Below are 55,810 nucleotides of genomic sequence, written 5' to 3'. Positions count from 1 at the left end.
TTGGTCAAAGTCCTGCTCGTAGATATCGTCGGTGCAAGCTGCCGCTGAGACCGGGGCATCCGGGTCGTCTGGCAGCACCCGCGTCATGGCGAGCTGGGCACCGGACTCAGCCGCATAGTAGGCGCGGGTGGACAGGATATCGCGGGCCTCTGCCTCGCCCGTACTCTGCTGGAGTTGGGCAATCGTCGCCACGATCAGGGCCATGACCGTGATCAGGAAAATAGCCAGTGGCAGGCCAGCACCACGCTGGTATTGGCAGGGATCATGCTCAGGGGACATTGCGGACCTGAACCTCCTGGGAAACAGCCAGTGTCTCTTCCGAACCCCCGGACTGCAGGGCAAACTCAAACGTCACCAACCCATTGCGCTGTTGCGTGGGCGGTAAAAACGTAAAGTCCAACGATTCAGGCTGCAGTGGCATGGCAACCACTTCGCGGGTTCCATCCGTTTCGCGGGCGGCACTGCCGTTACGCCCATACCCCTGATAACGGAACAGGTAGCGGGCCTCGGCCCCGTCGCCCTGACAGTAAGTTACGGGCCCTGTAGTGAGCCATAGGCGACGCTGGGGCGAGTGTGCCGTGAACGTGTGGGAACCGGACAGCTTGACCGTTACTTTCCCGCCGCTCGCAGGATCTACATCCGACAGACGGGCCCGCGTAAGCGCCCCATCCGAATAGAGGTCTGCCGGGAACTGGTTCTCTGCATAGGGGTAAACAAAGACATACTCAGCTTCATCTGTTGCCCGGCTGAAGGGCAGTGACTGAAAGGATGAGAGCGTTTCATTCAGCTTCAGGCTGTCTTCACCATCGATGTACGCGGAGCCCGCCCACACCGGAAAGAACTCAATACACTGCCCGCCTTCTCCAGTGCGCACACTCCCCGGCAGGGCGGAGCGCAAACGCCGGCTTAACTTTTCGGAAGCAACACCCGCCGCCATGGCCAGGCGTTGTCGGTTGGCGGTGTCCTGGGCGCCCTGAGTGGAGAACTGGATGAATCGCGCCGAGATACTGGCAATAATGCCAAGTATCACGATCACCATGATCAGTTCCGTGAGCGTGAACCCGCTGACCCGGCGCATCAGAAGTTGCCCTTGTAGGCGGTGAACACCATCTCCGGTCCCTGGGGAGGCGAGACCCTGACATCGATACGCTTGGCATCCTCGCCCACGCCCACCTCCGAGGTAACGCTCACACTGACCTGGTAACCGTCATAGCCTGAGCGGAAATCCCCTGAGACCAATGCCGGAGGTTCATGCTCGATAACGTGATAATCGTCCACGACCCGGTAATTCTCGCGGTCGCTACCGCCATTCGGGCCAACGTCACAGGGCCCATCATAACACGGCGAGCCACCAGCCCCCGTATCCTGATCAAAGCGCCGAACCAGTATTTCATCTAGGTAAGCCTGGCCAATCGCCGTGGTACGGGATTGGTAGAGGGTGTCCGCGCTGCGCCCCACCACCAGGGAGTACCCCCCCAAAACACCAGCCATGGCGACACCGACGATCACGATGGTGATGACCAGCTCGATCAGGGTGACGCCGGATTGTCTGTTTGATGGGCGGGAAGAGCGGGAGTCAACCGTCAACGCAGCGCTCCGGATAAGCAAATCCCAGGGAGGAAATGCAGGCGTAATGGGACGAAGCACCGATGAACGCTATATTGACGTTCTCGCCACCACTTAGATTACCACTCGCCTCGAACGTAAACTTGCGGGTGCCATTGTTGAGTGGCGTACCATCCATGTTGAGGCTGGTGCTGTTCCTTTCAGCAGTACGAGTGCTCGAAACGCTTTTTTCGCTTTTTTCGCAGTGTTCCCTGTCTTCTCTGTCTTCTTTTCTTACAACGAAACGCCACTCGTCCTCGGACTCTTCCACAACCAAGACGATGGTTTTACACGTATTCGCAAGGGCCATCTTCTGGGCCAGCAAGGCAGAGGAAACAAGCTGGTCTCGAGCACTAACAGAGGAGTAGGCGCTGGGAGAGGCGAAGAGTCCCGCTCCCAAAGCACTCAGAACGCCGATAATCACAAGCGTGATCACCAGTTCAATGAGTGTGAACCCGAGTGCATACCGAGCCTTCAAATGGACGGCGTTAACCAACAAGTTCACCACTGACTCCGAATCCGGCCCAGAACCACTACCATCAGACTAGCAGACTGGTCGGCATTTGAATCCAGCTCATGGCCAAACCATGAGGGTCAGCTCAAAGCTGCCCTCAATTATAGTTAGGGAGTCGTACACGTGGAGTTGCTAGTATCCCAGGTCCCAACTTCTGATACGTCAGCCGGGTCATCCGAACCAGTTGAGCCATTAAATGTAAAACAAGGGCTATCAGTTTGAGGGTCTGCAATTGTCACGTTTGCGTCTGGGGAACTGAGCTCTACTTTGTAGTCGCCCAGCTGCGCCGCACCTTCCAATGAGGAAGCCGCCAAATAACCGTTTGTAAGGTCAATGCTTTGTCCCTCCAACGAAAACACATCCGTACCAGTCGTGTCTCCCTCACCAGCCGCAAGTGCCTTGGACCTCACAATGCTAGCGGCGGATTTAACGCTTCCACGTGCGCCCTCGATTGAGGCTGTTTCAGCATCCCCACTCAGATCCGCAAAGCGAGGCAGCGCAAAAGCGGACAGGATGCCGAGAATAACGATCACGATGACCAGTTCGATGAGGGTGAAACCCTGCTGTTGTCTTTGCATGCAGATTACTCCGTTCAGACTTTTCGTTCATTGGTTAGATGTTTTGGCTATCATTATGACTGATTTCACAGTTTTTTCGAGTCAGGGATTGTCTATACTTGTTAAAACCTCCCCTTCGCTAGGGTTGTACTCAATGGCATGGTCGTTCTCACCGCGCTGGTAGCTGTAGCGGCAGCTCTCACCCGACACGCTGGCGGTGTAATCGGTGTCCGCATCCGGGTCAGCGCTGACCGTTGGCGCGTTGGATTGGAGCAGTGCTTTCCAGAGCTCGACACAGCTCTGGGTTGTAATGCTGCCTGGGTTTGTTTCTCCCCCGGTCGAAACCGGCCAGCCCTCGGAGCTGACATCCACATTATCCTTGCCGAACCCTGCCAGATCCTCCACGGCGCCGGAGGCCCCGTTGCTCGTCCATTGCGCCCGGACAAGCACCACTGCGGATGCCAGTGCCCCACCCGCTCCCTCCACGTTCGCGCGGTGCGAGTTCCCGGCCAGTTCCGCAAACCGTGGCATCAATGTGGCGGCCAGAATGGCAATGATGATGATAACCACCACCAGTTCGATCAGCGTGAACCCCTGTTGCCGGCCCTTTACGTTTTCAGGTGATCTTGCGTTCATCCTATCTCCGGTTTCCGCGCCAAACGCATTGGTGGCACCCTACTGTTACCCGATCGCAGCACTGCCCAGGTCCCACACCGGCAGGAATACGCCCAGCGCAAGGATCAGCACCAGTATGGCGACGCCCACCAGCAGTATGGGTTCAATGGATTCCGACAGCCGATTGAGCTGGTAGTCCACTTCTTCATCGTAGAAATCCGCCACGTTGGTGAGCATCTCGTCCACCGAACCGGTCTCCTCCCCCACCGAGATCATCTGCAGGATCAGCGGCGTGAAAAGCCCGCTTTCCCGCGCGGCCCGCAGGAAGCTGTCGCCACGCTCGATGGAGGAGCGCATTTCGTGCAGGTGATGGGCGATCCAGGCGTTGCTGTTGGCATCCGCCACCACCGACAGCGCGCTGGTCACCGGCATGCCCGCTGCCAAGGTTGTGGCAACATTGCGCGAGAAACGGCTCAACGCGATCTGTTCCAGAATCGGGCCAATGATGGGCAGCCGGAGCTTGTAGCGGTCCCACTTGAGGCGTCCCTGTTCCGTGGCAATCCAGCGGTTAACCGCCACGAAGGCAGCCACAATCCCTCCAAGCAGCGCCGGCCACCAGGTGGTCATGAAGTTGGACGTCATGATCAGCACCTGGGTGATGAACGGCAGGTCCGCCCCCAGGCGCTCAAAGGTGGCAACAAACTGCGGAATCACGAAGAAATTGATGATGACCATGGCCGCCGCGAGCGCCACGATCACGAAAATCGGATAGCGCGTGGCCTGCTTGATGCGCCGCCTTGTCTCACGCTCCAGCTCCAAGATGCGCGACAGCCGGTAAAACGCATCATCCAGTTGGCCCGTATTCTCACCCACATGAACCATGGCCACGAACAGCCCTGAGAAAACGCGGTCATTGGCCTGCATGGCGGTGGCCATGGTGGTACCGGTTTCCAGTCGGTCCGCCACGTCATCGAGAGCCTGGCTCAGTGCCCGGGATTTGCTGGTCTCGGCCAGGCCACGCATGACGCGGATAATGGGAATGCCGGCCTTGGTAAGCGCGTACATCTGGCGGCAGAACACGATCAGGTCATCCAGCTTGACCCGGGGCTGTAACAGCTCAATCTGCGCCAGGCGCGCCCCCAGACTAGCGGTATTCTCCGCTTCCGGCTCTACGGAGACGGGCGTAATCCCTCGGCGCTGGAGTTCAGTGGCAATGGCATCCCGTGAGCCGCCCTCGAGCACGCCCTGCTCCAGTACGCCTTTGCTGTTCCGGCCCCGGTACTCGAAACGCATGGTCAGTCTCCCGCCTCATCCGCGAAGCCGCCGCTCAGGGTGGCGGAGACCCGGGCCACCTCGTCGAGGCTGGTGATGCCCTGCTCCGCGTAACGCAGGGCACAATGGTCCAGGCTTTCATAATCCGGCAGGGCTCGCGCTGCCCGTTCAAAGCCACCGTAATCCGCCCGCCGCAGGGCATCCAGCATGCTTTCGCTGAACTCCAGAAGCTCGTGGACACCAATTCGGCCCCGATAGCCGGTGTTGCTGCACTGGTAGCAGCCCTTGCCCACCACAAAACCGTTACTGCCCCTGGGCTCGGGACCGTTGCTGCTAGTATCAGTCGGCATTGGCTCATTCCCCTCCATCAGCTCATCAGAAAGCGTGAGCTCCAGCGAGCCGTCATCGGATCCGGCCTGATCGCCCGACTCGCCACTGGTTGGCGCAGCCGCGTCCGCGGATGGCTCAGAGGTGGTGGACGCCTCCAGTGGCGCATCACCGCGCTCACTGCGGATCCGGTCGATCCAGATCTGCTCCTGATGGGTAGGGGTATAGGGTACGCGGCAGTTGTCACACACCCGCCGCACCAGCCGTTGCGCCAGAACGCCGGCTATGGAGCTGGATACCAGGAAGGGTTCCGCCCCCATATCCAGCAGCCGCATGGCGCTGCTGACAGCGTCGTTGGTGTGCAGGGTGGACAGGACCATGTGGCCAGTCATCGCCGCGCGCAGCCCGATTTCCACTGTCTCCTGATCACGCATCTCGCCCACAAGGATGATGTCCGGGTCCTGGCGAAGGGCGGAACGCAGCACCGACGCAAAAGTGAGCCCGATCTGGCTGCTCACCTGCACCTGAGTGATGCGCGGCAGGCGGTATTCCACCGGGTCCTCCGCCGTGATGATCTTGACCTGGGCCTGATTGAGTTCGGCGAGCGCACCGTAGAGGGTGGTGGTCTTACCGGAACCCGTGGGGCCGGTCACCAGCATCATGCCATGGGGTCGGTGAATGAGCCGGCGGAAGCGGTTCAGGATCCCCGGGGGCATACCGGTGGATTCAAGGTTCAGGATACCCTCTGACTGGTCCAGCAGGCGCATGACCACGGATTCACCATACTGCACCGGCAGCGTGGACATCCGCACATCAATGCTCCGGCCCTTGACGCGGATATTGAAGCGCCCGTCCTGGGGCATGCGCTTCTCGGAGATATTGAGCCCGGCCATCAGCTTAAGACGCAGTACCAGCGCGGAATGGATGCGCTTTTCCTTCATGACCTGCTCCTGGAGCACCCCGTCGATGCGCTGACGGATGCGGATCACGGTCTCGTCCGGCTCAATGTGGACGTCCGAGCTGCGGGCCTGGACGGCGTCCTCGAAAATGGTCTGGAGCAGGCGCACCACCGGCGCTTCGTTCACGTCCGAGTCGTTGCCGAGATCCGCCAGGTCAAAGGCTTCGTCACCGATCTCGTCTTCCAGCTCTTCGGCCAGCGAGGCAATCTCATCGGTCCGCCGATAGACCAGATCCAGGGTGTTGAGGAGTTCACTCTCGCGCACCACGGCCTGCTTCACCGGCTGGCCCAGGAGCCGGGCCAGTTCGTCGTAGGCGAAGATGTCCATGGGGTCGGCCATCCCCACCAGCAGCTCGCCGTTGCGCTCAGCCAACACAATAGCCCGGAATCGCCGTGCCTGGGTCTCGGGGAGTTTTTTCACCAGTTCGTGGTCGAAGTTGTAGTGACGCAACTGAACGAAGGGGATATCCAACTGCTGGGACAGGAAGTTCAGCAGCTGGTCCTCGTCCAGGTACCCCATATCCGTCAGGGTCTTGCCCAGCTTGCGGCCGGTGCGTTTCTGCTCGGCCAGCGCGGCATGCAGCTGATCCTCGGTGATGACGTTGTTTTCTACAAGGAGATCGCCGATGCGGACCTTGCGACGTGTTTCAGAAGCCATGCGTTACCCCTGCTTCTCAGCCAGCCGCTGTTCAATGTACCGGCGCAGCGGCGGCGCCAGATCCGGCAGTGACAAGGCCCGCGCGTAAGCGGCCCGGGCCTTTTGATCCCGCCCCCTGCTTTCCATGGCAATACCCAGCCCGGCCCACCAACGGGCATTGCCATCATCTGTCTCGATCAGTGCCGCCCATTGCTCAGCGGCGGCCTGATGGTCGCCGGTCTGCTGGTACAGTGCTGCCATCATGCTGTGGTAGGACGGCATGCTTCCCGGTCCCGGGGGATCGGACACCAGCCATTCCAGGGCACTCGCTTTGCCTTCTTGCGCCAGGGCCACGCGGGCCCTGAGCAACCGCAGCTGCGGATTCATTGCCACCGCCTGCTCCGGGAGCCACGCCAGCGCCCTGGACGGCGCTCCACGCGCCAGTGCGTTCCGGGCCATGACGGCGCGCGCCCTGGGGGCCTCAGCTCCCTGCTCGAGCCGTTCGCTCAGCCGCTCTTCAGCTTCCGCCAGACGCCCATCGGCAAGCAGCGCTTCAAGCTTGCTGGCCAGGCGACGGTCCTTTTCGGCCGGGGTCAGCTCGCGTACGTTCGGCTTTGCGGCCGCGGAACCGGCGTCCGTCTCGGATGCCGCAACCGGCGCCGTTTCGCCAACCGGCTCCGGGGCCTGAACCGCCTCGCTTGCCCCGGCGGCCTCGGGCTGGGGCTCTGGTTCTGGGTCTGCCTCTGCGCTGGCATCGTCGGTCGCCACGGCCGTGCCCTGAGTATTGTCGGCTTTCGGCACTTGAGCCACAGGCGCAACGGACTCTTCCGTCTCCTCTGGGCCGCTATTAGCACCCCGTTCAGGATTCTCAGAGGGGCGGGGCTCGGCGCTCCCGGCGGTTGCTTTCGGCTCGCCCTCAGCCGGATCCCGGATAACGGGGCGAACCACTGGCACCGGTTCAGGCTCCATGGAGGCAACAGTCGACTTTGCCGGCTGGGAGCCACCGCTTCCCAACCACCAGATTCCGCCGCCAGCGGCTACAGCCAACAGCAGGGCGGCCCCGCCCAGTACCAGGCGCCAGCGCGGGCCGGACTGGCCACTCGCCGCGCTCAGGCCGGCGGGAATCGACTCCTTGTGGTTTCCGTCATTGCTTTGCCGTTTTTCCAGATCCCTTAGGGCGTCATTGAGCAGGCTCATACCAGCCCTCCGAGAACGCCGGGGCGACGCACCACGCTGTCCGTATCCTGGATGGCCTGGCGCACATGCCGGCTGGTGATTTCCCGCTCCCCGCGCCCGTAGGCCGCGATCAGTGCCTTATGGGCCAGTATATTGATCAGCCTTGGGGTACCACCGGAGGCCCGGCTGATCAGCCGCACGGCCGCGGGCCGGAAAAGCCGACCTCCGTTCCAGCCCGCCTGGATCAAGCGGTGCTGGAGGTAGGCGCCAACCGCCTCTGGCGCCAGGGTTTCCAGCCGGTGCTGGAACGTAATCCGCTGACTGAGCTGGCGCAGTTCGGGCCGGGCCAGCAGCTCATCCAGCTCCGGCTGGCCGAACAGCACCACCTGCAGCAACTTGCGGCTTTCGGTTTCCAGGTTCGTGAGAAGGCGCAGCGCCTCCAGGGTTGCAACCGGCATGGCCTGGGCTTCGTCTATCACAAGGACAACCGCATCCCCGGCAGCCGCGTTGTCAATCAGGTGGGTCTGAAGGGCCGAGAGCGCCCTGTGGGTATTGCTGGCATCGTTCAGGGTCACGCCCAGCTCATCCGCCAGAGCTTCGATCAGCTCGGTGGGCCCAAGCTGGGGATTGGGTATGTAAGCAGTGGTCAGCTCACCCTCAAGGGTATTAAGCAGAAGGCGGCACAGCAGCGTCTTGCCGGTCCCGACTTCGCCGGAGACCTTGATGAAGCCCTCCTTCTGGCGCAACGCCACCAGCAGCAGTTCCAGCGCCTGCCCGTGACTGGGCGCGCGCAGGAAGTAGCGCGTGTTGGGCGTAAGAGAAAAAGGGGCATCCCGAAGGCCGAAAAACGCCTCGTACATGCTACCTCTCGCGCTCAGCACCGGGGGCCGGCTTGGGCCGGGGCGATTCGGTGGATTCCATGATGCGGCGCAGATCACGGATCCGCTGGCGGCTGTCTTCCACATCTTTGCCGTAGCGGCCGGTGTTGGCAATCATCGGTTTAAGCAGGATGACCAGCTCGCTTTTACTGGCGTCGTAATCCCGTTGGGTGAACAACTCGCCGAGCACGGGAATATCACTGAAAAAGGGCACCGCAGACCGGGTTTCCTCGGTACGGTCCTGGATCAGTCCACCAATGACCACAATCTGGCCACTGCGCGCCCGTACCACACTGTCTGTTTCGCGCACCGTGCTGAACGCCAGCGGCAGCGTCACATCACGGTCCCCAATGGTAATGAGCTTTTCCTGATCCTCCACTTCCGACACCGACGGATGCACATGCAGAGTCACTACATCCTGATCACTGATCTGGGGGGTGACGTCCAGGGATATACCGGAAAAGAACGGGGTCAGGTCGACGGACGTTGATCGCGAGTTACTGGTGCCCGTCCCGCCGCCTGTGTCATCTTCAAAATCGAGATCCGTGACAAAAAACTCGTCGCTGCCAACCTTGATCACGGCCTTCTCGTTGTTGACCGTGGAAATCCGTGGACTGGACAGCACCTGGACATTGCCCTGGCTGCCAAGCAACTGGATGAGGCTGTCAAACCCCTGAACATCAAGCGCTGTGGAAAACACACCGCCACCCTGGGTAGTGGCGCCGATGCTGCTGAGGCTGCCCTCAATCGTCCCACTACCAACCTCGTCCACGGCATTCCAGTTGATGCCCTGCTGGTATTGCTCATTCAGCTCAACCTCCAGAATACGCGCCTCCAGAATCACCTGGCGCTTGGAGATCAGCTGCATACGGCGCAGGTATTCCTCCACCGTCTTCAGCGCATCCGGGCGGGCGTGCACCACCACAACCCCGGTGCCCGGGTTGGTGATCACACGCTGGCCTTTATCCTTTGCAACCATGAGCTCCAGCGAGTCACTGAGATCCTGCCAGAAATGGGATTCCGAGGTGGTCGTGATCCGGGTCCCGACCACTGCCCCTTCATTATTGCCGTTACCACTGTCTCCGGAGCCTGAATCGCTGTTGCCGCCGTCAGTGACCTGCCCCGAACGGACCTGCGTTTCCGAGTTACCGCTGCGTTTAATGTCCAGATAATCCACCTGGAATATACGGGTTCTGAGCCCGGCCGGGCGCACACGGTAGATGCGCCCTTCGCGACTCACTTCATACCCGTAAAGGTCGGAGACCACGTCCATGACCTCCTGAAGCGTCACCTGGGTCAGGTCCAGCGTGATCGAGCCCTCAACCGCCGGGTCCACCACCACATTATAGGAGGTTCCATCCACCAGGCTCTGGAAGAAGGCAGGCGCTGCCAATCCCTGGGCATTCACGTTGAAACGTTCCTGCTCACTGGCCCCGGACGCACCACCGCCGCCGAAATCCGGCATAAGGGCCCCAGTAACTGCTTCGGGAGCCTGGCCCTGCTCAGGCTCATCCTGCCCAGCGTCATCCTCCGCCAGTTCCTGCTCGATCCGCTTGGTGGTTTCCGTGGACGTCGCCTGCTCGGTCTGCAGCAGCGGGTTGCCGGCACAACCGGCCATAAGCAGGCCCAGTATGACCGGGGTCAGGAATGGAAGGAAACGCTCTCGCATAACGGTTAACCTGTTACTGGCGCCGGATTGACGGCGCACTATCGAGTTCAAGTGTGTATTGCTGACCGTCCACCTCAATCAGCACACGATCCACGCCAATGCGCACGAGAGTGGCGTCGCCAAGTTGCCCCCCCGTCGCAAGGACGGTGCCGTTGATAACGGCGCGCCGGCGTTGGTCCCCTATCAGGACGGAATCCAGCCGGAAGCCACTCTCCGGCGAGGCACTGCCTGACGCCGTCGAGACCGAGGGAGGGCGCGTGGGGTCGGGCAGCGAGGCCCCGTTGTCCGCACCGCAGGCCAGCGGCAGGATCACCAGAAGGCTTATCATGAGTCCGCACCTGCCCCGCTCAGACACCCAGCCACTCCTTATGCAGACTCAGTGTATGCAACCGGATCCGTACCCGGGCCTTCGGCCACTGCTGAGCCTCATAGTCCAGCTTCCGCCATCCCAGACGTTCATCCATGCCCTCGAGCTCCCGCAGATACGCCAGCACATCATGAAAGCCCCCGCTGACGATGACTTCCACCGGATGCGCGTAAAGGCTGGGTTGCTGTTCGTCTTGCGGCTCCGGATCGTCCCCGTCCACCATCACCGGCTCCGGTGGCAGGTGGGAAACACGTTCCAGTGCTACGCCTTCGTGCCGGGCGAGCATCCGGCGTAATAACGCCACCATCTCCGGTGGACTGATCAATCCGGTGGTCAATTCCTCCAGCTGCTGGTCATACCGTTCAAGCCGCTGCTGGAGCTGCCCGATGCGCTTGCGCAAGGGGGCGTTGGGGTCCACTTCCAGTTCCTGGCTCAGCGTCTCTTGCTGGCGTGACAGGCCCTCCAGTGATTGCCGCGTACTCTCGGTTCGCTCCAGAACCCGGCTGTGCGTCTGCATCACGGGCGTCACCCAAAGCTGCCAGCCGCCCAGCCCCAGAACAGCGGCCATTGCCACCACCATCAGAACCCGTTCGCGGCGCGCCCTCGCAAGGAAGGCGTCCGAAAGCGCCTGCCAGCGCTGCTGAAAGCGCCCCTTCATTCGTCCTCCTCTGGCGCATCACGGGTCGAGGCCACTTCAAAACGCAGGGGGGCATCCCCCTCCGGACGCTCAATATTGAAACGGGCAAAGCGGCGTCCGGCAAACACGGGCTCATCCTGTAACCGCTGCAGATATTCCGGCACGTTCTGGCCGTCACGGGTACGACCGACCACCCCGAGACGATCACGCATCAGGTCCACCCGGATCCGTGTGAGCCAGAGCCCTTCCAGCGTCTGACGCGCCAGCCCTTCCAGGTAGGGCGAAAACCCCTCGCTGTTGGCCTGGGCAACCGAGTCCGCCCGTTCCACAAGGCGACGCCGGTCCTGAACCCGCTGCTCCAGCCTCGCAATCTGTTGCTCAAGGGCGGGATCCTTCTGCCGCGCCTCCACCTGCTCCTGAAGCGCCTCCACCGCCTCCTGCTTCTGGGTCTCACGTCGTTCAAGGTCGCTAAGGCGGGCTTGCGCGCCAGCCAGGTGGTACCGCAAAACGCCGCCGGTTGCGGCAATCACCAGCAACACGGCCGCCACCAGCACCAACGCCAGCCTCAGCGTCAGCCATTCCCGGGAGGGCCGGAAGGCGTCTGTATAAAGGTTGACGGACTGCCTCATGGCGTCCCCTCAATCGCCGCCAGCAAGGTCGCTGCGGCCAATCCGGAACCCGGCTCAGGGCTGACGCCGAAAAGCAGGCTTTCCCAGTCCAGGTCGACCACCTCGGCCGTGACCTGGGAATTGAGCATCCCGGCCAATGGCAATGACTCCGGGTGACCAGCCAATTGCACTCTGGAGGGCGGGATCTGACGAAGCTGGCTTTCGTAATAGTCCAGTGAACGCTGAACCTCCAGCGCCAGATCCTGGACCGTCTGCTCTTGGGTAGCGGCATCCCGAAGCCGGGTCTGGGGAATATCCAGCCGGCGCGCCATGTAAAGCACCTCGCCCCGGCAGAAAACGACGTAACCCGTTGCCTCACCGAGATAGACCATGGCCGCGCCCCGCCCTTCTTCATCAGTCCGGGCCAGCAGATTGCGCAGTGCCAGTTCCGCCACCTCAATGCATTCCAGTTCCAGCCCGGCGGCGTGAACGGTGTCCACGGTGCGTTGGATGTCATCCTGATGGGCGCAAACTGCATTAATGAGCGCCCCCCGGCCCCGGGAGGCATCGTCAGGAAAAGGGAAGGTATCAATAACCGCTTCGCTGGCGGGATAGTCGAGCAGGTCGCCAAGCTTCCAGCGAACCGCGTCCGTCAGTTCACCGGGCTCCACGTTCGGACGCTCGGCCTGGAAGATCTGGTATTGGCCCTGGCCCAGCACCACCCTGGTTCGGGCCCCTTCCAGGCCTTGCTCGTTCACCAGCGTTGCCAGTGTCCCCTGCGGGCCAGCGGAACCGGTCTTTAGCGCCCCCTCAGCTCCCCAGCTTGCCCAGTGGATGGCGTCATCCGTTAATTCCAGCCCCAGATGAAGCGACGGGCGGCGCTTGAGCAATAGCTTTCGGAAGGATGGGAGTGTCAGCAAGTCAACCGTCTGCGTTTTCCGGACATTCAGCACCGTTGAGTCAGTGTGCTCTGAGAATGCCCGGATTATAGTTCAGGACTCAAACAGATTCACGCTGTTCAGCCATCTATCGGTCAGTTTTGACAAAATGCTGACACTCACCCACGGAACCCCCTCCTAGAAGGGGATATCGTCATCAAAGTCATCAACCGGATCGGGCATGCCAGTGCCCTGACTCTGGTCGCCTCCCTGGGGCGCATAACCGCCCCCCTGGGGCGCGTTTCCCTGGGCAGCAGCAGGGGCGCCACCACCCATGCCGGCATTGTCGCCACTACGGCTGTCCAGCATCTGCATCTGGCCGTTGATGTCGACAATGATCTCGGTGGTATAGCGGTCCTGACCGTTCTGATCCTGCCATTTGTTGGTCTGGAGCTTGCCTTCAATGTAGACCTTGGAGCCCTTGCGCAGGTACTGGCCCGCAATCTCCGCAATCTTGCCGAACATGACGATCCGGTGCCATTCCGTTTTTGGCACCATCTGCCCAGTGTTGCGGTCCTTGTAGCTCTCGTCCGTCGCCAGCCGGAGATTGGTTACCGGGTTACCGTTGGCGGTATACCGCGTTTCAGGGTCCGCTCCCAGGTTGCCGATCAGAATGACCTTGTTTACGCCTCTCGCCATGTTCCGCTCCTGTTCCTTTCTCGTTATTCGCTGTTATGCGTTTACGGGAACCGTCCCGTGGCTTCCCTTGTCAGGCCTGTCGCGCCACAAAAGGCAAACGCCACAGGGCCTCTTCACTGAAGTACTGGCGATCCACCTTGAGCCAGGCCTCGCTGCTGGCGGCCAGTACGACGGCATCGTCCACGCCGGGTATCGCCATAAACGCTTCCCGCATGGCCCGCGGATCTTGCTGATGCTGCTCGTTGAGCCGAAGCGCCAGACTGGTGGCGTAACGGGGCGGCGCCATGGTGAGAACCAGAAGCAGCCAAACGGCAACGGCCAGCAGGACGAGAACAATAACACCGCTGGCACCAGCGAAACCAGAGAGCCAGCCCCCTAGCGTACCGCCCACAAACGAGCCCATGAACTGGCTGGTGGAATAAACCCCCATGGCCGAGCCCTTACCCGCTGCCGGGGCTTCCTTGCTGATCAACGACGGCAGAAGGGCCTCAAGCAGATTAAAGCCCATGAAGAAAATGAACAGCACCGCCCAGAACCCGGCCACCCGCTGCCAACCAACGCCCATCAGAGCCACGGCCACACCCAGCAAAGCCACCGCCACCGACATCACCTGTTTGAGGCGACGCTTTTTCTCACCAATGATCAGCAACGGCAACATAGCCACAAAGCCTGTCCCCATGACTGACAGGTAGACCCACCAGTGCTGACTTGTCGCCAGCCCCAGGTCTTCCAGCGTCAGTGGCACAATCAGGAAGATGGCGGTCAGCGCCATGTGCAGCACAAAGATGCCTGCATCCAGGCGCAGCAGCCGCCCCGATGTCAGTACCTGGCGGAGCTGATCCCGGGCTGGCAGCGCATCCGGCTGATGGGAGCGGATCTCGGGGCTCGGCACAATGGTCGCTACAAGCACCATACCGATGCCGGCCAGCACCGCTGTCAGCAGGAATATCCCGGTGAGACCATAGGCTTCCCCCACCATCGGCCCCAACACCAGTGACAGCGCAAAAGCCAGCCCAATGGACAGGCCGATGGTTGCCATGCCCTTGGTTCGGTTCTCTTCCCGGGTCAGGTCACTGGCCAGGGCCATGAGCACACTCGCAATAGCGCCCGATCCCTGGAGGATGCGTCCGGCAATCACCCCGTGGATGGAGTCCGACCAGCCCGCCAGAAGGCTCCCGGCTGCAAACAACAGCAGCCCCAGCTGGATCAGAGGCTTGCGCCCGAAACGATCAGACAGCATGCCGAACGGGATCTGCAGCAGTGCCTGGGACAGCCCATAGGCGCCCAACGCCACACCCAACAGCGCTGGGGTGGCACCCTGCAGATCCCGCCCGAGCAGCACAAATACCGGCAGGATCATGAACAGCCCCAGCATACGGGAGCCGTAGACCATTGCCAGCGCGGTTATGGCTCGTTTTTCAGTGGCGTTCATTCAGGCCCCTCCGCAAAAGCGGTGCCATCTTAGCACAGCGTCGCCGGGCAGCTCATGGACCCATGAACAATCCATCTATAACGGCGTACCCGTAAGCCCTATAATGATCGTTTTGCCCAGACCATGGAGCAGCATGAACCACATCCGAATCCGGGGTGCTCGCACCCACAATCTGGCGTCGGTGGACCTTGATATTCCCAGAAACGAGCTGGTGGTGGTCACGGGGCTCTCTGGCTCCGGAAAATCCTCACTGGCGTTCGACACGCTCTACGCAGAGGGGCAGCGGCGGTACGTGGAATCGCTCTCCACCTACGCACGCCAGTTCCTGTCCATGATGGAGAAGCCGGATGTGGACCATATCGAGGGCCTCTCTCCGGCGATATCGATTGAGCAGAAGTCCACCTCCCACAACCCGCGCTCCACGGTGGGAACCATTACGGAAATCCACGACTACCTGCGACTGCTGTTTGCGCGTGCCGGCGAACCGCGCTGCCCAGTGCACGATGAACCGCTGGCGGCCCAGACGGTGAGCCAGATGGTTGACCAGGTCCTGACCCTGCCGGAAGGCAGCCGCATGATGATCCTCGCACCGTTGATCAGCGAGCGTAAGGGCGAACACCTGCAGGTCTTGGACGAGATGCGCAGCCAGGGCTTCATCCGGCTGCGTATTGATGGCCATGTGTACGACATCGATAACCTGCCGTCGCTGGACCCGAAACGCAAGCACAGCATTGAGGTGGTCGTGGACCGGTTCCGGATTCGCGAGGGCCTGCAGCAGCGCCTTGCCGAATCCTTCGAGACCGCGCTGGGCCTGGCGGATGATGCTGCACGCGTTGCGTCTATGGACGACGACGGTCCCTCGGAACTGGTATTCTCCGCTCGTCACGCCTGCCCACAGTGCCGTTATTCGATCAGCGCCCCCGAACCCCGAACCTTCTCCTTCAACAACCCAGCGGGCGCCTGCCCCACTTGCGACGGGCTCGGGCTGGACCAGTTCTTCGATCCAGAGCGTTTGATCCGCAACCCCGAGCTCACCCTGGCGGAAGGGGCGATCCGGGGCTGGGATCGGCGCTCGGTTTACTACTTCCAGATGCTGGAAAGTGTAGCAAGCCATTACGGCTGCGACCTGGATACGCCCTGGGAACAGCTTCCGGATTGGTTCCAGCGCATTGTGCTTCACGGAACCGGGGAGGAGCCGATCACTTTCCGCTACGTGAACTCCCGGGGAGAGGCGGTAGACCGTGACCACCCCTTTGAAGGCGTTATCCCCAACCTGGAACGGCGTTATCGTGAGACCGATTCCCAGACGGTACGGGATGAAATGGCTCGCTCCCTCAACTCCAGACCCTGCCCCGATTGCCACGGATCACGCCTCAATGAGGTAGCCCGGCACGTATTCATCGGGGACTGGACCCTGCCGGCCATGGCCCGCCTTTCGATCGCCCACGCCCTGGAAAGCGCCCACGCCATCACGCTGCCGGGCTGGCGTGGACAGATTGCCGAGACCATTCTCAACGAAATCCGCAAGCGCCTGGAGTTCCTCGTCGACGTCGGCCTGAGTTACCTGACCCTGGAACGCAGCGCCGACACACTGTCTGGCGGCGAAGCCCAACGAATCCGCCTGGCCAGCCAGATCGGAGCGGGACTGGTTGGGGTGATGTACATACTCGATGAACCCTCAATCGGGCTCCACCAGCGGGACAACGACCGGCTTCTCAACACCCTCAAGCGACTGCGCGACATGGGCAACACCGTCATCGTGGTGGAACACGACGAGGACGCCATCCGCGCTGCGGACCACATCGTGGACATCGGCCCGGGCGCGGGTATTCACGGAGGCCGGATCATCGCCGAGGGCACGGCCGAGGCCATCGCCGCCGAGCCTGAGTCGATCACTGGCCAATACCTCACCGGTCAGCGCCGGATACCGATCCCGGAACCACGCCACAGCCCAGGGGATCGCTGGATTACCCTGAAAGGCGCCACGGGGCATAACCTACAAGGCGACCAGGTGAGCATTCCCATTGGCCTGATGACCTGCGTGACCGGGGTTTCAGGTTCCGGCAAGTCCACCCTCATTAACAGCACCCTCTATCCTGCCGCCGCGCGTCAGCTCAACAATGCCACAAGCTTGCCCCCGGAACCCCACGATGCCATAGAGGGGCTGGACGCGCTTGATCGCGTTATTGATATCGACCAGAGCCCGATCGGCCGCACACCACGATCCAACCCAGCCACCTATACCGGCCTGTTCACCCCCATCCGCGAGTTGTTTGCAGGCACCCAAGAGGCTCGATCCCGTGGTTATAAACCCGGACGGTTCAGCTTCAACGTTAAAGGGGGGCGCTGCGAAGCCTGCCAGGGCGACGGCGAGATCAAGGTGGAAATGCACTTTCTACCCGACATCTATGTTCCCTGCGATGTCTGTCAGGGTCAGCGTTACAACCGCGAAACCCTTGAGATTACCTATAAGGGAAAGACCATTCACGATGTGCTTTCCATGACCATTGAAGAGGCCCGCGATTTCTTCGACTCGGTCCCCTTCCTGGCCCGCCGGCTCCAAACCCTCATGGAGGTGGGCCTCTCCTACGTCAAACTCGGCCAGAACGCGGTTACCCTATCGGGCGGCGAGGCGCAGCGCGTCAAACTGGCCCGGGAGCTCTCCAAGCGGGATACCGGCAACACCCTCTATATCCTGGACGAGCCAACGACCGGCCTGCACTTCCAGGATATCCAGCAACTTCTGGATGTACTCCATGCCTTACGAGACCATGGCAACACGGTCATCGTGATCGAACACAATATCGATGTGATCAAAACCGCCGATTGGCTCGTTGACCTGGGCCCGGAAGGGGGCGATGGCGGCGGCCGTCTTGTTGCCCAGGGCCTACCGGAAACTGTAGCGACCGTCAGAGACTCCCACACCGGCCAATACCTAGCTCCCATTCTGGGGATCGCCAACGCATAAAAAAGCCGGACCCCAGGGTCCGGCTCTTCTCTCAGGTGCTGCCTGGTAATCAGGCCAGCATGCGGGACTCAGTCCTCGTCATCATCCTCATCGTCTTCCACGTACTCGACGACCGGACGACCAATGACCTCCACATAGGCCATGGGCGCATTGTCACCGGCCCTCAGGCCGCACTTGAGAATCCGAAGATAACCACCGGGACGATTTTCAAACCGGGGGCCCAGCTCTTCAAACAGCTTGGTCACGGCCTCGTCATTACGCAGGCGAGCGAAAGCCTGACGACGGTTCGCAACCGAGTCCTCCTTGGCGAGCGTAATCAGAGGCTCTGCCACCTGGCGAAGCTCCTTCGCCTTCGGCAGCGTCGTCTTGATCAGCTCATGTTCGACCAGCGACGCGGTCATGTTCCGATACATGGCCTTCCGGTGCGAACTGTTGCGGTTTAATTTACGACCATTCTTACGATGACGCATTGCTCTAATTCCTTAAATCAAAATCAGCGATACAGCGATCAGCCACCAAGGACCCGGTCATCACCGCGCAGGCTCGCCGGCGGCCAGTTTTCAAGCCGCATACCCAACGACAGGCCACGGGAGGCCAGCACGTCCTTGATCTCGGTCAGCGATTTCTTGCCGAGATTGGGCGTCTTCAGCAGTTCCACTTCCGTGCGCTGGATCAGATCGCCAATGTAGTAGATGTTCTCCGCCTTCAGGCAGTTGGCCGAGCGAACGGTCAGCTCAAGATCATCAACCGGACGCAGCAGAATCGGGTCCACTTCCTCTTCGTCCTGCGACTCCTCCGGTTCTTTCTCCTGATCCAGATCCACAAAAACCGCCAGCTGTTGCTGCAGGATTGTGGCGGCACGCCGGATCGCTTCTTCCGGATCAATGGTGCCATTGGTATCCAGGTCGATGATCAGCTTGTCCAGGTCGGTCCGCTGTTCAACACGGGCACTTTCAACCATATAGGACACACGCCGGATGGGGCTGAAGGTCGCATCAATCTGAAGCCGACCAATCGCCCGGCTTTCCTCATCCTGCTCGCGCTGATCCGCCGGCTCATACCCACGACCGGCATTCACCGTAAGCTTCATATTGAGCTCGCCACCCTGAGACAGGTGGCAGATCACCAGCTCCGGATTAACAATCTCAACGTCATGGTCAAGCTGGATATCCGCTGCGGTTACCGGCCCCTCTTCATTCTTATAGAGAGAGAGCTCAGCCTGATCGCGACCATTGAGCTTGACGGCCAGCCCCTTAAGGTTGAGAAGGATCTCAATGACGTCCTCCTGGACCCCCTCAATCGCACTGTACTCGTGCAGCACTCCATCGATCTGCGCTTCTGTTACCGCGCTGCCGGGCATGGAGGACAGCAGAATGCGCCGCAGAGCATTACCCAGCGTGTGGCCGAAGCCTCGTTCCAGAGGCTCCAGAACCACGCGGGCGTGGGTTTGGGTCTGCTCCTCAACGTTGATACTGCGAGGAGTCAGAAATTCGGTAGCTGAACGCTGCATTGGACGCCCCTATTTCGCTATGCGTTACTTGGAGTAAAGCTCGACGATCAAGCTCTCGTTGATGTCCGCAGACATGTCGCTGCGCTCCGGACGGGAACGGAAGGTCCCCACGAGCTTGTTGGCGTCAACGTCGACCCACTCGATCGAGGCACGGCTGTTCGCCAAGTCCAACGCATTGCGGATACGGAGCTGGTTCTGCGCTTTCTCACGTACGCGGATTTCATCGCCCGGCTGCACCTGGTAGGACGCCACATTGACGGTGCGGCCATTCACCTGCAGCGCCTTATGGGAAACCAGTTGCCGTGCTTCGGCACGCGTAGCGCCAAAGCCCATCCGATAAACGACGTTATCCAAGCGGCATTCCAGCAGCTGAAGCAGGTTTTCGCCGGTTGAACCCTTGCGACGAGCTGCTTCCTGATAATAGTTCCGGAATTGCTTCTCGAGTACACCGTACATACGGCGCACTTTTTGTTTCTCCCGAAGCTGGGTCCCGTATTCGGAAACACGGGTACGCCGTGCGCCATGCTGACCCGGCGCCTGATCGACATTGCACTTGCTCTCAAGCGCCCGGACCCCGCTCTTCAGGAAAAGATCTGTCCCCTCGCGGCGAGACAGTTTACATTTCGGACCAATGTAACGTGCCATAAATCGCTGTCTCCTTGATTACACGCGGCGCTTTTTCGGCGGACGACAGCCATTGTGCGGGATGGGTGTCGCGTCCTCGATGTTGGTGATCTTGAAACCTACCGCATTGAGAGCGCGCACTGCAGACTCCCGGCCGGGTCCGGGACCCTTGACCATTACGTCCAGGTTTTTAAGACCGTATTCAGCGGCCGCGTTACCGGCCCTTTCAGCTGCTACCTGCGCAGCAAAAGGTGTACTCTTTCGTGAACCGCGGAATCCGGAGCCACCAGCAGTCGCCCAGGAAAGGACGTTGCCCTGGCGGTCGGACAGGGTCACGATGGTGTTGTTGAACGACGCGTGAATGTGCGCCATGCCGTCAACAACTGACTTTTTCACCTTTTTACGGGTACGTGTACCTGGCTTTGCCATTTTTACCTACCTGTTATTTACGAATCGGTTTACGGGGTCCCTTACGGGTCCGCGCATTGGTCTTGGTCCGTTGACCACGAACCGGCAGACCATGACGATGCCGCAGGCCGCGGTAGCAGCCCAGATCCCGCAACCGCTTGATGTTCATCTGAACCTCACGACGCAGGTCACCCTCGACAGACAGCTTGCCGACTTCCGAGCGCAGGTTATCCACCTGTTCATCGGTCAGTTCGGCAACCTTGGTGTTGCGGGGGATGCCTGTTGCGTCGCAAAGCTGACCTGCCGTGGTATGGCCGATCCCGAAGATATAGGTCAACGAAACCGCGGCATGTTTATTCAAGGGTATGTTGACACCGGCTATACGTGCCATTCACTTCACTCCGCATTCAAAGCTTTGCTGTTTACGTTACCGTCACAAAAGGTGCGGAATGATAGCGCCTGAATCGGCAGATATCAACAACCGCCCCTAAAGCCGCCTCAACCCTGGCGCTGCTTGTGACGGGGCTCGGTGCAAATGACCCGGACTGAGCCATTGCGACGAATGATTTTGCAGTTTCGGCAGATCTTTTTTACCGATGCACGTACTTTCATTTCAGTCTCCCGTTAATCAGCGGAACATGCCGCTGCGTCCGTAATTCTTGAGGTTGGACTTCTTCATCACGGATTCATACTGGTGCGACATCAGATGCGACTGAACCTGTGACATGAAATCCATGACCACCACCACAACAATCAGCAGTGACGTGCCCCCGAGGTAGAACGGCACGTTACCGAATACCGTCAGAAACTGGGGCATGATGGACACCGCTGCGATGTACAGCGCCCCAAAGATCGTCAACCGGGTCAGCACACCGTCAATATACTTCGCAGTCTGCTCACCAGGCCGGATTCCCGGGATGAAGGCACCCGACTTCTTGAGGTTGTCCGCTACTTCCCTGGGGTTGTACATCAATGCTGTGTAGAAGAAGCAGAAGAAAATCACTGCGGCTGCAAACAACAGGATGTACAGCGGCTGGTTCGGCCCGAGGATCTGGGACAGCTCACCGAGCCATTCCATACCTTCCGATTGCCCGAACCACTGCCCCAGCGACGCCGGGAACAACAGAATCGACGACGCGAAAATCGCAGGAATCACACCGGCCATATTGACCTTCAACGGCAGGTGGCTCTGCTGCTGGGCATAAACCCGACGACCCTGCTGGCGCTTCGCGTAATTCACCGTTATCCGGCGCTGCCCGCGCTCCATGAAAACAATGAACCCGATAACGGCAATGGCCATAATGCCAACGCCGAATACCAACAGAAGGCTCATTTCGCCACTGCGCGCTTGCTCCAGTGTCTGCCCAATGGCACCCGGAAGACCAGCAACGATGCCCGAGAAGATCAGCAGTGAGATGCCATTGCCGATGCCCCGCTCGGTGATCTGCTCCCCAAGCCACATCAGGAACACGGCGCCGCAGACGAAGGAGACAACTGCCACGAAATAGAAATCAAGGCCGGTGGAGAAAGTCACCCCCTGGGACGCGAGCCCCACGGAAATGCCCAGCCCCTGCACGAAAGCCAGCCCTACGGTCCCGTATCGGGTGTACTGACTGATCTTCTTGCGCCCGGACTCGCCTTCCTTCTTGAGCTGTTCCAGCTGCGGACTCACCGCTGTCATGAGCTGCATGATAATCGCGGCTGAGATATAAGGCATAATGCCCAGAGCCAGGATACTCATGCGTTCAAGCGCACCCCCCGAAAACATGTTGAACATGCCGAGGATGGTACCCTGCTGCTGTTCAAACAGTGCCGCCAACCGATCCGGGTTGATGCCCGGAACCGGGATGTGCGCGCCGATCCGGTAAACCAGGATTGCGATCACAACGAACTTGAGCCTGGAGTAGAGCTCCGAAAGGCCCTGTCCCTTGGCGGATGCCGGTCCCTGTTTAGCCATTTAGCCCTCGATTCAGTCTTCGACTTTACCGCCTGCGGCAGCAATCGCTTCACGAGCACCTTTTGTCACCCGCAAGCCTTTCACAGTGACAGCGCGGGACAGCTTACCGGAAGCGATCACCTTCGCCTCGCGCACGTCATGCCGGACTACGTCCGCCTTCTTCAGTGCGTCCAGATCCGCAACATCCCCATCAACCTTTGCCAGCTCGTGCAGACGGATTTCCGCCTCCCAGCGCTGCTGACGGGATGTGAAACCGAACTTCGGCAGACGCCCAGCCATGGGCTGCTGACCACCCTCAAAACCGGGGCGGATGCTGCCGCCGGACCGGGATTTCTGGCCAGCATGGCCACGACCACCGGTCTTGCCCAGACCGCTGCCGATGCCACGACCGACACGCTTACGGTCTGCCTTGGAGCCTTCGCCGGGACGGAGTTCATTCAGTTGCATCTTACTGTTCCTCTACCCGAACCATGTAATTGACACGGTTGATCATCCCGCGAATCGCGGGCGTGTCCTCTACTTCCACCGTGTGGTGGAGACGGCGCAGACCCAGACCACGGACACACAAGCGATGATTCTTCTGTGCGCCGATGGGGCTGCGGGTCAGTGTGACCTTGATCGTCTTGTTAGCCATAACGTCAATCCAGGATCTCTTCCACGGTTTTGCCACGCTTGGCCGCCACTTCTTCCGGAGACCGCATGGCCTTCAGCCCCTCAACGGTAGCACGAACCACGTTGATCGGGTTGGTCGACCCATAACACTTTGCCAGGACGTTGTGCACGCCAGCGACTTCCAGTACGGCGCGCATCGCGCCGCCGGCGATGATGCCGGTACCTTCAGAAGCGGGCTGCATGAACACCCTGGAAGCGCCATGATTGGCCTTGACCGGGTACTGCAGCGTGGGCCCATTCAACGGCACGGACACCATGTTCTTGCGCGCGGAGTCCATGGCCTTCTGGATCGCAACTGGCACCTCACGCGCCTTGCCACGGCCATAGCCAACCCGGCCGTTCCCGTCCCCTACAACTGTCAGGGCGGTGAAACCGAAAAGGCGACCACCTTTCACTACTTTGGCCACCCGATTGACCTGCACCAGCTTCTCCTGAAGCTCAGGCTGGTTCTGTTCATTCTCGCTCATCTTCTCCACCTCTTAGAATTGCAGGCCGGCTTCACGCGCCGCATCAGCAAGCGCCTTGACGCGACCGTGGTAGCGATAACCGGACCGGTCGAATGCAACCGTTTCGATACCCGCGTTCTTCGCCCTTTCCGCGATCATTTCGCCAACCTGACGCGCGGCTTCGACGTTTCCGGTTGCACCCTGGCGCAACTCTTTGTCCAGTGTGGAGGCGGCCGCCAACACCTGACTGCCATCCGCCGTCGTCACCTGAGCATACATATGACGCGGTGTGCGGTGGACGCAGAGGCGGTTGGAGCCGCGTTCCCGGATCTTGATGCGCACTTTCCGTGCGCGACGCAATCTGGATTCTTTCTTCGCGCTCATCTGTCTGCCTTATTTCTTCTTGGCCTCTTTACGCCTTACCGTTTCATCCGCGTAGCGGACCCCTTTGCCCTTATAGGGTTCAGGCGGACGGAAAGCCCTGATGTCTGCTGCTGCCTGGCCGACACTCTGCTTATCGATACCCTTAAGCACCAGTTCGGTCGGCTTCGGGGACTCGGCAGTAACGCCTTCCGGCAGCTTATAGTGCACCGGATGGCTGAAGCCAAGCGTCAGATTCACGCTGTCACCCTGAGCTTCGGCCCGATAGCCAACGCCATTGATTTCGAGCTTGCGCTCAAAACCGCTGGACACACCAATCACCATATTGTTCAGGAGTGCCCGCGTGGTACCGGCCAGAGCCCGGCTCTTTTTCGCATTGTTACGCGGCGCGAACCGCAGCTTCTCGTCGTCCTGCGTCACTTCGACATTCGGGTGAATGCTGTGGTTCAGAGTGCCTTTGGCACCCGACACTTCAACGTTCTGACCGTTGAACTTCACCTCGACACCGGATGGCAGCACGACAGGATTACTCGCAACCCTGGACATGACTCCTCCTAGAATACGGTGCAGATTATTTCGCCACCAATGCCGGCCTTCCGGGCGGCGCTGTCGGTCATCACGCCCTGCGACGTGGATACAATCGCGACCCCGAGGCCATTGGCAACACGTGGGAGCTCGCCATTACCACGATACTGACGCAGACCGGGGCGACTTGCCCGCTGGATGCTCTCGATGACGGGCTTGCCTTCGAAATAACGCAGGCTGACAGTCAGCCGGGGCTTTTTATCGCCCTCAACGCTGAAGTCCTCAATAAACCCTTCGTCGCGAAGGACGCGGGCAACGGACTGTTTCATCTTGGAAGACGGCATCTCCACACTCACCTTCTCGGCCATCTGGCCGTTACGGATGCGCGTGAACATGTCCGCCAACGGATCTTGCATGCTCATTCGTATGAGACTCCTGATCGTTTCAGTTGTGCAGCAACAACGCTGTTGCTTACCAACGCGCGGGCTTACCAGCTGGCTTTGCGCAGCCCCGGAACCTCCCCGCGCATTCCGGTTTCACGCAACTTGATACGTGAAAGCTGGAATTTCCTGAGGACACCGTGCGGACGCCCTGTTACCTGGCAACGGTTACGCAGACGCACCGGGCTTGAGTTGCGCGGCAGCTTCTGGAGCTTCACCTGTGCTTCCCAGCGCTCTTCGTCGCTCAGGTTAGGGTCCTTCGTCATTGCTTTGAGGCGCTCACGCTTCTCGGCGTACTTCGCGACCAGGCGCTCCCGGTTGCGCTCGCGCTGTTTCATGCCGACTTTTGCCATTTCCGATCCTTACTGTTTGAACGGGAAATTGAATGCCGACAGCAACGCGCGCCCTTCTTCATCAGTCTCAGCGGATGTGCTGATGGTGATGTCGAGGCCACGGACCTTGTCGACCTTGTCGTACTCAATTTCCGGGAAAATGATCTGTTCCCGAACGCCCATGCTGTAGTTGCCACGGCCATCGAACGATTTGGGACTCAGCCCCCGGAAATCGCGAATGCGCGGGATAGCGATCTGCACAAGGCGATCAAAGAAATCCCACATCCGTTCACCGCGCAAGGTCACCTTGCAGCCGATCGGAAAACCCTCCCGGATCTTGAAACCGGCCACGGATTTGCGCGCCTTGGTGATCACCGGCTTCTGCCCGGACAGCATTTCCAGATCAGCGACGGCGTTGTCCAGCTGTTTCTTGTCACCTACAGCCTCGCCAACGCCCATGTTCAGCGTGATCTTTTCGACCCGCGGAACCTGCATCGGGTTTGCATACCCAAACTGCTGGTTCAGCGCCGGGATCACCTGCTCTTTGTACACGTCTTTCATGTTGGACATCGTAACCACCGCCGCTTACTGGTTATCGATCACTTCTTGCGTGGACCGGAAGATCCGCACCTTGGTGCCGTCTTCCTTCACCTGAAACCCGACGCGATCAGCCTTATCCTGCTTCGGGTTATAGATGGCCACGTTCGAAATATGAATCGGGGCTTCCTTTTCAGTGATGCCACCCTGGGTTCCCATCATGGGATTGGGGCGGGTGTGCTTCTTGACCATATTGATCCCTGCCACAATGACCCGCTCACCACCGTCCACAATACGCAGCACTTTACCGCGTTTGCTTTTGTCTTTCCCAGTGGTGACCACCACTTCGTCATCTCGCTTGATTTTGTTCATAACCGGCCTCTCGTTCCTACAAAACCTCGGGTGCCAGCGAAATGATCTTCATGAATTTCTCATTCCGAAGTTCGCGAGTCACCGGGCCAAAAATTCGGGTGCCTACCGGCGCTTCCTGCGGATTGAGCAGGACCGCGGCGTTGCCATCAAAGCGGATCAAGGATCCGTCCTGGCGCCGGATACCACTCTTGGTCCGCACGACAACGGCCTTGAGCACCTGGCCTTTCTTGACACGGCCCCTGGGAATCGCTTCCTTGACGGATACCTTGATGATATCGCCAACCCTCGCATAGCGCCGGTGCGACCCCCCCAGGACCTTGATACACATGACCTGACGAGCACCACTGTTGTCCGCTACGTCAAGTACGGTTTGCGTCTGAATCATGGTTAGTCTCCACTAGAAACCACTTCGTCTTTACGACAAGAACCAGTGTCCTGGCGCCTCACACCTTCAACGCGCGCTCAACGACGTTGACCAGTGTCCAGGCCTTGTTCCGCGATAGCGGACGACTCTCGGCGATCGTTACAAAATCGCCAACACTGCACTGGTTGTCTTCGTCGTGAGCTTTAATGCGCGTCGAGCGCTTCACGTACTTGCCGTAGAGCGGATGCTTTTCGCGGCGCTCAACCTTCACAACGACGGTTTTTTCCATCTTGTTGCTGACCACATGGCCGTTGAGCGTCCTGGTGTTTCCTGTTTCGTTAGCCATATCAGTCACCTGCCTTCTCAGTCATAACGGTTTTAACGCGCGCAATATCGCGCTTGGTCTGACGCAGCAAGTGAGACTGATTCAGCTGACCTGTCGCCTTGCGCATCCGGAGATTGAACTGCTCCTTCAGCAGCCGCATCAGCTCCTGATTCAGTTCCTCTGCCGATTTGTCACGCAATTCTGTCGCTTTCATCACATCACCGTCCTGTTCACAAAGGTGGTCGGCACCGGCAGCTTGGCCGCGGCCAGATTGAACGCATCGCGCGCCACGTCTTCTGCGACCCCTTCCATCTCATACAGCATCTTCCCGGGCTGGACTTCGGCAACCCAGTACTCAACGGCGCCCTTACCCTTACCCATACGAACTTCAAGGGGCTTTTCGGTAATCGGCTTGTCCGGGAAAACTCGGATCCAGATCTTGCCGCCACGCTTAATCCGGCGGGTCATGGTGCGCCGGGCCGCCTCAATCTGGCGTGCCGTAACACGTCCGCGACCCGTAGCCTTGAGACCATACTCACCAAAGCTGACCTTGTTACCCGTATTGGCCATGCCGCGGTTGCGGCCTTTCTGTACCTTGCGGAACTTCGTTCGTTTCGGTTGCAGCATTTGGAGACCCCCTTACTTCTGAGCTTTCTTCTGAGCAGCGGCTTCTTTTTCAGCCCGTACCTGCTCCAGGCCACCCAGGATTTCACCCTTAAAGATCCAGACTTTAACGCCAATGATCCCGTAGGTGGTGTAGGCCTCGTAGTGCGCGTAGTCGATGTCTGCACGCAGCGTGTGCAGCGGTACACGACCTTCCCGGTACCACTCGGTACGAGCAATCTCGGAGCCGCCAAGGCGCCCACTGGCCTGAATCCGAATCCCTTTCGCGCCCTGGCGCATCGCGTTCTGCACGGCCCGCTTCAGGGCACGCCGGAACATCACACGCCGCTCCAGCTGGTTCGCGACACTCTGAGCCGCCAGCTTCGCATCAAGATCGGGCTTGCGGATTTCTTCAATATTGACGTGCACGGGCACGCCCATCATATCCGTCAGCTCTTTCCGGAGCTTGTCAACGTCTTCGCCCTTCTTGCCAATCACGATCCCGGGCCGAGCGGTATGGATCGTGATCCGAGCGTTCTGCGCCGGGCGTTCAATCAAAATCCGGCTGACCGAAGCCTTCTCGAGCCGACGGTTGAGGAACTCACGAACCTCAATGTCTTTCAGCAGATTCTGGGCGTAAGCCCCTTTCTCCGCGTACCAGACCGAGTTGTGCTCCTTGACAACGCCAAGCCTGATACCGGTTGGATGTACTTTGTGACCCATCGGGTATCTCCTACTCGTCCGAAACCTTGACGGTGATGTGGCACGTACGCTTCAGGATCCGATCCGCACGGCCCTTGGCCCGTGCCTGGATGCGCTTCAGCGTTGGCCCCTCGTCCACACAGATGGTTGCCAATCGCAACTCATCCACGTCCAGGCCTTCGTTATGCTCGGCGTTGGCAATCGCAGACTCGAGGGTCTTGCGAATGATCCCGGCCGCTTTCTTCGGTGTGAACGCCAGTGTATTCAGCGCTTCCTCGACACTCTTGCCACGGACCAAGTCTGCGACAAGACGAGCTTTCTGAGCCGAGAGTCGAGCGCCTTTGGTTTTAGCCGCTACTTCCATCGTTAAATCCCCTCAGAATCAGCGTTTTTTCGCTTTCTTGTCGGCAGCATGCCCGCGGAACGTGCGTGTCGCGGCAAACTCGCCCAGTTTGTGACCAACCATTTCCTCAGTAATCATTACCGGCACGTGTTGACGCCCGTTATGAACGGCAATGGTCAGCCCTACCATCTCCGGAAACACCGTGGAGCGGCGCGACCAGGTCTTGATCGGCTTACGGCTGTTATTTTCCAGAGCTGCCTCAACCTTCTTCAGCAGATGCAGGTCTATAAAAGGACCTTTCTTCAGAGAACGTGGCACAGCTTCTTCCCCTAAACGTTATTTCTTGGCCGAACGACGACGTACGATCATCTTGTCAGTACGCTTGTTCTTACGAGTCTTATGTCCTTTGGTGGGAATCCCCCAGGGTGTAACTGGGTGACGCCCGCCAGAGGTACGCCCTTCACCACCGCCATGCGGATGGTCAATTGGGTTCATAGCAACACCGCGCACTGTTGGCCGCTTGCCACGCCAACGTGTTGCACCCGCTTTGCCCGACTGCTTGAGGCTGTGCTCGCTGTTGGATACCTCCCCCAGCGTGGCACGACTCCCAGCCGGAACCTTGCGCATCTCGCCTGAACGCAGCCGAATGGTTGCGTAGTTGCCTTCACGCGCCACCAGTTGCACGGACGCGCCGGCACTGCGAGCGATCTGGGCCCCTTTACCAGGCTTAATCTCAACGCAATGGATCACCGAGCCCAAGGGAATATTGCGCAGCGGCAGGCTGCTGCCTGTCCGTATCGGCGCATCCGAACCGGATTGGACCCGATCCCCCTGTTTCAACCCCTTGGGCGCGATAATGTAACGCCGTTCCCCATCCTGGTACTTCACCAGCGCAATATGAGCGGAACGGTTCGGATCGTATTCCAGGCGCTCTACTTCTCCGGGAATACCATCCTTATTACGCTTGAAATCAATATGACGGTAATGGCGCTTATGGCCACCCCCGATGTGCCGGGACGTAATCCGGCCGTTATTGTTGCGGCCGCCGGTTTTGCTGAGCTTGGTCACCAGCGCGGCGTAGGGCGCACCCTTGTGAAGGTCAGGATTGCGGACCTTGATGAGGTGGCGACGACCGGGTGACGTCGGCTTGGTTTTATCAATCGACATGTCTGTAACCCCTCAACTTATTCCACGTCCATGAAGTCAATATCCTGACCGTCAGCCAGGCGTACGTACGCCTTACGCAGCGCATCGCGCTTGCCCACGCCATGGATGGTGCGCTTATTCTTACCCTTGCGATTGCTGACCTGGACCTTGACGACGTCAACATTGAAAAGCTGCTCTACCGCCTTGCGGATCTCGGGCTTGGTCGCATCAGGAGCAACCTTGAAAACGACCTGGCCCTGATCGCCAACCATGGTGGCCTTCTCAGAGACCAGCGGGCCGAGCAGAACCTTATAAATTCGCTCCTGATTCATCCCAGCATCTCCTCAAACTGCTTGAGCGCATCCACAGTAACCACGACGTGGTTGTGGGCTACGAGACTCACCGGATCCACGCCCCGGACATCGGAGACCGCAACATTCGGAATATTGCGCGACGCCAACTCAAGATTGCGCTCCACGGAGGTGGAAACAATCAGTGCGTCCTGCTGAACACCAAGCTCATTGAGCTTAGCACTGAAAACCTTGGTGCGGGGCTCGTCCGGCGTAATGGCATCCACAACCACAAGGCGTTCCTGGCGCACAAGCTCGGAGAGAATCGAGCGCAACGCGCCCCGATACATCTTCTTGTTCACCTTCTGGGAATAGTCCCTGGGACGCGCCGCAAAGGTTGTGCCACCGGCACGCCAGATCGGGCTTCGAATAGTGCCGGCACGGGCCCTGCCCGTGCCCTTCTGGCGCCAGGGCTTCTTACCACCACCGCTGACTTCGGAGCGCGTTTTCTGTTTGCTGGTCCCCTGGCGGCCGGCCGCGAGATAGGCGGTCACCACCTGGTGCACCAGCGATTCATTGAATTCTTTACCAAAAGCGGCATCCGATACCTGAACGCCGTTACCGCTTCCTGTCACTGTCAGTTCCATCACGCCACCCCTTAGGCTTTCACTGCGGGCTTGATGATCAGGTCACCGCCATTGGCGCCAGGGACAGGCCCTTTAACCAGCAGCAGATTCCGCTCGGCATCCACGCGCACGATCTCAATGTTCTGAGTGGTCACGCGCGCATTACCCATCTGCCCGGACATCTTCTTGCCTTTAAAGACGCGCCCCGGAGACTGGCATTGACCAATGGAGCCCGGCTTACGATGCGCCACTGAGTTACCGTGGGTATTATCTTGCGTGGAGAAGTTCCAGCGCTTAACAGTGCCGGCAAAGCCCTTGCCCTTGGACTGGCCCGTCACATCGATTGCCTGACCGTCTTCGAATTGGGACACATCAAGCTCGGATCCGGGCTTGAGCTCAGCCTCTTCCGTCTGCTCTTGCAGCCGGAACTCCCAGAGACTGCGCCCTGCTTCAACACCGTTCTTCGCGAAATGACCGGCTTCGGGCTTGTTAATCCGATTCGCACGGCGGGCACCGGTAGTCACCTGGACCGCACGGTAGCCATCACGTTCGGGCGTCTTGATTTCGGTGACCCGGTTGGAATCAACCTCGATCACCGTGACGGGGATGGAGTTACCCTCGTCGGTAAAAATACGAGTCATACCGGCCTTGCGGCCGACAACACCAATCGCCATTGTTCACCTCTTAGTGTACGGGGCTTCAACCCTCTATGGCCTGAAAGACAGTTACACTCTGAGGGGTTAACTAGAGCGTTAACCCAGGCTGATCTGCACGTCCACTCCGGCGGCGAGATCGAGCTTCATCAGAGCATCGACTGTCTTTTCGGTAGGCTCAACGATATCCAGTAGACGCTTATGCGTCCGGATCTCATACTGGTCACGCGCATCCTTATTAACGTGCGGCGAGACCAGAATGGTGTACTTCTCTTTCCGGGTCGGCAGAGGTATAGGACCCCGAACCTGAGCACCAGTCCGTTTTGCCGTATCGACAATTTCCTGGGTGGACTGATCGATCAGGCGGTAGTCAAACGCCTTCAACCGGATTCTGATTTTTTGGCTTTGCATGTTGCACCAAACTCCAATCGTTGTTGGCAGCTCGTTTAAGCCGACCCGTAAAAAGGATGCGCATTATAGGGCGCATACGAGACGGAGTCAAGCTACGGGCTGCTCCAGAGAATCCGTTACAGGGTTAGACCCTGAAACCAAAAAAGGGGCTGCGCGCCGGCAACCCCTTTTCCAGGGCGAGGAACCGATTATTCGATAATCTTGGTCACCACGCCGGCACCGACAGTCCGGCCGCCTTCGCGTACCGCAAAGCGCAGACCGTCTTCCATCGCAATCGGCGCGATCAGCGTTGCCGTGAGCCTGACGTTATCGCCCGGCATCACCATCTCAACGTCTTCCGGAAGCTCACAGGTACCTGTTACGTCCGTGGTCCGGAAGTAGAACTGGGGCCGATAGCCGGTGAAGAACGGCGTATGACGACCACCCTCGTCCTTGCTCAGGATGTAGATCTCACCCTCGAACTTGGTGTGGGGTGTGATCGTGCCCGGCTGAGCCAGAACCTGGCCGCGCTCTACCTCATCGCGCTTGGTGCCACGCAGCAGCGCCCCGATGTTCTCACCCGCACGCCCTTCGTCGAGCATCTTGCGGAACATCTCAACGCCCGTGCACACCGTCTTCTGCGTCTCACGCAGACCCACGATCTCCACGTCGGACCCGGTCTTGAGCACACCACGCTCGACTCGGCCGGTGACAACCGTGCCACGCCCGGAGATAGAGAACACGTCCTCAATCGGCATCAGGAACGGCTGATCCACGGCACGCTCTGGCTCCGGAATGTGCCCGTCCATTTCCTTGATCAGGTTCGCCACCGCGGTGGTGCCGTAGCCGTTGTCGTCCTTGCCTTCCATCGCCATCAGCGCGGACCCGGTCACGATCGGCGTGTCGTCGCCCGGGAAGTCGTACTCGCTGAGCAGTTCCCGAACTTCCATTTCAACCAGCTCGAGCAGCTCTTCGTCGTCAACCTGATCGGCCTTGTTCAGGAACACCACAATGTTCGGCACCCCAACCTGACGCGACAGCAGGATGTGCTCACGAGTCTGCGGCATCGGGCCATCAGCGGCTGACACCACCAGAATCGCCGCATCCATCTGCGCCGCACCGGTGATCATGTTCTTAACGTAGTCGGCGTGGCCCGGGCAGTCGACGTGCGCGTAGTGACGCGACTCGGAGCCGTACTCAACGTGCGAGGTCGCGATGGTGATCCCGCGGTTTTTCTCTTCCGGCGCATTGTCGATCTGGTCAAACGCCCGCATTTCACCGCCGAACACCTCGGCGCTCACACGCGTCAGCGCTGCCGTCAGCGTCGTCTTGCCGTGGTCTACGTGACCAATGGTGCCCACGTTGATGTGCGGCTTATCTCTTTCGAATTTTTCCTTAGACACGATTCACCTCTTCGCTCTGTTCATTCAGTTCAATCAGTTCTTGTTCATGATCTCTTGCGCGATGCTGCTTGGCGCTTCCCCGTAATTGTGGAATTCCATCACGTAAGAGGCACGTCCCTGGGTTGTGGAACGCAGGTCGGTTGCATAGCCGAACATCTCGGACAGCGGCACCTCGGCACGGATCACCTTGCCTGCCGGCGTATCCTCCATGCCCTGGACCAGACCACGGCGACGGTTAAGGTCGCCGACAACGTCCCCCATGAACTCCTCGGGGGTCACCACTTCCACCTTCATGATGGGCTCAAGGAGCGCCGGATCCGCATCCAGCGCGCCCTGCTTCATGGCCATGGTACCGGCGACCTTGAAGGCCATCTCGTTGGAGTCCACATCGTGGTAGGAGCCGTCAAACAGGGTCGCCTTCACACCCAGGATCGGATATCCGGCCAGAACACCCGTCTGCATCTGCTCCTCGAGGCCCTGCTGCACGGCGGGGACGTATTCCTTGGGGACCACACCGCCAACGATCTTGTTCTCGAACAGGAACGTGGGGGAGTCCTCATCGTCCAGTGGCAGCGGTTCCAGCTTGACCCAGACATGGCCATACTGACCTCGACCACCGGACTGGCGAACGAATTTGCCTTCCACCTCGACCGGCTTGCGGATGCACTCGCGATAGGCCACCTGCGGTTTACCGATGTTGGCCTCTACCTTGAATTCCCGCTTAAGGCGGTCAACGATCACGTCCAGGTGCAGCTCACCCATACCGGAGATGATGGTCTGGCCGGATTCCTCATCGGTGTAAACGCGGAACGAGGGATCCTCCTGAGCCAGCTTGCCCAGCGCAGTACCCATCTTCTCCTGCTCGGCCTTGGACTTGGGCTCGACCGCAACAGAGATAACCGGCTCCGGGAACTCCATGCGTTCAAGCTCAATCTTATTCTTTTCATCGCAGAGCGTATCACCCGTGGTGATGTTCTTGAGCCCGATTGCAGCCGCGATGTCACCGGAGAACACTTCCTTGATCTCCTCACGGTCATTAGCGTGCATCTGCACCATCCGGCCAACGCGCTCTTTCTTCTGCTTGCTGGCGTTGTAAATCTGCGTCCCGGTCTCCAGCTTGCCCGAATAGACCCGGAAAAAGGTCAGCGTGCCCATGAAGGGATCGGTTGCGATCTTGAACGCCAGGGATGCGAAGGGTGCGTCGTCATCCGCGGAACGCGTTTCCTCGGTCCCGTCCTCGTCAACTTCACCCGTAATGGCACGCACCTCGTCAGGCGCCGGCAGGAACTCAAGCACGTTGTCCAGAAGCGCCTGGATGCCCTTGTTCTTAAACGCGGAACCACAGGTGGCCAGCACGATGTCGTTCTCGAGACAGCGGGCACGCAGACCCTGCTTGATCTGGTCGTCGGTCAGCTCACCGTTTTCAAGATAGGTTTCCATGAGCTCTTCATTGGCCTCAGCTGCCGCCTCGACCATCGCCTCCCGGGTTGCATCAGCTTCTTCCTTCAGCTCATCCGGGATCTCGGTCTGCTCATAGGTCATGCCCTGGTCCGCCTCATTCCAGTAGATCGCCTTCATACGCATGAGGTCGATAACACCCTGGAAGTTGTCCTCGGCGCCGATCGGCAGCTGAATCGGCACGGTAGTGGAGCCGAGACGCTCACGGATCTGATCCACGACGCGCGAGAAGTTGGCCCCGGCGCGGTCCATCTTGTTGACAAACACAAGCCGCGGAACATGGTATTTGTCCGCCTGGCGCCACACCGTTTCGGACTGGGGCTCGACGCCGGACGTGCCGCAAAAGACCACCACGGCACCGTCAAGCACACGCAGCGAGCGCTCAACCTCGATGGTGAAATCCACGTGACCGGGGGTGTCGATGATGTTGATCCGGTGCTCGTCGTACTGCTGGTCCATGCCGCGCCAGAACGCGGTCACGGCAGCGGAGGTGATGGTGATTCCGCGCTCCTGCTCCTGGGACATCCAGTCCGTAGTGGAGGCACCATCGTGGGTCTCACCCATCTTGTGGCTGCGACCGGTGTAGTAGAGAATCCGCTCGGTCGCGGTTGTCTTACCGGCGTCCACATGCGCGCAGACGCCGATATTGCGGTAACGTTTGATCGGTGTTTTACGTGCCACTTCAGATACCTCGGTCGATTAGAAGCGATAGTGGGAAAAGGCTTTGTTGGCCTCGGCCATACGGTGCACATCTTCCCGTTTCTTGACCGCAGCACCCTTGCTGCCAGCCGCATCAAGCATCTCGCCGGCAAGCCGCTGTACCATGGACTTTTCACCGCGCTTGCGTGAATAATCCACGAGCCAGCGCATCGCGAGCGCCACCTGGCGGGACGGCCTGACCTCAACCGGAACCTGGTAGGTCGCACCGCCAACGCGGCGGGACTTCACCTCGACCATGGGCTGGATGTTTTCCAGCGCGGTCTCGAAGACCTCAAGTGGCTCTTGGTTGTTCTTTTCCGCAACAATGTCCAACGCGCCGTAGACAATGCGCTCGGCTACAGCTTTCTTGCCGTCCACCATCACGTGGTTGATGAACTTCGCCAGCCGCTCACTGTTGAATTTCGGATCCGGGATAACTTCCCGCTTGGTTGCTATGCGTTTTCTTGGCATCGATAAGCCCTCAGTAAAAGTGTCAGGTCTTCAGGTTGTTCCGGAATGAAGCGCACGCCTGCGCCACCCGGCCTTACTCTTATCGGCACTTACGATCCCTAGCGACCGTTTGCCAGCGATAAAAGAAAGCCTGCTGAATCACTGTTGTTAAAACCGAAGTCCGGATCAGGACTTCGGACGCTTGGTTCCGTACTTCGAACGCCCCTGGCGGCGGTTCTGAACACCCTGGGTATCCAGTGTCCCGCGCACGGTGTGATAGCGCACACCCGGGAGGTCCTTGACTCGCCCGCCACGGATCAACACCACACTGTGCTCCTGAAGGTTGTGGCCTTCACCACCGATATAGGAGGCGACCTCATGCCCGTTGGTCAGCCGAACACGGCAGACCTTACGAAGCGAGGAGTTCGGCTTCTTCGGGGTTGTGGTGTAGACGCGGGTGCACACGCCCCGCCGCTGAGGACAGCCCTGCAGCGCCGGCACGTCGGTCTTAGCAGCCCGGCGTTTACGCGGCTTTCGAACCAACTGGTTAATGGTTGCCATCTAGATTAACTCCGGTTTTCAGACGGTTTTGCCCTGTCTGGGCGATTCAGTGAGGGACGCAAGTTTAAGTCTGCGCCCCCCGCCAGTCAAGATAACTGGTTACTTATTGAGCTCTGCACTCAATGCTTCGACCACATCGTCAGCACTGACCTGCTGCTCTGTCTCTTCACGGCGACGGCGGCGTTCCTCATGGTATGCCAGACCGGTACCCGCCGGAATCAAGCGGCCAACGACCACGTTCTCCTTGAGGCCACGCAGGTAATCCCGCTTGCCGGTAACAGCGCCTTCGGTCAGAACCCGCGTCGTCTCCTGGAACGACGCTGCCGAGATGAAGGATTCGGTTGCCAGCGAAGCCTTGGTAATGCCCAGCAGTTCGCGCTGGAATGTCGCCGGCTGCTTATCCTGTGCCTCTATGCGCTCGTTCTCTTCCATGACATGGGTGTATTCAACCTGGTCACCCGAGATGAAGCTGGTATCACCCGCATCAACGATGATGACCTTCCGCAGCATCTGGCGGCAGATCACCTCGATGTGCTTGTCATTCAGACCCACGCCCTGCAGACGGTAGACATCCTGAATCTCGTTGGTGATGTACTTCGCCAACTCGGTGATGCCCAGAAGCCGCAGTATGTCGTGTGGGTTCGACGGGCCATCGGAAATCAGTTCACCCTGCTCTACCGTTTCACCCTCGAAGACGTTCAGTTGCCGCCATTTCGGGATCAGGGTTTCGTAGGGGTCACCATCCTTCGGTGTAATCACAAGGCGCTTCTTGCCCTTGGTCTCCTTACCAAAGGAGACCACACCACTGACTTCCGCAAGAATAGCCGGATCCTTGGGCTTGCGCGCCTCAAACAGGTCGGCGACCCGCGGCAGACCCCCCGTGATGTCACGTGTGCCGGTGGTTTCCTGCGGAATCCGGGCAATCACGTCACCCAGTTCAATGGAATCCCCTTCGCGCAGCGTCACGAGCGCGTTCGCCGGCATTGAGTAATGCGCTGGCGAGCCACCCGCAAGGGTCACCGGTTCGCCGGTTTCGTCCACCAGCTCTACGGCGGGCTTCAGGTCCTTACCAGAGGCAGGCCGGTCGTTCGGGTCCATGACCTCGATGGTCGACAGACCTGTGAGTTCGTCAGTCTGCGTGCGGACCGTGATGTTCTCTTCAATGTTGAGCAACCGGACCTTACCCACTGCCTCGGCGATAACTGGGTGCGTGTGGGGATCCCACTTCGCCGCCACGGCTCCCGCATCGACCTGGTCCCCTTCGTTCACCTCAAGCACAGCACCATAGGGGAGCTTGTACCATTCACGCTCACGCCCGTGTTCATCGGCGATCGCCAGCGCGGAGGAGCGGGTAACCACCACCTGTGTCCCATCACTCTTCTCGATGGACTTGAGGTTGTGCAGCCGCACCTTACCGCCGTGCTTGACCTGGATGTTGTCCGTCGCTGAAGCCCGGCTCGCGGCACCGCCAATGTGGAAGGTCCGCATGGTGAGCTGGGTCCCTGGCTCGCCAATCGACTGGGCGCCAATAACACCAACAGCTTCGCCCACGTTCACCTGGTGGCCCCGCGCAAGGTCACGCCCATAGCACTTCGAACAAATGCCGTAGCGGGTGTGGCAGGTGATCGCAGAGCGAACCCAGACTTCGTCAACACCGGCGCGTTCGACCTTTTCAACCAGCTTCTCGTCCAGCAGAGTTCCGGCTTCGACTACCGGATTCTTCTTATCACCCGGCGTAAACACGTCCTTGGCCGTAACACGGCCCAGAACCCGGTCGCCCAGCGGCACGACCACGTCGCCACCCTCGACCAGCGGCGTCATCAGGATGCCGTCGTCGGTGCCGCAATCCTCTTCGGTCACCACCAGGTCCTGGGAAACGTCCACCAGACGGCGGGTCAGGTAGCCGGAGTTGGCCGTCTTGAGGGCAGTGTCGGCCAGCCCCTTACGCGCGCCGTGAGTCGAGATGAAGTACTGCAGTACGTTCAGGCCTTCACGGAAGTTCGCAGTGATCGGGGTCTCGATGATCGAACCGTCCGGCTTGGCCATCAAGCCGCGCATGCCAGAAAGCTGACGGATCTGGGCCGGGGAACCCCTGGCGCCGGAATCGGCCATGATGTAAACCGAGTTGAACGACTCCTGGGTCAGCTCCTCGCCATTTTCGTCCTTCGCCACCTCACCTTCGGGGGTGATGACCTGTTCCTTGCTCAGGCGGTCCATCATGGCGTTGGAGACCTGGTCATTGGCCCGCGCCCAGATGTCGATCACCTTGTTGTACTTCTCGCCCTGAGTCAGCAGGCCGGAGGCGAACTGCTGCTCGATCTCCATGACCTCGGATTCGGCTTCTTCGATCAGGGTGTACTTTTCCTGTGGTACCTCGAAATCGTTCACGCCGATGGAACAGCCGGAAACGGTCGAGAAGTGGAAACCGGTGTACATCAACTGGTCGGCAAAAACCACGGTTTCCTTCAGCCCCACTTCGCGGTAGCAGGCATTGATCAGCTTGGAGATCTGCTTCTTGGCCATTGCCTGGTTGACCAGGCTGAACGGCAGGCCTTCCGGGGTGATGTTATAGAGCATGGCCCTCCCGACCGTGGTCTCCTGGATGCTGGTTTCCACATGACGGTCACCCGTCTCATCATCCAGATCAACCTCGGTAACACGGACACGGACCCTCGCCTGCAGATCCACTTCTCCGGCACCGAAGGCGCGCTCAACCTCATCCAGATCGGCGAAGATACGGCCTTCACCTTCTGCCCGCAGACGCTCACGCGTCATGTAGTACAGTCCCAGAACCACGTCCTGTGACGGCACAATGATGGGCTCACCATTGGCCGGCGACAGCACGTTGTTGGTCGACATCATGAGTGCCCGGGACTCAAGCTGCGATTCCAGCGTCAGGGGCAGATGCACCGCCATCTGGTCGCCGTCAAAGTCGGCGTTGTAGGGCGCACAGACCAGCGGATGCAGCTGGATGGCCTTGCCTTCGATCAGCACTGGCTCGAAGGCCTGGATACCCAGACGGTGCAATGTCGGCGCCCGGTTCAGCAGCACCGGATGTTCGCGGATCACCTCTTCCAGGATGTCCCAGACAAGGCTTTCTTCGCGCTCGACCATCTTCTTGGCCGCCTTGATGGTGGTGGCGTGGCCGCGATGCTCGAGCTTGGAGAAGATGAAGGGCTTGAACAGCTCCAGTGCCATCTTCTTCGGGATACCGCACTGATGGAGCTTGAGGTAGGGGCCGACCACGATGACCGAGCGCCCGGAGTAATCCACACGCTTGCCCAGCAGGTTCTGACGGAAACGGCCCTGCTTGCCCTTGATCATGTCCGCAAGCGACTTCAGCGGGCGCTTGTTGGACCCGGTGATGGCACGTCCACGACGGCCATTGTCCAGCAGTGCGTCCACGGACTCCTGCAGCATGCGCTTCTCGTTGCGCACGATGATGTCCGGCGCATTCAGTTCAAGCAGCCGCTTGAGACGGTTGTTACGGTTAATCACCCGCCGATAGAGGTCATTCAGGTCCGAGGTGGCAAAACGGCCACCGTCGAGCGGAACCAGCGGGCGCAGATCCGGTGGCAGCACCGGCAGCACTTCCATGATCATCCACTGCGGGTTGTTCCCGGAGTAGTAGAAAGCCTCCATCAGCTTCAGCCGCTTGGAAAGCTTCTTGATCTTGGTTTCGGAAGCGGTCTGCGGCATTTCCTCGCGCAGCTTCTCGATCTCTTCACCGAGATCGATATCACCAAGCATTTCCTTGACCGCTTCCGCACCCATACGGGCGTCGAATTCATCGCCGAATTCCTCAAGCGCTTCATAGTACTGCTCATCGTTAAGCAGTTGGCCGCGCTCGAGTGTCGTCATGCCCGGGTCGATAACGATAAAGGATTCGAAATACAGCACACGCTCGATGTCGCGCAGGGTCATGTCCAGCATCAGACCAATGCGCGAGGGCAACGATTTGAGGAACCAGATATGGGCTACCGGCGCGGCAAGCTCGATATGCCCCATACGCTCACGGCGCACACTTGCCAGGGCAACCTCAACACCGCATTTTTCACAGATCACACCACGATGCTTGAGGCGCTTGTACTTGCCGCACAGGCACTCATAGTCCTTAACTGGCCCGAAGATCTTGGCACAGAACAGCCCGTCACGTTCCGGCTTGAACGTCCGGTAGTTGATGGTTTCCGGCTTTTTGACTTCCCCAAAGGACCAGGACCGGATCATTTCCGGAGAAGCGAGGCCAATCCGGATGGAATCGAATTCCTGTTTCTGATTCTGGTTCTTCAGCAGGTTGAGCAGGTCTTTCATAATATTGGCTCCGGAGCGTTAATCACTGGCGGTGACGTTGTGCCACCGCCGTCGCTGCCAAACAGGTTTCGGGTCAGTCCGTCTCGAGATCAATGTCGAGGCCGAGCGACCGGATTTCCTTAACCAGAACATTGAAGGACTCGGGCATGCCCGGCTCCATGCGATGGTCACCATCGACAATGTTCTTGTACATCTTGGTGCGGCCGTTCACGTCGTCAGACTTGACGGTCAGCATCTCCTGAAGGGTATAGGCAGCGCCATAGGCCTCCAGAGCCCAGACCTCCATCTCCCCGAAGCGCTGGCCACCGAACTGCGCCTTGCCGCCCAGCGGCTGCTGGGTCACCAGGCTGTAGGAACCGGTCGCACGGGCGTGCATCTTGTCCTCGACCAGGTGGTTCAGCTTGAGCATGTACATATAGCCCACGGTCACAGGACGGTCAAAGGCATCACCGCTACGGCCATCAAACAGCTTGACCTGGCCACTGGTATCCATGTCCGCAAGCTCGAGCATCTTCTTGATCTCGGCCTCATTGGCACCATCAAACACCGCGGTACCCATGGGAACACCACCGCGCAGGTTGTTCGCCATGTTGAGGATCTCATCGTCGCTGAGCTCGTCGAGGTTAACCTCGGGCGTATCCGTCCCGTTGTAGATCTCGTCAAGGAAGCTGCGGATCTCGCTGACGTTCTTCTGCTGCTCCAGCATGGTGTTGATCTTGTCGCCCAGTCCACGCGCCGCAGCGCCCAGATGGGTTTCCAGCACCTGCCCGACGTTCATCCGCGAGGGAACGCCCAGTGGGTTCAGAACCACATCCACAGGCTCGCCCTGTTCATCAAAGGGCATATCCTCGGTCGGCATAATGGAGGAGATCACACCCTTGTTACCGTGACGGCCCGCCATCTTGTCACCAGACTGGATGCGGCTCTTCACCGCCAGATAGACCTTCACGATCTTGAGGACGCCCGGCGCCAGGTCGTCGCCCTGCTGGATCTTCTCCTTCTTGACCTCAAAGCGCTGCTCCTGGTCCTGGCGACGTTCTTCCAGTTGCTCCTCGGCGCGCTCAAGCATGTCGTTCAGCGAGTCTTCCTGCATGCGCAGCTTGAACCACTGATCCGATTTGAGCTCATCCAGGTACTCACCGGTGAGGGTATCCCCTTTCTTCAGGCCCGGCGCGCTGACCACCGTCTGCCCTTCAAGCGCGCTCCTGAGGCGCTCAAAGGTGGCCGTTTCAACAATCCGGTACTCGTCTTTCAGGTCCTTACGGAAGGCATTGAGCTCGTCCTGCTCAATCGACAGGGCACGCTGGTCCTTCTCCACGCCATCCCGCGTGAACACCTGCACATCGATGACAGTGCCGCGCTTGCCGGTGGGCATGCGCAGTGAGGTGTCCTTAACGTCCGACGCTTTCTCGCCGAAGATCGCGCGCAGCAGCTTCTCCTCGGGCGTAAGCTGGGTTTCACCTTTCGGCGTTACCTTGCCTACGAGAATATCGCCAGCGTCCACTTCCGCGCCAATGTAAACGACACCGGATTCGTCAAGCTTGGACAGTGCCTGTTCACCAACATTCGGAATGTCCGCACTGATCTCTTCCGAGCCCAGCTTGGTATCCCGGGCGACACAGGTCAGCTCCTGGATATGGATCGTGGTCAGCCGGTCTTCCTGCGCAACACGCTCCGAAATGAGGATGGAGTCCTCAAAGTTATAGCCGTTCCACGGCATGAAGGCGATACGCATGTTCTGACCCAGTGCCAGCTCGCCAAGATCCACGGAAGGCCCATCGGCAAGGATGTCACCACGCTCAACCTCGTGACCGCGACTGACGATGGGCCGCTGGTTACTGCAGGTGTTCTGGTTCGAGCGCGTGTACTTGGTCAGATTGTAGATGTCGACGCCCGCATCACCGGCACTTGTCTCGTCATCACGGACACGGACCACCACACGGGAGGCGTCCACGCTCTCGATCACGCCGCCACGCTCCGCCGCGACACACACGCCCGAGTCTTTGGCGACAATGCGTTCCATTCCCGTGCCCACAAGCGGCTTGTCGGCGCGCAGTGTCGGAACTGCCTGGCGCTGCATGTTGGAGCCCATAAGGGCACGGTTCGCGTCGTCGTGTTCCAGAAATGGAATAATCGCGGCCGCAACCGACACCACCTGTCTCGGAGAAACGTCCATGAAGTTGACTTTCTCCGGCGGCATGACGGTGAACTCGTTCTTGTGCCGGACCGTCACCAGCTCATCCGAGAGCTTGCCGCTGTCATCAAGCTTGGCGCTCGCCTGGGCGATGATGTAGTTGCTTTCCTCAATGGCGGACAGATACACGATCTCATCCGTCACCTGGCCATCGATCACCTTACGGTACGGGCTTTCGAGGAAGCCGTACTTGTTGGTCTGTGTATAGGTGGCCAGGGAGTTGATCAGGCCGATGTTCGGCCCTTCAGGCGTCTCGATTGGACAGACACGCCCATAGTGGGTCGGGTGCACGTCCCGCACCTCGAAGCCAGCCCGTTCACGTGTCAGACCTCCCGGCCCAAGTGCCGAAACACGCCGCTTGTGCGTTACTTCGGACAGTGGGTTGTTCTGGTCCATGAACTGAGACAGTTGGCTGGAGCCGAAGAATTCCTTGATGGCCGCCCCGACCGGCTTGGCATTGATCAGATCCTGCGGCATCAGCCCTTCGCTCTCGGCTAGGCTCAGCCGTTCACGCACGGCCCGCTCAACGCGCACCAGCCCAACACGGAACTGGTTCTCCGCCATCTCACCCACACAGCGGATACGACGGTTGCCCAGGTTGTCGATGTCGTCGGTCTCACCCTTGCCGTTGCGGATGTCCACGAGCGTGCGCAGCACATCCACGATGTCCTGCTCCTCAAGGACACCGGAGCCTTCAAGCTCCTCCCGTCCAAGGCGACGGTTGAGCTTCATGCGGCCCACGGCCGACAGGTCATAGCGCTCTTCCGAGAAGAACAGGTTGTTGAAAAGCGTTTCCGCCGATTCTTTGGTCGGCGGCTCACCTGGACGCATCATGCGGTAGATTTCGACCAATGCCTCCAGCTGGTTGCGGGAGGGGTCGATCCTCAGTGTATCGGAAATGAAGGGCCCGCAATCCAGGTCATTGGTGTAGATGGTTTCAATGGACTCAATGCCTGCTTCCTCGAGCTTTTCAAGGTGCTCCTCGGTCAGCTCGGTATTGCACTCGATGATCACCTCACCGGTGCTTTCATCCACAATGTCATGAGCCACGACCCGGCTGTGGAGATAGGAGCGCGGCACCTCAAGCTCGGTAACCCCGGCTTTCTCCAGCTGACGGATGTGGCGGGCCGTCACTCGGCGTCCATTCTCTACGACGACATTGCCTTCCTGGTCGGTGATGTCGAAGGTTGCAATGTCACCACGGAGCCGGCTGGGAACGAGCTCGAGCTTGCATGACTCCTTACCCAGCGTGAAACGGCTGGTATCAAAGAACATGTCCAGGATCTGCTCAGAGGTATAGCCCAGCGCACGCAGCAGGATCGTCGCCGGGAGCTTGCGCCGGCGGTCGATCCGGACAAAGACGGAATCCTTGGGATCAAACTCAAAGTCCAGCCAGGAGCCCCGATACGGGATGACCCGCGCGGAATACAGGAGCTTGCCGGAGGAATGGGTCTTGCCTTTGTCATGGTCGAAGAACACACCGGGCGAACGATGAAGCTGGGACACAATCACCCGCTCAGTGCCATTGACCACGAAAGTGCCGTTTTCAGTCATCAAGGGCATTTCGCCCATGTAGACTTCCTGCTCTTTGATGTCCTTAACGGCCTTGTTGGAGGACTCCTTGTCGTAGATGACCAAGCGCACTTTCACGCGTAGCGGTGCTGCGTAGGTCACCCCCCGAAGCTGACATTCCTTGACGTCAAATGCCGGCTCGCTGAGCCGATAGCTGACATACTCCAGGGCCGCATTCCCCGAATAGCTGGTGATCGGGAAAACGGACTGAAACGCGGCATGCAAGCCCGTGTTCTTGCGATTGTCCGCGTCTGATTCAAGCTGCAGAAAGTCCCGGTAGGAGTCAATCTGCGTTGCAAGCAGAAACGGGACATCCATGACGGACGGCAACTTGCCAAACTCTTTGCGGAGTCGCTTTTTCTCGGTGTAGGAGTAAGTCATCTGCATTCCCCAGCTTCGGACTTAATAACTGGTATCTCCCGGCGTCGCCGGGATTCGGGTCCGGGTCGGAACCCGGTAGGCCCTGGGCATCCCAGGGCAACCTGCCAAAAACGCGAAAAGGCCGGCGGCTTATGCCACCAGCCAATTCGCGTTCTCAGCGCTCTTTCCGGCTGTACAAGCCGTTATTTGAGCTCAACAGTGGCGCCTGCTTCCTCAAGCTTCGCCTTGGCGTCGTCCGCCTCTTCCTTGCTAGCTGCTTCTTTGAGCGTACCAGGCGTACCGTCAACCAGGGCCTTGGCTTCTTTCAGGCCAAGCCCAGTGAGCTCACGAACAACCTTGATAACGTTGACCTTCTTCTCACCCCCATCGGTGAGCACAATGTCAAACTCGGTCTGCTCTTCAGCAGGCGCAGCTTCTTCACCACCGCCGGCAGCAGGTGCCGCCGCAACAGCAGCCTGAGCAGAAACGCCAAACTTCTCTTCCATCGCTTCCACGAGCTCAACTACTTCCATGACGCTCATTTCGGCGATTGCATTAAGGATATCGTCTTTAGACAGAGCCATGACTATTCTCCAGATTCAAAAATGATAAAAAACCAATCAGGCTGCTTCTTTCTTCTGGTCACGAACTGCAGCTACCGCGCGGGTAACCTTGGACGGAACCTCGTTGAAGGTCCGTGCCAGCTTGGTGATCGGAGCCTGGATTGTGCCCGCCAGCTGCGACAGCGCTTCGTCACGCGTCGGAAGCTTGGCCAGACGATCAATCTGCTCGCCACCCAGCAGCTCGCCACCTACGGCCAGTGCCTTGATTTCAAAGTTGTCTTTTTCCTTGGAAAAATCCTTGAGCAGACGCGCGCCCGCACCCGGATCCTCCATGGAAAATGCAAACAGGGTTGGGCCGACGAGCGCCTCGCTCACGCATTCAAACTCGGTCCCCTGAACAGCACGCTTCGCGAGCGTATTCCGAACTACCCGAAGGTAGACGTTCTGTTCACGGGCCTTTGCGCGCAACGCGGTCATATCGCCGGAGCTCACACCCCGGTAGTCCGCAAGGACAACAGACAAAGCACCACTGGCAGCCTCGTTGACTTCGGCGACAATCGCCTTTTTGCCTTCGAGTTGGATTGCCACTGGTTTTACTCCTCAGGTTGTGCCGGCTGGGCCGGCGATCAACTCACGCCCCTGAGGGCGCCCTTACGGTGTCTTTGTTCGGAGAGAACGTCTTACACCGTCTGCGCAGGCATTGCTTTAACCCCTGTACCCAATGGATTCGGGGACCTGCGGTCTTTGACAGCCCGGCTCACGCCCAGACTACAAAGCTCGAAACGGGCGCCAGTTACACTGACGCCCGGTGTGCTCCAACCTGTCAGATGGACAGCGTTGACTGATCAATGGTGAGCCCTGGCCCCATGGTGGAGGACAGAGTCACTTTCTTGAGATAAACACCCTTGGCGGTGGCCGGCTTGAGCTTCTTCAAGTCACCCAGCAGCGCTTCCAGGTTTTCGCGGATGGACGATGCATCAAAACCGACATTACCCACGGCACAATGCACAACACCCTTCTTATCGGTACGGAACCGGACTTGGCCGGCCTTGGCGTTGGCTACTGCGGTTTCAACATCCGCGGTTACCGTCCCGACCTTCGGGTTTGGCATGAGCCCACGCGGGCCAAGGATCTGGCCCAGTTGGCCAACAACGCGCATGGCATCCGGCGTAGCGATAACAACATCAAAGTTCAGATCGCCACCCTTGATCTGCTCGGCAAGATCGTCCATGCCAACCACATCAGCGCCCGCCTCGGTCGCTTTATCGGCATTGTCGCCCTGGGCAAAGACGGCGATACGTACACTCTTGCCGGTGCCATTGGGGAGAACAGTGGAGCCACGTACCACCTGATCGGATTTACGGGCATCGACGCCCAGATTCACCGCCAGGTCAACGGATTCCTGAAAATTGGTATATTGGTCAAGGTCCTTCAGGATCTCGACCGCTTCCTCTACACTGTAAGCGCGCGTACGGTCAGTCTTTTCGCGGATCAGCTTCTGGCGTTTACTCAGTTTTGCCATCTCAGAGCCCCTCCACGTTCAGGCCCATACTGCGCGCCGTACCTGCGATGGTACGCACTGCGGCGTCCATGTCAGCGGCCGTCAGATCGGGGTCCTTGGTTTTCACAATCTCTTCCAGCTGCTCGCGCGTTACACTCCCGACTTTGTCGGTGTTCGGCTTACCCGAGCCAGTGGAGATGCCGGCTGCTTTTTTCAGCAGAACCGGTGCCGGCGGCGTCTTGGTAATGAACGTAAAGCTGCGATCACTGTAGACCGTAATAACGACCGGAATCGGCAGCCCCGGCTCCATGTCCTGCGTCTCGGCATTGAATGCCTTGCAGAACTCCATGATGTTCAGGCCGTGCTGGCCCAGCGCCGGACCCACGGGCGGGCTCGGATTCGCTTTGGCCGCGGCGACCTGCAGCTTGATGTAAGCTTCAATTTTCTTAGCCACGTTAACCTCCTGATGGGTTCAAGCGCCATACTGGCTCCCCGTTGAGACAGAAAGGCACATGACCCTGTTATGGGCTCATGCGCCTTCCTCCATATGGCCTTCAGTCTTTCTCGACCTGGCCAAACTCCAGCTCGACCGGCGTGGACCGGCCAAAGATCAGAACTGCAACTTTTACACGGCTCTTGTCGTAGTCCACTTCCTCGACCACGCCATTGAAATCCGCGAAGGGCCCTTCAATAACCCGTACAATCTCGCCCGGCTCGAACAGCGTCTTCGGCTTAGGCTGCTCAGCACCCGTTTCGACACGCTGCAGGATAGCCTCAGCTTCTTTTTCACTGATCGGCGCCGGTTTATCCGGGGTGCCACCAATGAAACCCATCACCCTGGGAGTGCTTTTCACCAGATGCCAGGTCTCATCGGTCATTTCCATCTGGACCAACACATAGCCGGGGTAAAACTTGCGTTCGCTTTTGCGCTTTTTGCCGTCGCGCATCTCAACAACTTCTTCGGTGGGCACCAGAATCTCACCAAAGAGGTCATCCATGTTGTTGAGTTCCACCCGCTCCCGGAGGGACCGCATAACATGCTTTTCAAAGCCGGAGTAGGCGTGAATCACGTACCAGCGTTTCGCCATGTGCCGCTCTCTGTTAACCAATCAGACTTGAGACAATCCACGCCACTAAAGAATCCATGCCCCACAGGATCAGCGCCACCAGTAACACAAAGCCAAGCACGATGGCTGTGGTCTGAAGAAGCTCTTGCCGGGTCGGCCAGACCACTTTCCGGATCTCAACCTTGGCTTCTCTCATGATACGGGCCAACTGGCGCCCTTTTGCCGTCTGCAGCGCTATAGCGCCTGCGACGACCGCCAGCGCTACCAATGCCAGGACCCGATAAAGGAGGGATTCGCCCCCGTAATAGTGGTTGCCGGCTACACCTGCCGCCACCAAAGCAACGACGACGACCCACTTTGCGGTGTCAAAGCGGGTCGTCGCCTCTCTGGAACTGGATTCCATAGGGTTCAACTTTGTGGGTGCGGAAATAAATGGCAGGCCAGGAGGGGATCGAACCCCCAACCTGCGGTTTTGGAGACCGCTGCTCTGCCAATTGAGCTACTGGCCTGCACCGAAACTTTTTACTCGATAATCTTGGTCACCACGCCGGCACCGACAGTCCGGCCGCCTTCGCGTACCGCAAAGCGCAGACCGTCTTCCATCGCAATCGGCGCGATCAGCGTTGCCGTGAGCCTGACGTTATCGCCCGGCATCACCATCTCAACGTCTTCCGGAAGCTCACAGGTACCTGTTACGTCCGTGGTCCGGAAGTAGAACTGGGGCCGATAGCCGGTGAAGAACGGCGTATGACGACCACCCTCGTCCTTGCTCAGGATGTAGATCTCACCCTCGAACTTGGTGTGGGGTGTGATCGTGCCCGGCTGAGCCAGAACCTGGCCGCGCTCTACCTCATCGCGCTTGGTGCCACGCAGCAGCGCCCCGATGTTCTCACCCGCACGCCCTTCGTCGAGCATCTTGCGGAACATCTCAACGCCCGTGCACACCGTCTTCTGCGTCTCACGCAGACCCACGATCTCCACGTCGGACCCGGTCTTGAGCACACCACGCTCGACTCGGCCGGTGACAACCGTGCCACGCCCGGAGATAGAGAACACGTCCTCAATCGGCATCAGGAACGGCTGATCCACGGCACGCTCTGGCTCCGGAATGTGCCCGTCCATTTCCTTGATCAGGTTCGCCACCGCGGTGGTGCCGTAGCCGTTGTCGTCCTTGCCTTCCATCGCCATCAGCGCGGACCCGGTCACGATCGGCGTGTCGTCGCCCGGGAAGTCGTACTCGCTGAGCAGTTCCCGAACTTCCATTTCAACCAGCTCGAGCAGCTCTTCGTCGTCAACCTGATCGGCCTTGTTCAGGAACACCACAATGTTCGGCACCCCAACCTGACGCGACAGCAGGATGTGCTCACGAGTCTGCGGCATCGGGCCATCAGCGGCTGACACCACCAGAATCGCCGCATCCATCTGCGCCGCACCGGTGATCATGTTCTTAACGTAGTCGGCGTGGCCCGGGCAGTCGACGTGCGCGTAGTGACGCGACTCGGAGCCGTACTCAACGTGCGAGGTCGCGATGGTGATCCCGCGGTTTTTCTCTTCCGGCGCATTGTCGATCTGGTCAAACGCCCGCATTTCACCGCCGAACACCTCGGCGCTCACACGCGTCAGCGCTGCCGTCAGCGTCGTCTTGCCGTGGTCTACGTGACCAATGGTGCCCACGTTGATGTGCGGCTTATCTCTTTCGAATTTTTCCTTAGACACTTGACCTTTCTCCCGCGCCGTTGCCTTTTCTTCGTTACGTTAAAGCCAGCTTAAAACTGGAGCTCATGGGCGGACTTGAACCGCCGACCTCACCCTTACCAAGGGTGTGCTCTACCACTGAGCTACATGAGCTCACGACAACTTGGAGCGGGTGGCGGGAATCGAACCCGCGTCATCAGCTTGGAAGGCTGAGGTAATAGCCACTATACGACACCCGCAAAATGTGGTGGAGGGGGCAGGATTCGAACCTGCGAAGCTTTCGCGTCAGATTTACAGTCTGATCCCTTTGACCACTCGGGAACCCCTCCGTTTCGTGACCGGCCTACAAGGCCGCCCACTTAAAAACGGTGCTGATCTGGAGCTGGTGGAGGGAATCGAACCCCCGACCTACTGATTACAAGTCAGTTGCTCTGCCTGCTGAGCTACACCAGCTCTGTATCGCCAATCAGCGAGTGCAGTATCCTAAGGATTTTCCTGCGGCTTTGCAATACCCTTTTTCGTTTCAATGATCTGAATTGGCTCTACCCTTGGCAGATTGGCCGCCGGAACCGTCTGTGACTCCGGTTCCGGGAGACGCTCGGCCCACAGAAAGACCACCAGGTTGGCCAAACAGAGCACCCCGAACAGAATCCGCACAATCGCTCCCGTAGGTTAGTAGCCGTAACCGGCTTCCGCCATGACAGCGTCCATGCCACAAAAAACCAGCTCGGGCTCCAGCACCGCTTCAGGCCCCAGGGCCACTGCCATAGCCGGCGCATCGCCGCCGGTCAGGATGATCTTCCCCTGATTGTTCCAATAAACCGTGCTCTGGTGCGCGAGTGCCTGCATTGCCCAGGCGATACCATGCTGGACGCACTCCGACGTCGTGATCCCTGGCGCCGTGCTGTCGTCGTCCACAGGGCCGGGGCGCACACCAGAGGTTCCAAAACCAAGTGATGCCTTCATCAGATGGACGCCCGGCAGGATGTAGCCACCGTGATGGTTTCCCACGGAATCCACATGATCAATAGTAACGGCCGTTCCAGCGTCCACAACCGTAAGCGGACCGCCCCAGCGGGTGTAGGCACCCAGGATCGCAAGCCACCGGTCAACTCCCATCTGGCCGGGTTCCGGATAGGCGTTGCGAACGCCACACGCTTGAGGGTCAGTGGTGAAGTCAGTCACTTTAACATGGCCCGCCCCGGCCAATGCGGCTTTCAGGTCCTTTGCCCGCTCGCCCGCAACGGAAGCGAACTCCAGGTGCGAGAACTGCCCCGGAATCGCCCCCTCCAAACCATCACGATCCACCGCCTCCCAGGACCGGTGCCCGCGCTCAAGCACAACCCGGTGAGGATCAACATAACGCCAGTGGACCCGAGAGTTGCCAGCATCAACCTGCAGGATCAACCGGGACCTCCAGGCTCACTTCCCCAGCGTTGAGCAACACCTCCTCGCCATCCGTGGTCCGGAGCCGCAGTTGCCCAGCCCCGTCGATCCCATAACCAATGCCCCGGCAATCGCTACCGCGCACCGCGACCTGCCTGCCGCGCAACACATCGTACTCCGCCCATTCCTGCGCCAAATCGGAAGCCGCCCCCGCACCGAGATTGCTCACGGCGCCGAGAATGCCCTGAATCAAACCAATGGCCAGCCCATTGCGCCCACCCGGGGGGATCGCTCCCTCCTGAGCCAAGGACGTCCAGGGCTGATCGATGGTCGTTTCCGGTGCCGTCATGTAAACGTTCAGACCTATCCCAATGACCAGCCGCAACTCATCCTGGGCCGACCCCTGAAGCTCCGTCAGGATCCCGGCAACCTTGCGACCATTGAGCCACAGATCATTGGGCCACTTGATGCCCAACCCCGAAATCCCCATGCCACTCAACGCCCTTGCGGCCCCGATGCCCGCCCTCAGCGTCAGCCCCTGAACAGCGGCTGGACCAGCTTCGGTCTCCAGCCCAATACTGAGATACAGGTTGCGCGCAAAGGGGCTGACCCAGCTCCGGCCCCGCCGGCCTCGCCCCTGCAGTTGCTGCTCAGCAAGGCAGACACGAGGAGCGGTAGCACCCCCTCCCGATGCCATAAGGGTCGAGTTGGTTGACGCCACAACCGGCTCGAGAGTGAGCTCTGGCTGGGGCTCCCACCTTGCCAAGGCCTCCTCGATAGACGCCCGGGACAGAAGATCCAACGGCTCAGCCAAACGATATCCCTGACTTTGGACCGATTCGACCTCAAGGCCAAGTTCTTCAAGACGCCGGAGTTGCTTCCAGACGGCAGTACGGCTGACGCCCAGACGCTCAGCCAATTCCGTCCCAGAATGAAGCTGACCGTCTGCCAGCAAATGGATTAAAGGATAGGGATGCATGTGGTCTCCTCGCCTGCCCGGGCCAAGGTAACCAACAAAGCAGGTAAAAGGAATACCTTAGGGGATAGGCGTGGCGTTTAGGTTGGATTCCATATCCATATTCTGGATGCTGACGCCCTGGAGCGCTGTCGCAGCGCCGCCGTCGGGATGGACGAGATCCACCTGGCCGACGTTGAGCTCCCGGAACCGGGTTCTGGTGTTAACGGAAAAACCCTGCCGGCTGCCATTCGCAGACTCAACCTCGCGAACATCGACCACAAGATCGGTCTTGATGCCGTATTCATTACTGCTGCTCCCCGGACCATCGGAGGTATGGATGTCATCCAGCACCAGCTGCATTCCGGTCCCATTTTCAGGGTTGCCTTGGCCATCCAGGCTTCGACCGGTTTCCCAGATGAAGCGGTTGGCACGGTCTCCGACTGCCTTATTGAACACACTGGTCAGAGCCAGCTTGAGCCCTTCCTTCGAATCAGGTCCGGTAATCACCAACTCGTTGTTCTCGCCGTAACGCTGCCAAACCACTCGTCCAAAGCTGGCGCCATCATCCGCACCACCAACCCGCAGGTTACCAACGTCCATGGTGCTCCAGGCTTCGCCCTGGATGACCTTCAGCCCGTTTTTCACCACCTCCAGTGTCATATCCCGGATGTGGCCCTCGTAGGACAGGTCATCCGCCCAGACTCCCTGGCCGGAATCCTCCGTAAGCGAGCCGATAACACCATCCTCAATATAAAGGTCGGAATTGATCGTAATGCCCTCACCATTGGGCCCGCCAGGAGCCAACGTGTACTGCCCGTTCATCTCACCAAACTCAAAGGAGCGGAAAATGCCCAGAGTACTGAGCAGCTCCACGCCCCCCTGCAAGTCGGCGTCCTGGTCCCCGACCCTGAGACCATCCATGCGGTAACCACCCGATACGCCATCAAAGCCGATTCGAAGCCCTTTGTAGAAGTCCGTGCCACCGAGGGTTTCGTCACCCGTAACATCGAGGGTCACATCCCCCCGGCCCCAGGACTGGATACCATCAAAAACCACAGGGTTATCGTTAGTGGTATAGGTAAGGTCCGCATCCGCCAGGCTCCACTCAGTGGCAAACCGCAAGCCCTCGTCACCTGCGTCCGGATGACCGCCAGCCATCGCGAACACCTGGTTGGTATAGCCCTCACCGTCGATGGTCTGATTTTCGTAAAGCCAGCTCAGGTCAACGGAACCTATATCGCGCCCACCATCCCGCGTACCAGTGTCAACGCCCAACCGGATCTCATCGATACTCAGGTTGCCTTCCGCCCGGGACTGATCCCCGTTCAACGTGAACGCCAGCCCCTGGCGCTGCTCGTCGGTGAAATCCTTACCAACCTCAATCCGGAGATCCTGAATCGACGAGTTGCCGGACATGCCGCTCAACTCCAGGCCGTAGCCATTAGTGCTGTAAAGGAAATTGGCGGTGTTCAGCGTTGTATCGGCGTTAACCCTGAGCCCTTCCGGACCCTGACGGCCACCGCCACCACTGATTTCAAACTCGGAGACAAAATCCAGGTCCGTCTGGAAACCACCCATGCTGGGACGACCACTCTGGTCACCCCGTACATGGGAGCGCCCCTCGGCATACCGGACCGCGCCGACCTCGAAATAGAGCTCAGTGGGAGCGACGTACTCTACCACACCATCTTTGACATCCAGGGTGTGGTCCGAGGCGTTAACAAACATGGCCACATCATCCAGAAAAATCTGATGTCCATTCGTCTGGTACCCAAATCGGGAACCTGTCATCGCCAAAAACGAGTTAAAGGTGTAACCCTCTTCAGACAGCGCACCTCCCGGGGTAATCCGGAACCAACCATTCATGTTCCGATCCATCCAGAATGAGCCCATGCTCTTGGCACCACTGTCATCCAGGAAAACGCCACCGACGGCTACACGTTCGTCCTTTACATCAAAACCAATTTCCAGGCTGCCGTCGTTGACAAGATCCAGATCATAGTCGCGCCTGGCGCGCCCGTCAGGATCAGACGCCGAGCCGATGCTGATATCCTCCAGATGAATACCATTGTCGTTGGTAAAGTAGCTGAAGCGTTCGACCGAGGCTTTCGTGGCCAGCTCTACGGTAGCACCTGCCTGGCCCTGAACATTGGAAAGCTCCGCGTCATCCAAAGCCTCCATGGCACCTGCCGGTACCGCAACGGTTGAGAGCGCCACAACCCAGGGCTCAATCCAACGATGGCGTAAAGATTTCGTCATCAGTCACGGCTCCGTCGGAAAAATCAGCGCATTACCATCGAGCGTCACATCGCCGCTCATCTCTACCGTCATACGGTCGGTCTGTTGAAAATCCGGGTCGCTGGGCCTGGCGGTCGAACTGGTAGCAATGGTGTAACCGAAATTGTCGAAGCTCGCAGTATCCGGCATGCCGATCTCGATCACTTCACGCCCGAAATCCCCCGCGTCGCCCCCAAAACCATCATCGTTGCCGCTAATCAGACGTGTCGCCAGCGTCAGGCCCATGAATTCGAACGTTCCCTGCAAGTCATCAAGCACGACCCAGCCTCCGCCCTCGCTCAGCTGTGCCGCAATCCGGGAACCACAGCGGCCACTCTGATTACAGTCAAACCCAAGGCCCTCCCCCTTGAGCGGACCACCATTACGGTTGAACGTGACATCGCCAGAAAGAGACATACCACCGTATTGACCACTTACACCTGACAGTGCCTCATTGCTCATTGCCTGCATCTCGGCAGCGGCGTTCATCCCCAAACCGGACGTGGCAATCAGGCTGAGAATCAGTCGCCAGGCCCACCCTCTCTGAATCACCATTTCAGTCCAGGCTCCTTGTTGTCACATCCAGTTTCTGGAACAGCATGCCTTCCATCCGGGTTTTGCCCATAGTCTCGTCGCCTACCTGAAGATCGCCCACACGGAGATCGCTCCGGTGCTCATCGTTCGTGTAGTACGCCTGATAGAAATCATGGGTCGCATCACCATCACTGGAGCCATCGCCGGAATCATTGATCGGTGCCGGCGATTTCGCCTTATTAATCGCCTTCAGCTGCAGCTGGAAGTTGCCAGGCCCGGCGACGGTTTCACCATCCGTCGTGACCTGTTGGCCAACTCCGAGCACACCCAGGAAAAGCGGTTGATGCTTGTTTCCAAGCGTGACTTCCATCATGAAGTCATTAAAGGCGAGCTGCCCCCCACAGCCTGTGCCGCCCTGCTCGCAGGCACTGATCGTCAGGCTCGGCGTGTACAGGTTCGCCTGAATCCGACCTCGCAGCTGTTGGCGGTCATCATCATCGGCAGCGCCCCACAGCTGGATAGAGCTACCATCCACGACCGCCTTTTGGGCATGAATATTGACCGATTGAGGATCAGCGCTGCCTGACTGGACGGTTGCCTCAAATCCCATATCAATGCGTTCACCGCGGATCCCCTGGTTGGCATCCGCTTCGCGGCTCACGCAGCCAGTTTCAGCCCCTCCTGGAAGACAGGCGACGCCTTGGCTCTGCGCAACTTTCTCCGGAGCGGCATACTCGAAAACGGCTTTTCCAGACGCATCGCCCCCTATGTTGTTACCGTCTAACAGAGAGATCTCAAAGGGATTTGTCAGCCGACCAAGATTAACGGTCTGGAGGTTGTCCCCAAACGCGCTGCCGCCGCCACCGATATACAGCTCATCTACCAGGACCTGAACGTCGTCACCCGCGTTGTTGGTAATACCGCTGAGCCTGAATATTTCGTCATTAGCAGGATCATGACCGTGCGCGAAGCGGAAATCCTCCATGACCACGCCGACGCCCTGGCCACGGACATCAGCCATTTCCTGATTACTCATAGGTTCCAACCCAGCCGCTAGGACAGCTTGGGAGGCTGCGAGCCAGAGCGCTGCGACGCTAAGGCCGATTGTTCGTTTGCTGTCCGCCAATTGCCACACTCCTGAACCAGAAACGGAAGCGGGGAACGTCTTGTACCCAGCATACTCAGGCAGCTCAGCAATGCTTTGAATCAGTCAGCAGTTTTACAGGATAAGGGCGACAAAAGAGGGATATTGGTGAGAAGTGCGATCTCAATCACAAAAAAAGCCCCGACACGCGCTGTGTCGGGGCTTGGGTGTAGGAGCCTGACGATGACCTACTCTCGCATGGGAGACCCACACTACCATCGGCGCTGAGTGGTT

At 59.2% G+C, this 55,810-nt stretch carries 64 protein-coding genes and 5 tRNA genes (1 of these 69 cut by a window edge); 1 reads left to right on the top strand and 68 read right to left on the bottom strand.

What is annotated here, in order from left to right; translation table 11 throughout:
* From AC1RQI_RS00345 to AC1RQI_RS00265, 17 genes are all read right to left on the bottom strand, one after another.
* Positions 1-279 carry the 5' portion of a hypothetical protein gene (locus tag AC1RQI_RS00345; RefSeq protein WP_481903184.1) on the bottom strand. The gene continues 147 nt to the left of window position 1, outside the view, so the window shows 279 of its 426 coding nt (coding positions 1-279); the start codon lies at positions 277-279; its stop codon lies off the left edge, out of view.
* Positions 269-1,078, bottom strand: a complete 810-nt coding sequence (locus tag AC1RQI_RS00340) for a type II secretion system protein (protein ID WP_481903183.1) — start codon at positions 1,076-1,078, stop codon at positions 269-271. Before AC1RQI_RS00340 ends, AC1RQI_RS00345 begins: the two co-directional genes overlap by 11 nt.
* Positions 1,078-1,587, bottom strand: a complete 510-nt coding sequence (locus AC1RQI_RS00335; protein WP_481903182.1) for a type IV pilus modification PilV family protein — start codon at positions 1,585-1,587, stop codon at positions 1,078-1,080. The genes AC1RQI_RS00340 and AC1RQI_RS00335 overlap by 1 nt, the downstream gene beginning before the upstream one ends.
* Positions 1,577-2,110, bottom strand: a complete 534-nt coding sequence (locus AC1RQI_RS00330; protein WP_481903181.1) for a prepilin-type N-terminal cleavage/methylation domain-containing protein — start codon at positions 2,108-2,110, stop codon at positions 1,577-1,579. The genes AC1RQI_RS00335 and AC1RQI_RS00330 overlap by 11 nt, the downstream gene beginning before the upstream one ends.
* 116 nt (positions 2,111-2,226) lie before the next feature.
* Positions 2,227-2,697, bottom strand: a complete 471-nt coding sequence (locus AC1RQI_RS00325; protein WP_481903180.1) for a prepilin-type N-terminal cleavage/methylation domain-containing protein — start codon at positions 2,695-2,697, stop codon at positions 2,227-2,229.
* An 81-nt stretch (positions 2,698-2,778) separates the two neighbouring features.
* Complete coding sequence (locus tag AC1RQI_RS00320) at positions 2,779-3,312, bottom strand: prepilin-type N-terminal cleavage/methylation domain-containing protein (RefSeq protein ID WP_481903179.1); 534 nt, start codon at positions 3,310-3,312, stop codon at positions 2,779-2,781.
* A 45-nt stretch (positions 3,313-3,357) separates the two neighbouring features.
* A complete protein-coding gene (locus AC1RQI_RS00315) occupies positions 3,358-4,584 on the bottom strand; it encodes a type II secretion system F family protein (protein ID WP_481903178.1) in 1,227 nt (408 codons plus the stop codon).
* A 2-nt stretch (positions 4,585-4,586) separates the two neighbouring features.
* Complete coding sequence (locus AC1RQI_RS00310) at positions 4,587-6,506, bottom strand: GspE/PulE family protein (RefSeq protein ID WP_481903177.1); 1,920 nt, start codon at positions 6,504-6,506, stop codon at positions 4,587-4,589.
* Positions 6,507-6,509: 3 nt separating this feature from the next.
* Positions 6,510-7,682 carry a tetratricopeptide repeat protein gene (locus AC1RQI_RS00305; protein ID WP_481903176.1) on the bottom strand — a complete coding sequence of 391 codons (1,173 nt, stop codon included), beginning with the start codon at positions 7,680-7,682 and terminating at the stop codon, positions 6,510-6,512.
* Positions 7,679-8,521 (bottom strand): ExeA family protein, encoded by an 843-nt coding sequence (locus AC1RQI_RS00300; protein WP_481903175.1) that lies wholly within the window; start codon positions 8,519-8,521, stop codon positions 7,679-7,681. Before AC1RQI_RS00300 ends, AC1RQI_RS00305 begins: the two co-directional genes overlap by 4 nt.
* 1 nt (position 8,522) lies before the next feature.
* Positions 8,523-10,208, bottom strand: a complete 1,686-nt coding sequence (gene mshL / locus AC1RQI_RS00295) for a pilus (MSHA type) biogenesis protein MshL (protein ID WP_481903174.1) — start codon at positions 10,206-10,208, stop codon at positions 8,523-8,525.
* Between the two features lie 13 nt (positions 10,209-10,221).
* Positions 10,222-10,536: a hypothetical protein gene (locus AC1RQI_RS00290; RefSeq protein ID WP_416633580.1), complete on the bottom strand. Its 315-nt coding sequence runs from the start codon at positions 10,534-10,536 to the stop codon at positions 10,222-10,224.
* Between the two features lie 19 nt (positions 10,537-10,555).
* Complete coding sequence (locus AC1RQI_RS00285; protein WP_481903173.1) at positions 10,556-11,233, bottom strand: hypothetical protein; 678 nt, start codon at positions 11,231-11,233, stop codon at positions 10,556-10,558.
* Complete coding sequence (locus AC1RQI_RS00280; protein WP_481903172.1) at positions 11,230-11,841, bottom strand: PilN domain-containing protein; 612 nt, start codon at positions 11,839-11,841, stop codon at positions 11,230-11,232. Before AC1RQI_RS00280 ends, AC1RQI_RS00285 begins: the two co-directional genes overlap by 4 nt.
* Positions 11,838-12,740: a hypothetical protein gene (locus AC1RQI_RS00275; RefSeq protein WP_481903171.1), complete on the bottom strand. Its 903-nt coding sequence runs from the start codon at positions 12,738-12,740 to the stop codon at positions 11,838-11,840. Before AC1RQI_RS00275 ends, AC1RQI_RS00280 begins: the two co-directional genes overlap by 4 nt.
* 156 nt (positions 12,741-12,896) lie before the next feature.
* On the bottom strand, positions 12,897-13,397 hold the full coding sequence (gene ssb / locus AC1RQI_RS00270; RefSeq protein ID WP_416633576.1) for a single-stranded DNA-binding protein: 501 nt from the start codon (positions 13,395-13,397) through the stop codon (positions 12,897-12,899).
* Between the two features lie 70 nt (positions 13,398-13,467).
* Complete coding sequence (locus tag AC1RQI_RS00265) at positions 13,468-14,829, bottom strand: MFS transporter (RefSeq protein ID WP_481903170.1); 1,362 nt, start codon at positions 14,827-14,829, stop codon at positions 13,468-13,470.
* A gap of 133 nt (positions 14,830-14,962) precedes the next feature.
* Between AC1RQI_RS00265 and uvrA the strand changes: the two genes are divergently transcribed.
* Positions 14,963-17,797 carry an excinuclease ABC subunit UvrA gene (gene uvrA, locus AC1RQI_RS00260; RefSeq protein ID WP_481903169.1) on the top strand — a complete coding sequence of 945 codons (2,835 nt, stop codon included), beginning with the start codon at positions 14,963-14,965 and terminating at the stop codon, positions 17,795-17,797.
* A 68-nt stretch (positions 17,798-17,865) separates the two neighbouring features.
* On the opposite strand, the gene rplQ is transcribed toward uvrA, so the two are convergent.
* From rplQ to AC1RQI_RS00005, 51 genes are all read right to left on the bottom strand, one after another.
* Positions 17,866-18,267, bottom strand: a complete 402-nt coding sequence (gene rplQ, locus AC1RQI_RS00255; protein WP_416633573.1) for a 50S ribosomal protein L17 — start codon at positions 18,265-18,267, stop codon at positions 17,866-17,868.
* A 38-nt stretch (positions 18,268-18,305) separates the two neighbouring features.
* Positions 18,306-19,307: a DNA-directed RNA polymerase subunit alpha gene (locus tag AC1RQI_RS00250; protein WP_416633572.1), complete on the bottom strand. Its 1,002-nt coding sequence runs from the start codon at positions 19,305-19,307 to the stop codon at positions 18,306-18,308.
* 24 nt (positions 19,308-19,331) lie between these two features.
* A complete protein-coding gene (rpsD, locus tag AC1RQI_RS00245; protein ID WP_481903168.1) occupies positions 19,332-19,952 on the bottom strand; it encodes a 30S ribosomal protein S4 in 621 nt (206 codons plus the stop codon).
* Between the two features lie 18 nt (positions 19,953-19,970).
* Positions 19,971-20,360, bottom strand: coding sequence for a 30S ribosomal protein S11 (gene rpsK, locus AC1RQI_RS00240; RefSeq protein ID WP_416633570.1), 390 nt, complete (start codon positions 20,358-20,360; stop codon positions 19,971-19,973).
* A gap of 13 nt (positions 20,361-20,373) precedes the next feature.
* Positions 20,374-20,730, bottom strand: coding sequence for a 30S ribosomal protein S13 (gene rpsM / locus AC1RQI_RS00235; RefSeq protein WP_416633569.1), 357 nt, complete (start codon positions 20,728-20,730; stop codon positions 20,374-20,376).
* Between the two features lie 107 nt (positions 20,731-20,837).
* Positions 20,838-20,951 (bottom strand): 50S ribosomal protein L36, encoded by a 114-nt coding sequence (gene rpmJ / locus AC1RQI_RS00230; protein ID WP_136550488.1) that lies wholly within the window; start codon positions 20,949-20,951, stop codon positions 20,838-20,840.
* Between the two features lie 16 nt (positions 20,952-20,967).
* Entirely contained in the window at positions 20,968-22,296 is a 1,329-nt protein-coding gene (gene secY, locus AC1RQI_RS00225; RefSeq protein WP_416633568.1) for a preprotein translocase subunit SecY, read from the bottom strand.
* Between the two features lie 12 nt (positions 22,297-22,308).
* Entirely contained in the window at positions 22,309-22,743 is a 435-nt protein-coding gene (rplO, locus tag AC1RQI_RS00220; RefSeq protein ID WP_416633567.1) for a 50S ribosomal protein L15, read from the bottom strand.
* A gap of 1 nt (position 22,744) precedes the next feature.
* Entirely contained in the window at positions 22,745-22,930 is a 186-nt protein-coding gene (gene rpmD, locus AC1RQI_RS00215; protein ID WP_416633566.1) for a 50S ribosomal protein L30, read from the bottom strand.
* A 4-nt stretch (positions 22,931-22,934) separates the two neighbouring features.
* Positions 22,935-23,435, bottom strand: a complete 501-nt coding sequence (rpsE, locus tag AC1RQI_RS00210; protein ID WP_416633565.1) for a 30S ribosomal protein S5 — start codon at positions 23,433-23,435, stop codon at positions 22,935-22,937.
* A gap of 12 nt (positions 23,436-23,447) precedes the next feature.
* Positions 23,448-23,798 carry a 50S ribosomal protein L18 gene (gene rplR, locus AC1RQI_RS00205; protein WP_349751570.1) on the bottom strand — a complete coding sequence of 117 codons (351 nt, stop codon included), beginning with the start codon at positions 23,796-23,798 and terminating at the stop codon, positions 23,448-23,450.
* 9 nt (positions 23,799-23,807) lie between these two features.
* Positions 23,808-24,341: a 50S ribosomal protein L6 gene (gene rplF, locus AC1RQI_RS00200; protein WP_416633564.1), complete on the bottom strand. Its 534-nt coding sequence runs from the start codon at positions 24,339-24,341 to the stop codon at positions 23,808-23,810.
* 8 nt (positions 24,342-24,349) lie between these two features.
* On the bottom strand, positions 24,350-24,742 hold the full coding sequence (rpsH, locus tag AC1RQI_RS00195) for a 30S ribosomal protein S8 (RefSeq protein WP_416633563.1): 393 nt from the start codon (positions 24,740-24,742) through the stop codon (positions 24,350-24,352).
* A 65-nt stretch (positions 24,743-24,807) separates the two neighbouring features.
* Positions 24,808-25,113, bottom strand: a complete 306-nt coding sequence (gene rpsN, locus AC1RQI_RS00190) for a 30S ribosomal protein S14 (protein ID WP_416633562.1) — start codon at positions 25,111-25,113, stop codon at positions 24,808-24,810.
* A gap of 9 nt (positions 25,114-25,122) precedes the next feature.
* The gene (gene rplE, locus AC1RQI_RS00185) at positions 25,123-25,662 is read right to left on the bottom strand and encodes a 50S ribosomal protein L5 (protein ID WP_416633561.1); all 540 of its coding nucleotides are present in this window, start codon (positions 25,660-25,662) and stop codon (positions 25,123-25,125) included.
* Positions 25,663-25,677: 15 nt separating this feature from the next.
* On the bottom strand, positions 25,678-26,001 hold the full coding sequence (rplX, locus tag AC1RQI_RS00180) for a 50S ribosomal protein L24 (RefSeq protein ID WP_481903167.1): 324 nt from the start codon (positions 25,999-26,001) through the stop codon (positions 25,678-25,680).
* 16 nt (positions 26,002-26,017) lie between these two features.
* Entirely contained in the window at positions 26,018-26,386 is a 369-nt protein-coding gene (gene rplN, locus AC1RQI_RS00175; protein WP_077529279.1) for a 50S ribosomal protein L14, read from the bottom strand.
* A 58-nt stretch (positions 26,387-26,444) separates the two neighbouring features.
* The gene (rpsQ, locus tag AC1RQI_RS00170; protein WP_416633559.1) at positions 26,445-26,711 is read right to left on the bottom strand and encodes a 30S ribosomal protein S17; all 267 of its coding nucleotides are present in this window, start codon (positions 26,709-26,711) and stop codon (positions 26,445-26,447) included.
* 1 nt (position 26,712) lies between these two features.
* Positions 26,713-26,904, bottom strand: coding sequence for a 50S ribosomal protein L29 (rpmC, locus tag AC1RQI_RS00165; RefSeq protein WP_416633558.1), 192 nt, complete (start codon positions 26,902-26,904; stop codon positions 26,713-26,715).
* Positions 26,904-27,317: a 50S ribosomal protein L16 gene (gene rplP, locus AC1RQI_RS00160; protein WP_349751562.1), complete on the bottom strand. Its 414-nt coding sequence runs from the start codon at positions 27,315-27,317 to the stop codon at positions 26,904-26,906. The genes rpmC and rplP overlap by 1 nt, the downstream gene beginning before the upstream one ends.
* A 12-nt stretch (positions 27,318-27,329) precedes the next feature.
* Complete coding sequence (rpsC, locus tag AC1RQI_RS00155; protein WP_416633557.1) at positions 27,330-28,016, bottom strand: 30S ribosomal protein S3; 687 nt, start codon at positions 28,014-28,016, stop codon at positions 27,330-27,332.
* A 10-nt stretch (positions 28,017-28,026) separates the two neighbouring features.
* Positions 28,027-28,359, bottom strand: coding sequence for a 50S ribosomal protein L22 (rplV, locus tag AC1RQI_RS00150; RefSeq protein WP_416633556.1), 333 nt, complete (start codon positions 28,357-28,359; stop codon positions 28,027-28,029).
* Positions 28,360-28,377: 18 nt separating this feature from the next.
* The gene (rpsS, locus tag AC1RQI_RS00145) at positions 28,378-28,656 is read right to left on the bottom strand and encodes a 30S ribosomal protein S19 (protein WP_077529285.1); all 279 of its coding nucleotides are present in this window, start codon (positions 28,654-28,656) and stop codon (positions 28,378-28,380) included.
* Between the two features lie 18 nt (positions 28,657-28,674).
* Positions 28,675-29,505, bottom strand: coding sequence for a 50S ribosomal protein L2 (gene rplB, locus AC1RQI_RS00140; RefSeq protein ID WP_416633555.1), 831 nt, complete (start codon positions 29,503-29,505; stop codon positions 28,675-28,677).
* Between the two features lie 17 nt (positions 29,506-29,522).
* Positions 29,523-29,816, bottom strand: coding sequence for a 50S ribosomal protein L23 (gene rplW / locus AC1RQI_RS00135; protein ID WP_416633554.1), 294 nt, complete (start codon positions 29,814-29,816; stop codon positions 29,523-29,525).
* Positions 29,813-30,421, bottom strand: coding sequence for a 50S ribosomal protein L4 (gene rplD, locus AC1RQI_RS00130; RefSeq protein ID WP_416633553.1), 609 nt, complete (start codon positions 30,419-30,421; stop codon positions 29,813-29,815). Before rplD ends, rplW begins: the two co-directional genes overlap by 4 nt.
* Before the next feature lie 11 nt (positions 30,422-30,432).
* Positions 30,433-31,074: a 50S ribosomal protein L3 gene (gene rplC / locus AC1RQI_RS00125; RefSeq protein ID WP_416633552.1), complete on the bottom strand. Its 642-nt coding sequence runs from the start codon at positions 31,072-31,074 to the stop codon at positions 30,433-30,435.
* Between the two features lie 78 nt (positions 31,075-31,152).
* Complete coding sequence (gene rpsJ, locus AC1RQI_RS00120) at positions 31,153-31,464, bottom strand: 30S ribosomal protein S10 (protein WP_041341420.1); 312 nt, start codon at positions 31,462-31,464, stop codon at positions 31,153-31,155.
* A 188-nt stretch (positions 31,465-31,652) separates the two neighbouring features.
* Positions 31,653-32,846 (bottom strand): elongation factor Tu, encoded by a 1,194-nt coding sequence (gene tuf / locus AC1RQI_RS00115; RefSeq protein WP_416633540.1) that lies wholly within the window; start codon positions 32,844-32,846, stop codon positions 31,653-31,655.
* Positions 32,847-32,879: 33 nt separating this feature from the next.
* Positions 32,880-34,985, bottom strand: a complete 2,106-nt coding sequence (gene fusA, locus AC1RQI_RS00110; RefSeq protein WP_416633551.1) for an elongation factor G — start codon at positions 34,983-34,985, stop codon at positions 32,880-32,882.
* A gap of 18 nt (positions 34,986-35,003) precedes the next feature.
* A complete protein-coding gene (gene rpsG / locus AC1RQI_RS00105) occupies positions 35,004-35,474 on the bottom strand; it encodes a 30S ribosomal protein S7 (RefSeq protein ID WP_416633550.1) in 471 nt (156 codons plus the stop codon).
* A gap of 165 nt (positions 35,475-35,639) precedes the next feature.
* A complete protein-coding gene (gene rpsL, locus AC1RQI_RS00100) occupies positions 35,640-36,014 on the bottom strand; it encodes a 30S ribosomal protein S12 (RefSeq protein ID WP_416633549.1) in 375 nt (124 codons plus the stop codon).
* A 99-nt stretch (positions 36,015-36,113) separates the two neighbouring features.
* On the bottom strand, positions 36,114-40,325 hold the full coding sequence (rpoC, locus tag AC1RQI_RS00095; RefSeq protein WP_481903166.1) for a DNA-directed RNA polymerase subunit beta': 4,212 nt from the start codon (positions 40,323-40,325) through the stop codon (positions 36,114-36,116).
* Between the two features lie 73 nt (positions 40,326-40,398).
* Positions 40,399-44,472 (bottom strand): DNA-directed RNA polymerase subunit beta, encoded by a 4,074-nt coding sequence (gene rpoB, locus AC1RQI_RS00090; RefSeq protein WP_481903165.1) that lies wholly within the window; start codon positions 44,470-44,472, stop codon positions 40,399-40,401.
* 182 nt (positions 44,473-44,654) lie between these two features.
* Positions 44,655-45,035 carry a 50S ribosomal protein L7/L12 gene (gene rplL, locus AC1RQI_RS00085; RefSeq protein ID WP_416633546.1) on the bottom strand — a complete coding sequence of 127 codons (381 nt, stop codon included), beginning with the start codon at positions 45,033-45,035 and terminating at the stop codon, positions 44,655-44,657.
* Positions 45,036-45,071: 36 nt separating this feature from the next.
* The gene (rplJ, locus tag AC1RQI_RS00080) at positions 45,072-45,602 is read right to left on the bottom strand and encodes a 50S ribosomal protein L10 (RefSeq protein WP_416633545.1); all 531 of its coding nucleotides are present in this window, start codon (positions 45,600-45,602) and stop codon (positions 45,072-45,074) included.
* A 235-nt stretch (positions 45,603-45,837) separates the two neighbouring features.
* Positions 45,838-46,536 carry a 50S ribosomal protein L1 gene (gene rplA, locus AC1RQI_RS00075; protein ID WP_416633544.1) on the bottom strand — a complete coding sequence of 233 codons (699 nt, stop codon included), beginning with the start codon at positions 46,534-46,536 and terminating at the stop codon, positions 45,838-45,840.
* A gap of 1 nt (position 46,537) precedes the next feature.
* Positions 46,538-46,969 (bottom strand): 50S ribosomal protein L11, encoded by a 432-nt coding sequence (gene rplK, locus AC1RQI_RS00070; RefSeq protein WP_416633543.1) that lies wholly within the window; start codon positions 46,967-46,969, stop codon positions 46,538-46,540.
* Positions 46,970-47,069: 100 nt separating this feature from the next.
* Positions 47,070-47,603, bottom strand: a complete 534-nt coding sequence (gene nusG / locus AC1RQI_RS00065; protein WP_416633542.1) for a transcription termination/antitermination protein NusG — start codon at positions 47,601-47,603, stop codon at positions 47,070-47,072.
* A gap of 13 nt (positions 47,604-47,616) precedes the next feature.
* On the bottom strand, positions 47,617-47,985 hold the full coding sequence (gene secE, locus AC1RQI_RS00060) for a preprotein translocase subunit SecE (protein ID WP_416633541.1): 369 nt from the start codon (positions 47,983-47,985) through the stop codon (positions 47,617-47,619).
* 30 nt (positions 47,986-48,015) lie between these two features.
* A tRNA-Trp gene (locus tag AC1RQI_RS00055) sits at positions 48,016-48,091 on the bottom strand.
* A gap of 13 nt (positions 48,092-48,104) precedes the next feature.
* Positions 48,105-49,298 carry an elongation factor Tu gene (tuf, locus tag AC1RQI_RS00050; RefSeq protein ID WP_416633540.1) on the bottom strand — a complete coding sequence of 398 codons (1,194 nt, stop codon included), beginning with the start codon at positions 49,296-49,298 and terminating at the stop codon, positions 48,105-48,107.
* A gap of 57 nt (positions 49,299-49,355) precedes the next feature.
* Positions 49,356-49,430 (bottom strand) — tRNA-Thr (locus AC1RQI_RS00045).
* An 11-nt stretch (positions 49,431-49,441) separates the two neighbouring features.
* Positions 49,442-49,516, bottom strand: a tRNA-Gly gene (locus AC1RQI_RS00040).
* Positions 49,517-49,522: 6 nt separating this feature from the next.
* Positions 49,523-49,606: transfer RNA gene (locus tag AC1RQI_RS00035), tRNA-Tyr, on the bottom strand.
* A 48-nt stretch (positions 49,607-49,654) separates the two neighbouring features.
* Positions 49,655-49,730 (bottom strand) — tRNA-Thr (locus AC1RQI_RS00030).
* Positions 49,731-49,949: 219 nt separating this feature from the next.
* Positions 49,950-50,684 carry a type III pantothenate kinase gene (locus tag AC1RQI_RS00025; RefSeq protein ID WP_481903164.1) on the bottom strand — a complete coding sequence of 245 codons (735 nt, stop codon included), beginning with the start codon at positions 50,682-50,684 and terminating at the stop codon, positions 49,950-49,952.
* Positions 50,668-51,642 carry a biotin--[acetyl-CoA-carboxylase] ligase gene (locus AC1RQI_RS00020; protein ID WP_416633538.1) on the bottom strand — a complete coding sequence of 325 codons (975 nt, stop codon included), beginning with the start codon at positions 51,640-51,642 and terminating at the stop codon, positions 50,668-50,670. Before AC1RQI_RS00020 ends, AC1RQI_RS00025 begins: the two co-directional genes overlap by 17 nt.
* Before the next feature lie 57 nt (positions 51,643-51,699).
* Positions 51,700-53,880 (bottom strand): DUF6160 family protein, encoded by a 2,181-nt coding sequence (locus AC1RQI_RS00015; protein WP_481903163.1) that lies wholly within the window; start codon positions 53,878-53,880, stop codon positions 51,700-51,702.
* Between the two features lie 3 nt (positions 53,881-53,883).
* Complete coding sequence (locus AC1RQI_RS00010; RefSeq protein ID WP_481903162.1) at positions 53,884-54,453, bottom strand: hypothetical protein; 570 nt, start codon at positions 54,451-54,453, stop codon at positions 53,884-53,886.
* Position 54,454: 1 nt separating this feature from the next.
* Positions 54,455-55,468, bottom strand: coding sequence for a hypothetical protein (locus AC1RQI_RS00005; protein WP_481903161.1), 1,014 nt, complete (start codon positions 55,466-55,468; stop codon positions 54,455-54,457).
* Positions 55,469-55,810: the final 342 nt, after the last annotated feature.

The sequence above is a fragment of the Salicola sp. AFF1 genome, from assembly GCF_056783195.1.
This window is presented reverse-complemented; position numbering and strand designations above follow the sequence as displayed.

Bases quoted from the DNA above. Each gene is read 5' to 3' on its own strand.
- AC1RQI_RS00340 (WP_481903183.1), bottom strand. From the start codon at position 1,078: ATGCGCCGGGTCAGCGGGTTCACGCTCACGGAACTGATCATGGTGATC.
- AC1RQI_RS00325 (WP_481903180.1), bottom strand. From the start codon at position 2,697: ATGCAAAGACAACAGCAGGGTTTCACCCTCATCGAACTGGTCATCGTG.
- AC1RQI_RS00320 (WP_481903179.1), bottom strand. From the start codon at position 3,312: ATGAACGCAAGATCACCTGAAAACGTAAAGGGCCGGCAACAGGGGTTC.
- AC1RQI_RS00315 (WP_481903178.1), bottom strand. From the start codon at position 4,584: ATGCGTTTCGAGTACCGGGGCCGGAACAGCAAAGGCGTACTGGAGCAG.
- AC1RQI_RS00310 (WP_481903177.1), bottom strand. From the start codon at position 6,506: ATGGCTTCTGAAACACGTCGCAAGGTCCGCATCGGCGATCTCCTTGTA.
- AC1RQI_RS00305 (WP_481903176.1), bottom strand. From the start codon at position 7,682: ATGAGCCTGCTCAATGACGCCCTAAGGGATCTGGAAAAACGGCAAAGC.
- AC1RQI_RS00300 (WP_481903175.1), bottom strand. From the start codon at position 8,521: ATGTACGAGGCGTTTTTCGGCCTTCGGGATGCCCCTTTTTCTCTTACG.
- mshL (WP_481903174.1), bottom strand. From the start codon at position 10,208: ATGCGAGAGCGTTTCCTTCCATTCCTGACCCCGGTCATACTGGGCCTG.
- AC1RQI_RS00290 (WP_416633580.1), bottom strand. From the start codon at position 10,536: ATGATAAGCCTTCTGGTGATCCTGCCGCTGGCCTGCGGTGCGGACAAC.
- AC1RQI_RS00285 (WP_481903173.1), bottom strand. From the start codon at position 11,233: ATGAAGGGGCGCTTTCAGCAGCGCTGGCAGGCGCTTTCGGACGCCTTC.
- AC1RQI_RS00280 (WP_481903172.1), bottom strand. From the start codon at position 11,841: ATGAGGCAGTCCGTCAACCTTTATACAGACGCCTTCCGGCCCTCCCGG.
- ssb (WP_416633576.1), bottom strand. From the start codon at position 13,397: ATGGCGAGAGGCGTAAACAAGGTCATTCTGATCGGCAACCTGGGAGCG.
- AC1RQI_RS00265 (WP_481903170.1), bottom strand. From the start codon at position 14,829: ATGAACGCCACTGAAAAACGAGCCATAACCGCGCTGGCAATGGTCTAC.
- uvrA (WP_481903169.1), top strand. From the start codon at position 14,963: ATGAACCACATCCGAATCCGGGGTGCTCGCACCCACAATCTGGCGTCG.
- rplQ (WP_416633573.1), bottom strand. From the start codon at position 18,267: ATGCGTCATCGTAAGAATGGTCGTAAATTAAACCGCAACAGTTCGCAC.
- AC1RQI_RS00250 (WP_416633572.1), bottom strand. From the start codon at position 19,307: ATGCAGCGTTCAGCTACCGAATTTCTGACTCCTCGCAGTATCAACGTT.
- rpsD (WP_481903168.1), bottom strand. From the start codon at position 19,952: ATGGCACGTTACATTGGTCCGAAATGTAAACTGTCTCGCCGCGAGGGG.
- rpsK (WP_416633570.1), bottom strand. From the start codon at position 20,360: ATGGCAAAGCCAGGTACACGTACCCGTAAAAAGGTGAAAAAGTCAGTT.
- rpsM (WP_416633569.1), bottom strand. From the start codon at position 20,730: ATGGCACGTATAGCCGGTGTCAACATACCCTTGAATAAACATGCCGCG.
- rpmJ (WP_136550488.1), bottom strand. From the start codon at position 20,951: ATGAAAGTACGTGCATCGGTAAAAAAGATCTGCCGAAACTGCAAAATC.
- secY (WP_416633568.1), bottom strand. From the start codon at position 22,296: ATGGCTAAACAGGGACCGGCATCCGCCAAGGGACAGGGCCTTTCGGAG.
- rplO (WP_416633567.1), bottom strand. From the start codon at position 22,743: ATGCAACTGAATGAACTCCGTCCCGGCGAAGGCTCCAAGGCAGACCGT.
- rpmD (WP_416633566.1), bottom strand. From the start codon at position 22,930: ATGGCTAACAAGACGATCAAGGTCACACTGACCCGCAGCCCCATCGGC.
- rpsE (WP_416633565.1), bottom strand. From the start codon at position 23,435: ATGAGCGAGAATGAACAGAACCAGCCTGAGCTTCAGGAGAAGCTGGTG.
- rplR (WP_349751570.1), bottom strand. From the start codon at position 23,798: ATGAGCGCGAAGAAAGAATCCAGATTGCGTCGCGCACGGAAAGTGCGC.
- rplF (WP_416633564.1), bottom strand. From the start codon at position 24,341: ATGTCCAGGGTTGCGAGTAATCCTGTCGTGCTGCCATCCGGTGTCGAG.
- rpsH (WP_416633563.1), bottom strand. From the start codon at position 24,742: ATGAGCATGCAAGATCCGTTGGCGGACATGTTCACGCGCATCCGTAAC.
- rpsN (WP_416633562.1), bottom strand. From the start codon at position 25,113: ATGGCAAAAGTCGGCATGAAACAGCGCGAGCGCAACCGGGAGCGCCTG.
- rplE (WP_416633561.1), bottom strand. From the start codon at position 25,662: ATGTCCAACATGAAAGACGTGTACAAAGAGCAGGTGATCCCGGCGCTG.
- rplX (WP_481903167.1), bottom strand. From the start codon at position 26,001: ATGAACAAAATCAAGCGAGATGACGAAGTGGTGGTCACCACTGGGAAA.
- rplN (WP_077529279.1), bottom strand. From the start codon at position 26,386: ATGATTCAGACGCAAACCGTACTTGACGTAGCGGACAACAGTGGTGCT.
- rpsQ (WP_416633559.1), bottom strand. From the start codon at position 26,711: ATGGCTAACGAAACAGGAAACACCAGGACGCTCAACGGCCATGTGGTC.
- rpmC (WP_416633558.1), bottom strand. From the start codon at position 26,904: ATGAAAGCGACAGAATTGCGTGACAAATCGGCAGAGGAACTGAATCAG.
- rplP (WP_349751562.1), bottom strand. From the start codon at position 27,317: ATGCTGCAACCGAAACGAACGAAGTTCCGCAAGGTACAGAAAGGCCGC.
- rpsC (WP_416633557.1), bottom strand. From the start codon at position 28,016: ATGGGTCACAAAGTACATCCAACCGGTATCAGGCTTGGCGTTGTCAAG.
- rplV (WP_416633556.1), bottom strand. From the start codon at position 28,359: ATGGAAGTAGCGGCTAAAACCAAAGGCGCTCGACTCTCGGCTCAGAAA.
- rplB (WP_416633555.1), bottom strand. From the start codon at position 29,505: ATGTCGATTGATAAAACCAAGCCGACGTCACCCGGTCGTCGCCACCTC.
- rplW (WP_416633554.1), bottom strand. From the start codon at position 29,816: ATGAATCAGGAGCGAATTTATAAGGTTCTGCTCGGCCCGCTGGTCTCT.
- rplD (WP_416633553.1), bottom strand. From the start codon at position 30,421: ATGGAACTGACAGTGACAGGAAGCGGTAACGGCGTTCAGGTATCGGAT.
- rplC (WP_416633552.1), bottom strand. From the start codon at position 31,074: ATGGCGATTGGTGTTGTCGGCCGCAAGGCCGGTATGACTCGTATTTTT.
- rpsJ (WP_041341420.1), bottom strand. From the start codon at position 31,464: ATGCAAAGCCAAAAAATCAGAATCCGGTTGAAGGCGTTTGACTACCGC.
- rpsG (WP_416633550.1), bottom strand. From the start codon at position 35,474: ATGCCAAGAAAACGCATAGCAACCAAGCGGGAAGTTATCCCGGATCCG.
- rpsL (WP_416633549.1), bottom strand. From the start codon at position 36,014: ATGGCAACCATTAACCAGTTGGTTCGAAAGCCGCGTAAACGCCGGGCT.
- rpoC (WP_481903166.1), bottom strand. From the start codon at position 40,325: ATGAAAGACCTGCTCAACCTGCTGAAGAACCAGAATCAGAAACAGGAA.
- rpoB (WP_481903165.1), bottom strand. From the start codon at position 44,472: ATGACTTACTCCTACACCGAGAAAAAGCGACTCCGCAAAGAGTTTGGC.
- rplL (WP_416633546.1), bottom strand. From the start codon at position 45,035: ATGGCTCTGTCTAAAGACGATATCCTTAATGCAATCGCCGAAATGAGC.
- rplA (WP_416633544.1), bottom strand. From the start codon at position 46,536: ATGGCAAAACTGAGTAAACGCCAGAAGCTGATCCGCGAAAAGACTGAC.
- nusG (WP_416633542.1), bottom strand. From the start codon at position 47,603: ATGGCGAAACGCTGGTACGTGATTCACGCCTACTCCGGCTTTGAAAAG.
- secE (WP_416633541.1), bottom strand. From the start codon at position 47,985: ATGGAATCCAGTTCCAGAGAGGCGACGACCCGCTTTGACACCGCAAAG.
- AC1RQI_RS00020 (WP_416633538.1), bottom strand. From the start codon at position 51,642: ATGCATCCCTATCCTTTAATCCATTTGCTGGCAGACGGTCAGCTTCAT.
- AC1RQI_RS00015 (WP_481903163.1), bottom strand. From the start codon at position 53,880: ATGACGAAATCTTTACGCCATCGTTGGATTGAGCCCTGGGTTGTGGCG.
- AC1RQI_RS00010 (WP_481903162.1), bottom strand. From the start codon at position 54,453: ATGGTGATTCAGAGAGGGTGGGCCTGGCGACTGATTCTCAGCCTGATT.
- AC1RQI_RS00005 (WP_481903161.1), bottom strand. From the start codon at position 55,468: ATGAGTAATCAGGAAATGGCTGATGTCCGTGGCCAGGGCGTCGGCGTG.